Below are 57038 nucleotides of genomic sequence, written 5' to 3' on the forward strand. Positions count from 1 at the left end.
CTTCCCGATGGTTGTTCCCGAGCCTTGAGCTCTTCGACAGAACGAAGTCCTGCGGTGAGCTGGAGTCACGGACGGCTAGTGAGATGACGGACCTTCGAGTCCCACGATTAGGGCGCCGCGTGAATCCACCGGTAACGGCACGACGATCGATCAACGGAATGAGGAAATGTTGGGACTGTATTGCGGAATTGACTGGGCGACAGCCCATCACGACATCGCGGTGATCAATGACGAGGGCAAAGTGGTGGCCCGCGGCCGAGTCGGCAATGACGCCGCCGGACTGACCGCCCTGCTCACGCTGCTGGCCGAAGCCGGCGACACCGCCGAAGATCCGATCCCAATCGGGATCGAAACCGACCGAGGCCTGTTCGTCGCAGCGTTGCGCGAAACCGGCCGGGTGATCTACCCGATCAACCCACTGGCGGCATCGCGCTACCGGTCCCGATACTCGGTCTCGGGTGCCAAATCCGATGCCACCGACGCGGTGCTGCTGGCCAACATCGTGCGCACCGACCCCGACGCGCACCGCCCCCTGCCCGCCGATACCGAACTTGCCCAAGCGATACGAGTGTTGGCCCGCGCCCAGCAGGATGCGGTCTGGGCCCGCCAGCAGGTCGGCAACCAGATCCGCGACCTGCTCAAAGACTTCTACCCGGCCGCTCTGATCGCCTTCGCCGGCCTGCCCGAGGGCGGGCTGGCCCGCACCGATGCCCGCACCATCTTGGCCGCCGCACCGACGCCCACCCAGGCCGCCAACCTGACCCCGGCCCGGTTGCGTCGGCTGCTGATCAAGGCCGGCCGCAAACGCTACCTCGACCGCGATGTCGAACGGCTGCGCGAGATCTTCACCGACACCTACCTGCACCAATCGCCGGTGGTGGAGAACGCGATGGGCATTCACCTGACCGCGCTGCTGGGCCAGTTCGACGCGGCCTGCGCTGCCGCCGACGCACTGGCTGAGGCGTCGATCGCCCATTTTGAGCGGCACCCGGACGCCGAGATCATCACCAGCTTCCCCGGCCTGGGAATGCTGGCCGGTGCCCGGGTGCTCGCAGAGATCGGGGATGACCGTACTCGTTTCGCCGACGCACGCGGTTTGAAAGCGTTCGCCGGATCCGCGCCCATCACTCGCGCCAGCGGCAAGAAAACCGTTGTTCTGCACCGGCACATCAAGAACCGGCGCCTCAACGCCGTCGGCCCGATCTGGGCGCTTGCATCGTTGCGGGCCTCCCCGGGCGCCCGCCGCCACTTCGATGCTCGCCGCGCCGCCGGAGACTGGAACCACCAAGCCCAACGACACCTGTTCAACAAATTCCTCGGCCAGCTGCATCACTGCCTGCACACCGGCCATCCCTACGACGAACATGTTGCGTTCCCACCTCCTCTCCAGCTCGCGGGCTTGACTTTTAACTTCGTGAGATGTCTTTCGACAGGGGCGACACCCGCGGCCTTCGGGGTCTTCACCCCCGAAGGCCGCACTCGTGCAAGCCGTCGACAAGGGGGAAGAATGCCAACCCCTACGCCGCTGAACTGCAACAACACCTTTGTACGCCCCCTCGCCACCAGATGGTGCTAACCTGAATCAACGTCTTAACCCGACCTATCGACATCGTCCACGTCAATGGCGTCGCCATTTTTCGGTCGGGTTAAGACGTTCGGTACAAGGCGTTGGATTCCGATCGGACTTTGTGATGGAGATCACTATTACTGAGGCTGGTCGCGTCTTTTTCTCGCTGAGCCCGTCTCGTCCGCCGCGGGGCAAGGAGCGCCTCACGTTGAAACGACGGTGCGCTCGACTGGAGACAATGAGGTCCTCGATCGACGAGGCAACAACCCATCTCCAGACGCTGGCCGCATTGTGTACCGCGGATGCGCTGCGGCTACGACACGGGTTCGTCCGCGTTGAGCATCTACCACGCTCACCGACATCCTTTGGCCGCAAGGCACCCCCGCCACAGCTCAGGCCCCCAGCGACCCGACTAATGTCGCCAAACGGTCTTGCCCTGAAGTTCTATCTGATATCGCTGCTCGAAGCGCAGTCACGAACCCGGGCCGGAGCAAGACCTGACAACCCGGTTCCTCTGCGGCGGAAAGACAGCACGATCGATAAGGCATGGACTGACTACGTCGCCACGGCCGCCGTAGCCTCCGGCGTCGGCAAGACCCGACGTAGCGTCATGGACAAGATCGAGCGTCAGCTGCAGAGCACCCTCAAACGGCTTCACGCTGAGGATCTCGTCGACCTGCCCAACAGTTCGCGCACAAAGGGCAGATACGAGGGGTTCCTTCTGCAAAGAGACGACATCCTTCCCGGCCGCGGAACCGACCTCTATCGCGTTCCAACCGCCGAGGAGTCATTCCCCGTGCCATTGACGCTGTTCACCGAAGGCTGGATCTACGTCCTCGAAGACACCGAACTGGCGCTCCTGCTGATCACAATCCGAAACCTATCGAAGCACGGCGCCCAACCACTTCCACTTTCAGGCGAAAACCGCAGTCTGCGATACGGATTGGGTGAGGATGCCTTCGAATCTCACCGAGTACTCGAGTACCTCAACCTCGTCGACGTCAATTCGGACTACCGACGCCAATCCAACGGCCGTATTGCGAATTATGAAGATCAAGGGCAAGGCGAGCCTCACAAACTTCAGTTTCTACCCGAGGGACTCTCCAAACCAGCCATGGCGACCTTCCTCAGCGCGATCGGCAGCCAACTGGACCAGGCGGATACCCAAGCCTCGGAGGGCACGTAGGGCACGTCCAATCCTAAGCCTGGTCTCGCTTCCAACACCCGCGTGCAGGCACCGGCCGGATCGGATACACCTAGGTTGAGGACAAGCAGAGTGGCAGCAATAACTGTCGATCATCAAAGTGGATGGCGATTGTCGCCAGTCCTACCTGCCGTGGCGCTGTCACGGTTACGTGACGCCCCCACAATCATCGACTGAGACCACGATGCCAGCCGTTCCGGGCGCTCAGGTTCCGGCACCTGTTAACCATTCGCTGTAGAACAGCGCAACGCCGAGGCCGCAGGCGATGGCAGCGATCAGCCAGAATCGGATGGTCAGCGTGGTCTCTGTGGCGAGTCCCCGTTTCTGAGTCCACCCGTTTCTAGAGTCGGGTTGGTTTGATCCGTTCTCAGTTGATGCTGCAGGCCACCGGGGTGTGGGTACACCCGCAGGCCGCAGCGTACTCGGCCGGCGTGCGGTAGCCCAGGGCCGAGTGACGGTGTCGAGTGTTGTGCTCGTCCTTGAAGTCGCTGATGACCACGCGGGCCTCGAACAGGGTGGTCCAGTAGTTGCGGTTGAGGCACTCCTTCCTGAGTCTGTTGTTGAAGGATTCGATGTAGCCGTTGTCCCACGGGCAGCCCGGCGGGATGTAGACCATCCCGGTCTTGTGCTCGCAGAAACGTTGCAGCGCTTGGGAAACCATCTCCGGGCCATTGTCGAGCCGCAGTACCTTCGGCGGGCCGCCGTGGGCGGCGAACACCGCTTTCAGTTCCTCGACCAGGTGCTCGCCGGTGATGGAGCGCTCAACCAGGTTCAGCAGCGACTCGCGGGTGTGCTCGTCGATCATCGAGGCGATCTTGATGGCCTTACCGTCGACGGTGGAGTCGAACTGGAAGTCGATCGCCCACACCACCTTCGGCGCATCGGCGACGATCGGCGGCACCGAGGAAACGCCGGCCCGCTTACGGGGCTGTGCACGCGCACCTGCAGACCCTCTTCACGCCACAGTCGGTGGATCTTCTTCTTGTTGACCTCACGGCGCTCGTCGTAGCGCAACGCCGCCCAGGCGCGCCGGAACCCATGGCACGGGTGTTTGGTGGCGTAGGCGCGCAGCCAAGCCCTCATTTCGGCGTCCGGATCGGTCGGGGTCTGTGCCAACGGCAGGCGACGGCAGGTGGAGCGGGCCAGCCCAACGGCCTTGCACGCCAACCGTTCCGACATGCCCAACGTATTGGCGAGCATCTCGACGGCGCGGCGCTTGGCAGCTGGGCTCAGAATTTTCCCTTAGCGACCTCCCGCAGGGCGTCTTTGACCAGCTCGGCTTCGGCGAGTAGCCGCTTAAGCCGGGCGTTCTGCTCGCGCAGCTCCTTGAGCTCCTTGGCGGCGTCGGTGTCCATCCCGCCGTAGGAACGGCGCCAGTTGTACAGCGTCGCCGGCGAGACCTCCAGCTCGCCGGCGATCTCCTCGCCGGTCTTGCCTTCTGCGGCCAGCTCATCTGCTCGGCGCAACTTGCGCACGATGTCTTCTGCGGAATTCCGCTTCCGACCAGCCATACGTTTCATCGTCCCTTCTCGCCCGACATGGGGCCACAGGACTCTAAAACTGGTTGGGCTCATTCAACGGGAACACGCCATCTGCCCAGCCGATCATCTCGAAATGGTGATGCAGCGGAGAGTTTCGGAAGACTCTGCGGCCGGTGGTGCGAAAGGAAATGACCTGGATGACGACCGAGGCGACTTCGGCTACGAACAGTGCCCCGAGGATGATGGCCAGGATCTCGGTGCGACTGGTGACCGACAGTCCGGCGATGATGCCGCCCAGTGCAAGCGAACCTGTGTCGCCCATGATGATCTTGGCGGGGGCGGCATTCCACCATAGGAATCCGATACAGGCGCCCGCTGTCGCCGCGGCGACAAGGGTCAGATCCAGCGGATCCCGGACCTGATAGCAACCGGGGTCCGCGGTGAGGGCACACGCGTTTCGGTACTGCCAGAAGGTGATGAGCACGTAGACCGCGGCCACCATGGCCATGGCACCTGCCGCGAGCCCGTCCAGGCCGTCGGTGAGGTTGACCGCGTTCGACCACGCCGAGACGAAATGATGCAGAACACCACGAACACCACCGGCGGCATGGTGAACGCGGCGATATCGCGCACATAGGACAGGTCGAGGCTGCCGGGAGTGAGACCATCGGAGTTGCGGAACTGCAGGGCGAGTACCCCGAAAAGGATTGCCGCGACCAGCTGGCCAGCGCTCTTGGCCCTCTTGTTCAAGCCGAGGTTGCGCGAACGCCGCAACTTAACAGCGTCGTCAGCGAAACCGACAGCCCCAAGGGCGGTGGCCAACGCGAGCACCAGCAGCCCCGATGCAGACGGCCCGCCACCACCGAAGGTGAGCCCAACGAGGTGTGTACCCAGGTAGCTTGCCCAGATCGCGGTGATGATCGCGAGGCCGCCCATCGTCGGCGTGCCTTGTTTGCGTTGGTGATTTTCCGGGGCTTCGTCTCGAATCGGCTGGCCCAACCCCCGCCGAGTGAACACCCGGATCAGCACCGGAGTCAGCAGAAGCGCAACCGCCAGCGCCAGGCCCGCGGCGACCAGTATCTGCTTCACAGGCCGATGCCGCCGCGTGGCGCGCAGATCGACAAACACCGGTTGGCTAGCGCCGAACCTAAAACCCCCACCGGGCAAGTATGGCGGAGCCCACTACAACGCATTCCGCTCAACTCAGTCATAGCGGGCACAGCGCGATCACACTTCATCTTGCGCCGGACTATGGGCAAACCACCACCTATCGCGAATGACGCCGCCTCCACAGCCAACCCTTGGGCCGAACAGAACAACCACCAGCAGCCGCGCCGGCGCTGTCGATCGTCAAACTGGATGGCGAACGTCGCCGCTTCTAGCTGTGCGTTTCCATGATAGTCACGGAGATGGCGGAGCGTTTTTGGTCATCTAAGTGGCGAAAGTCGGAACGGTACGGTTGCGCCAATTTTGCGATGTACGACGCGACTCTTGGCTGCTCACACTACCGACCTTGACAGGCCCTCGAGTCTGATAGTTCAGGCGGACGCTGCTGGTCACCAGGTCAAGATGGCCCCGGCCGATTTGGTCGCTCGCAGAAACGCTTCGAGGAGAAGCCTGAGATCACCGGGTGATGTCGACGGAGGAGTTCGGCGCGTTGAAAAATGTTTGTAGGGCGGATTTGACACCGTCGATGCCGACGAGCGTGGCGACGTCATCCAGTGACAACAAGCCCGCCGCTAGTCCAAGTACAAGCTGCCCGTCGGCGGTCAGCACGGCGTCAAGTTGACGGCCGTCGGGTCTGCTGACGTCGATGCCGTTATCGGTGGCGCTCAGTTGGAGCGTCAGGCCGTCCACGGTGACTCCCACGGCCACGGACTGATCAATCGGCATGCGCCCCGAGAACAGCGCGGGAAGTGCCACCAAGAGCCCGTCTGGACGGAATTTATCTCCTTCGGGTCCGCGGATCATCAGCGGCGTCGACCATCGGACCAGTGCGTTGACGGGTTCGCGGAGCTGGGTGCCCCACGGGGTGAGGGCGTAGGTGATCGCGTTGGCGCCATCGGACAAGCACCGCTCGACCACGCCGGCTGCCTCCAAGTCTCGGAGCCGGTCGGTCAGCAGGTTCGTCGCGATACCCGACAGCCCTTCCCGCAGCTCGCCGAACCGCGCGGGCGCTATCAATAACTCGCGGACGATCAACAAATTCCACCGGTCACCGACCACATCCAGGGCCCGGGCAAGTCCGCAGTACTGACCGTAATCTCGACTCATCACACATCCACTTGCTAATTTAAACCATGCTTGCTTATATCATCCTACACACGTCGAGGGGATGAACATGCCAGGTGCAGAGCGACCCGCTTGGGTCGATGACACGTTGTTCCCGTTCGACAGCAGGTTCATCGATATCGATGGGCACACCCTCCACTACGTCGATGAAGGCTCGGGCCCCACGCTGCTGTTCCTGCACGGCAACCCGACCTGGTCGTTCGACTACGGCAAGGTCGTAGCGTCCCTGCGCAGCGAATTCCGTTGTATCGCAGTCGAGTACCCAGGATTTGGGCTATCCGTGGCCGCGCCGGAATACCGGTACCTGCCCACAGAGCACGCCCAGGCAATCGGCAAATTCGTTGACGCGCTAGGCCTCAACGGGGTCACGCTGGTGGCACATGACTGGGGTGGACCGATCGGATTGGCGACGGTGCAACAGCGCCCGGAGGTCTTTGACCGATTGGTGCTGACCAACACCTGGGCCTGGCCGGTCGCTGCGCCGCTCGTGCAGATCATGTCCCATGTGATGGGCAGCCCGATAGGACGGTTGCTGATCCGACAACTCAACCTCTTCGTCAACGTCATGATCCCCATCGGGCACCGACTCACCAAGCCCACCACCGAACAGATGACCCATTATCAGAAGGCCCTCGACAGCCCCGCGCGGCGGGAAGCATCGGCGGTCTTTCCCCGTGAAATCACCGTCAGCCGAGCCTTTCTCGCCGACGTCGAAGCCGGACTACCCGATATCGCGGCACTACCGACGCTGATCATCTGGGGCGACGCCGACTTCGCCTTCGGGAACACTGAACTGCGACGATGGGAGCAGACCTTCACCGATCACCACACCGTCATCGTCGAAGGTGCCGGCCACTTCGTGCCTTCCGATGCCCCCGAACAGTTCGCGGCAGCGATCCGCAACTGGTATCCCCCCTCAGGGTCGTAGTGTCCGCCGATCCGCCAGCTCAGCAGCGCACAACGAGTCGCAGGGTCGGGATTGCTGCCGCGGTAGGCGTCGCGGTCCTTGCCATCAACCTCGACGTCACGACAGTACGACTCACTGAGAGGGCGGATACCATGCGATCCCCGACGGGTTAGGCCGCGGTTAGACCGGGTTAGGCCGTCTGTTCGCCCGAGATGTCGGCTTACCGTTCTCAGTCGATGTCCCGAGGGTTCGGTTGATCCGCGCAATAGAGTACCCAGGGACGGCATCACCATCTACCGACGCAGCTCACGCAGCCGGGTTCAGTGACAGCTCACACGCCATCAAGGCGCTCCGTGAGATGTTTGGCATCCGCCCCCGTCGGCGCGTACCGGAGTCGACCTGCAGTAACCAGGAGGCGTCGTGCTCGCCTCGTGTGATATCAGTAAGGCGCCCCAGCTTCCGGCCTTGCCGCTCCAGCTGGTTTGCGTTTGGAAGGATGGACCGGTGACCGGACCGACCTCACCGCCCGACGATCAGGCGGGGCCATGCCCGCTGCCCAACCTGGACTCCCGCGCCGCGGCGGCGCTGGTGGTCGCGGCGGCGGCCGCCGTGTTGGTGGTCGAAATCACCGCCCTGCGGCTGTTGGCCCCGTACCTAGGTCTGACACTAGAGACCAGTACTCTCGTCATCGGAATCGCCCTCGCGGCAATAGCTCTCGGCTCGTGGGCCGGCGGCCGCATGTCCGATCGCATTGATCCGCGCCAGCTCATCGGATCCGCGCTCGGCGGGTCGGGCGCCGTTGTGGCGCTCACGCCGGCCATGCTGCGCATGGCGGCCGAATTGGCGCCTCCGCTGCTACTCATCGTTGCCTCGCTGGCCATCCTGGTGCCGGGTGTCCTCCTGTCCGCGGTGACACCGATGGTGACAAAGCTCCGCCTGACCACCATCGACCACACCGGCACGGTTGTCGGACAGTTGTCCGGACTCGGCACGGTCGGTGCAATCGGCGGCACCGTCCTAACTGGATTCGTGCTGATTTCGCGATTGCCGGTCAGCGTCATCCTGATCGGACTCGGGGCGCTACTGATTCTGGGCGGAGCCGTCGTCGAGTGGCGAATGCGCCGATTCAACCGCATCAATGCCGCCGGACTCGCGCTGATCCTTATCGCCGGCACTCTCGCCAACTACGTCGCGCCGGGCGGCTGCGACACCGAAACCAAATACCACTGCCTTCGAGTCGTGGCCGACCCCGAACGCGACACCGGCCACACACTAGTTCTGGACGGCCTGAACCATTCGTATGTCGATCTCGAAGATCCCACCCTTTTGCAGTTCATCTACGTTCGCGCTCTTGCGTCGGTGGTCGACGCCGCCTTCCCCGCAGGTCATCGTTTGGCCGCCTATCACCTCGGGGGCGGCGGGCTCACCTTTCCCCGGTATTTGGCGGCCACCCGACCCGGGACCGACAGCCTTGTCTCCGAGATCGACGGTGGCGTGGTGCGTACCGACCACGACAAGCTCGGGCTGCAACCCGGTGCCGGCATCGACGTCCGCGTCGAAGACGGCAGACTCGGACTGCGGCGTCTCGCTGCAGGCAGCCGGGATCTGATTGTCGGCGACGCCTTCGGGGGCGTCAGCGTGCCGTGGCATCTCACGACTTCCGAAGCGATCGCCGATGTACGCCGAGCGCTCAACGACACCGGGATATACGTGGCCAACCTCATCGACTACGGCGAGCTGTCTTTTGCGCGCGCCGAAGTCGCCACCCTCACGCAAAGCTTCAATCACATACTGCTCGCCGGTGAACCACGCGACCTCGGCCTGGATGCTGCGACCGCACCTGATGGGGGCAATCTTGTAGTCGTTGCCTCCAATCGAGTCCTCGACTCCGGCGCCATTCAGATGGATCTGGATGCTCGCGCTACGCAGTGGAAGGTCCTAAAGGGAGCAGCCGTTCTGCGCCGCTGGGTCGGCGACGCCAAGACGCTTACGGACAACTACGCTCCCGTTGACCAGCTCCTGGAAACGTCCGCTGCGCGAAGCGGACGTTAGCGAACTACACGCGTCGCGCCACGCGGCGGAACACAGGCGATCCGCCCATCGCAGGCCGCCATGCTCAATTGCCCAGTATCAGCGCAGGCGCGGGCAATGCCCCGCTGGTTCAGCGTGGTGGGGCCCGGTTCTTCCACGCTGTCCGAAATTAGCTCACCGCATGGCAATTCACGCCGGCGGAGCGGAATGCGCGAGACAGCCGGCGGACTGACCTTGCAATCACGACCCGATCAGAATCCGCGCCAGCTCGGTGGTCGTCTCGACGCCGTCGTTGTACCCGCCTTCGTCGCCCAGACCGTTCATAACGGCCAGGGCGTAGCGCTGGTCCGGACCTGCGAGGCCGACAGAGTTGACCACCCAGCCACCCTGCTCCTGTGACCAGCCGTTCTTGTTGCCGAGCGTCGTCGCCGCACCGGCGCCCCAGACTCCCCACTGCTGTGAGCTGTCGACCCGCTGCATCTAGGTGACCACTGCTGCCCCGTGGGCCAGCTTGATTGTCGATGCGGTCCAGCTCGGTGTCCCGGCGGGGACGCTGCGGTAGCGCGCGCCGGTGACACGGTCGCGCAGCACGGACCCGATCGTTCCCGGGCGGGTGGCGACGTACTTCTCGGCGGCCGCGATGCGCTGTTTCAGCACACATTGCGGATCTGCGGTGCCGCAGGTCGCGCAGGCAATCGGCGCTGAGCGCAACGCCAAGGCGCTGAACAGGGCGAATATTCGGCGCCGCCAAGGGCAGTAGGCAGGCGCTTTCTTCTGTTTCAGCTCTAACACGGCCAGCAGGTCGTGGGCCGGATGCGTCCCGCGTGTCGCAATTTGCCATCAAAGGCGTGTTCTGCAGGGGGCCTCGACGGCGGCGCGCAGATCCTCGGCACGACGCGGCGCAATCTGCTGGCCGTTGACGAAGAAAGTGGGCGTGCTCATCACACCCTGCGCTTCGCTGTCTTGCTGATCGACGCGAATACGCTCCAACGTCCCCGGATCGTTGTAGGCGGCCTCAAACGCCCCGTGTCCAGTCCGAGGTCGGCAGCGAAACCGCGGAAGACGTCCTCGGCGGGTACGCGCTGCTCACCCCACTGGGCCTGTGTTTCGAACATCTTGCGGTACATCGCTTCAAGCTGGCTTTGCTGGGCGGCGGCTTCCACGGCGCGCGGCGCGTTCGCCGTTGAAGTGACCTGACAGTGGAAAGTAGCGCATGACAAATTCGACGCGGTCACCGTACTCGTTGCGCAACTCTTCGACGAGAGGGTAGGCGGCGCGACAGCCTTCGCATTCGAAGTCGAGAAACTCCACGACGGTGACCTTGGCATTCTGCGGATCGTTGAGGCGGTGGCGGCTCTCGCGCACCACCTGCGCGCCGCCGGTGTCGGCGGTGGCAGGCACTGGTCGCCGTCGGCACGATCGTGTGGCTCTCGAGCGAACTGATGTTTCTTCGCCGGTCCGTTCGCGATGTACTTCACCGCACGCGCAGCCCGACGCGTGGCCCCCGGAACCCCCAGAACTCAGTCTGGTGCTCGCGGTCCCGGTGACCCTGTGCGTTCGCGTGATTAGCCAGCCAAACCATCTACTGCCTTACTACGTATATAGTCGGATGCACGGCCGCACGCAAGAATCCGTGGCGCGACAACGGCCGCCATAGTCAAAAGGAAGTGCACTGGTGGCCACTCTCACACGACTACTGCTGACCGCGTTCGCGGTCATCGGCGCGGGCGTTTACCTCTCAGTTCAAGTCGCGTCCACCGTGACTGCGCAGGGCCAGGTCGAAGATGCCGGCCAACTTGTGCGGCGGTCGACAAGGCCTTGGCGCAGTAGCGGGAGCACAAGGTAGACCATGGATCTCATTCGTCATTCCCTCACCACGGTCGTCGCCACCGGATCAGTAGTCATTGCGCTCTTCACGAGCGCGACTGCATCCGCTGAGCCGACTGTCCCGCCAGCACCTAACCCGGGTGAGCCGTTCGCGACATCGATTCTTCCCAGCGAAACACCGGCGGGCCAGAATTCAGCCCCCTATGTCGGGGATCCGGTCTTCGCGCCGCCGACGTTCAACCCGCTCAACGGCTCGCTGGTCGGTGTGGCCAAGCCCGTCATCATCAATTTTCAGCGACCGATCGCCGACCGCCCACTGGCCGAACAAGCCGTCCATATTTCGTCCAATCCTGCGGTGCCCGGTAAGTTCTACTGGATGAGCGACACCCAACTGCGTTGGCGTCCCCTCGACTTCTGGCCGGCCAAGGCGACTGTCACTATCGACGCCAGTGGCACCAAGTCGAGCTTTCGCACCGGCGACGCTTTGGTGGCGACCATCGACGATGCCACCCATCAGATGGAGGTCGTGCGCAACGGCCAACTCGTAAAGACCATCCCAGTGTCGTTGGGTAAGCTTGGATATGAGACACCGAACGGCACCTATTACGTATTGGAGAAGTTCGCCGAGATGGTCATGGACTCTTCGACCTACGGCGTTCCAATCGATTCCCCGGAGGGCTACCGACTCAAGGTTCAGGACGCGGTGCGGATCAACAACGCCGGAATCTTCGTCCACGGCGCCCCCTGGTCTATCGCCGACCAGGGCAAGCGCAACGTCAGCCACGGCTGCCCCAACCTCAGCCCAGCCGACGCGCAGTGGTTCTTCGACAACTTCGGCAGCGGTGACCCGGTCGTGGTGAAGAATTCCGTCGGCACATATAACGAGAATGACGGCGCTCAAGATTGGCAGATCTGAGAACCTTAGCCCAGCGATGTTCGCCCTTGGAACTCGCGCAGACAGGCCGTCGATTAGAACCGGTACGACACTCCCTCGTATGCCCAGGTCAACGCCTCGGCACTCGCACTGACGTTCACGCGGCATATCGGATCGACATGTTCTTGGTGGCTGACGCCGACGCCGAGTACGAACACCTCAACCGCCGAGGCGATGTCGCGTAACTGGACTGGGCCCAATGAGATCGTTGTTACTCCCCCGGAGTTTCGCAGCTCCGACGCCGCGGCGTGATTGGCAACAATCTGACCCGGCTCAGCTATGGCGGCAAGTCGGGCCGTGGTGTTGACGCTCCGAAGACGTCGCCACCGCGCTTCACTACCGGGCCAGCACCGAATCACGCCCACAGCAACGGAAATCCATCGATATCGCGTGTCGCGTCACTGAGTCGTCGCACGAACGCCAGCGCCGCCACAATATACGGGCTGGCGACCATGACGGCGTCGCCGACTTTCTAGAGAAAACCACTTCGGGGAGTGGACGTCACATTCGGCCACCGCATCTGCGGATTAGCGCGACAGAACCAACGGACTACATCTTTCCGCGACAGTCTGGGCAGGGGCCTTGCATGTCAGCGCACATGGGGCAGTTCTCCATCGGCATCATCATGGACCCGTTGCAACACCACATCAGTTTGGTGGTGCCGTTGTCGTAGATGACCGCCATAGGCTCTGAGCCGGTGACATCGAAGTAGAGTGCCCCAGTCGAGGATTGGCCCTGACCAAGGGTACTGGCCGGAAGTCCTTGGGGGCTGGCGATCTGCCACAGAACGGGGTAGCGCTGCCCGTCTGCGGTGACGGCATAAAGGTTCGGAATTATGGGAGTCACCGTGCCACTTGCGGCTCGGACGGTGGCGGATGCTTCCCACACTTGACCGCGAGCCTCGTACCCGGGCAGCACGGCGGCGGATGTCCGAAGATCAGTGACGATCCACTCCTGGACGACAGCGCCTCCAGCGTCGGTCAGTTGGTGAGGCGAGCCGAATTGATGATCGCAAGCCATCGCGGCAACAGCCGGTGGAGCGAGAGCGGCCGACACAGCGAAAATCGTCGCGAAGACGAATGTTGACAGGGAGGCGCGGAACCGCATGGTGAGTATCCTTCCGTACGGGTGAGAAAGCGTCAACCAGTAAGTCGCCGTGACCATCAATGGCAAACCGAAGCCTTCAGTCCCGACTTCATAAGGCATCGCCACCAACCTGGCGCGTATGAACGGCCGCACGCTGCGAAAGTTCACTGCCCCAGCGTTAGTCACCCGAGTATGGGTTGGTCCGACTTCTCATGAAGATCTGATGAAGATGTGGCCCCAGGTAAGCGACTCCAACAGACGATGACGTGCGGTGGCGACAAGTAACGTGCCGCTGCGAGGCTGGCGTTTGTGCCGCCGAGAACCGAGGCACGGTAGACGTCAGCCCATGACAGAAGAATCTCGGTCAGGTTGAGATGTGGTGTCGCCTAGCTGGGTTGCCGTGATGGTGATGCCATCATCGGACGGTGGCTATCAAGGCGGCTCCCAGAACCGACAGCAGGTTGGCTGCTCGTTGCGCCGCACTAGCTTCTCTTGGGGTCGCAATCGTTCATTTTGCGGTGGTGCCGGCGCATTGGCAGGAATGGCCGCTGTCGGGGCTGTTTTTCGGTGCACTGGCCCTACTCCAGCTGGTTTGGGCACGCGCGGTACTTGTCAGGACTACCACGCCGGTACTGGCTGCAGGGATTCTGCTGAACGTGAGCGCTGTGGCGTTGTGGGCTCTGTCCCGCACTGCTGGGGCGCCGTTCGGTCCGCATGCCGGTCAGCCGGAATTGGTTCAGGGCGCGGATTTGTGTGCTTTGTTGCTTCAGATCTACATCGTGATGGGTGCCGGCTGGATCTGGTATCGCGGACTGCAGGGCGAACCGGTTTCGGCGCTGACGAGTGCCGGGGTCTTGCTCGGGGCGGTCAGTATTGTCGCGCTGGCGTCCACGGTGGGCGTCGTTTCAGGTCAGCGGCATGGCGATCATCACGGTCCTGCGGAGGCCGGTGCCGGCCATCACGGGACCGAAGCCGGCCCTGCCGAGGGTCATCACGGCCACGAGCCCGGCCCGGCGCCGGTCGTTCCGCTGAACGTCAGACCAGTGCAGCCGCCGCAGGCCCCGTCACGGGGCGAAGCGCCCGTCTCGCCGGCGGCACCGCCGATTATCGAAGCGCCGGCACAGCCACTGCACGATCACACCAGCCACGACCACTAGCGAGGTCGCAGCAGCCTGCTTCGGGCTGTGGGATTTCGGGGTGATGGCGGACCACGATGCGGCTAGCGCTGCAACACGGCTCGGGTGCTCGCTTCGGGTCGAAGGTCCAGACGCCGCAATACCTGCGCGTTGAGCGCCACGACGATGGTCGACAGCGACATGAGAATGGCGCCGACTGACATCGGCAGCACGAAGCCGACGGGCGCCAGGATCCCGGCGGCCAGCGGTACCGAGATGAGGTTGTAGCCCGCGCCCCACCAGAGGTTCTGTTTCATCTTGCGGTAGCTGGCGCGGGACAGCTCGATCACCGAGAGCACCGAACGCGGGTCTGAGCTGGCGAGGATGACTCCGGCGGAGGCGATCGCGACATCGGTTCCGGCGCCGATGGCGATGCCGACGTCGGCTTGTGCGAGTGCGGGAGCGTCGTTGACTCCGTCGCCGACCATGGCGACTTTCTTGCCTTCGTGTTGCAGCGCCGCCACTTTGGATGCTTTGTCTTCTGGGCGGACGCCGGCGAAGACTCGGTCGACGCCTAGTTCCTGTCCGACGGTGTTGGCGACAGCTTCGGCGTCGCCGGTGATCATGACGACTTCGACGCCGAGCTTGTGCAGCGCATCGACGGCCTCGCGAGATTCTGGGCGTACCTCATCGGACAGGCTCAGACCACCGATGACGACCCCGTCTCGGACCACGTGCAGGATGATGGCGCCATGGGCGCGCCATTGCTCGGCGGCTTCGATTTCGGGTTCACCAAGTTCTTCGAGCAGCCGAGGGCCGCCCACCCGTACTTGGTGGCCGTCGATGGACGCGCTGACGCCTACGGCCGGCGAGGATGTGAAGCCGCTGGCGCGTGGAACATCGAGGCCGCGGTCGATGGCGGCTTTGACGATGGCTTTGGCCAGTGGATGTTCGCTGTCTGTTTCTGCCGCGGCGGCCAGCGCGAGGACGGTTGCTTCATCGTGGTCGGCGACGGTCTGCACCGCTGTGACAATGGGCTCGCCTTTTGTCAGGGTGCCGGTCTTGTCGAAGAGCACCGCGTTCACGGTACGCATGCCCTCCAATGCGAGCCGGTCTTTGATGAGCACGCCGCCGCGGGCGGCCCGCTCGGTGGCGATGGACACGACCAGTGGGATGGCCAGGCCCAGCGCGTGGGGGCAGGCGATCACCAGGACGGTGATGGCGCGAACGACCGAAGCGTCTGGATCCCCGACGATGGCCCAGATCAGCGCGGTGATGGCCGCGGTGGCGACCGCGAACCAGAACAACCAACCGGCGGCGCGGTCGGCCAGGCGCTGGGCTCGTGAGGACGAGTTCTGCGCTTCAGTCACGAGGCGCTGGATACCGGCGAGGGCGGTATCGTCGCCGGTCGCGGTGATCTGTACGCGCAGACCGGAGTCGGTGGCAACCGTGCCTGCGGTGACGGCATCGCCGACGCTGCGGTTGACCGGTCGGGATTCACCGGTGACCATCGACTCGTCGATGTCCGCGCGCCCGTCGACGATGGTCCCGTCGGCGGGAACGCTTCCACCCGGGCGGACCACCACCACATCGCCGACCCGCAGCTCTGCCGGGGACACCGTGACGGTGTGCTCGCCTTCGACCTTCTCTGCTTCGTCGGGCAGCAAGGCCGCCAAAGAGTCCAGCGCTGATGTTGTCTGGGCCAGTGAGCGCATCTCCACCCAATGCCCCAGCAGCATGATGACGATGAGCAGGGCCAGTTCCCACCAGAATTCGAGCTCATGGTGCAGCAAGCCCAAGCTCGCACCCCACGACGCGAGGAACGCGACCGTGATGGCCAATCCGATCAGCAGCATCATTCCCGGTTTGCGGGTGCGGATTTCGCTGACGGCGCCGGTGAGGAAGGGACGCCCGCCCACGATGTACATGACGGTGCCTAACACGGGTGCGACCCACTGTGCACCATTGAAGCCCGGGAGGTCGTAGCCGACGAGCATGGCGAACATCGATGAGAACGCCACGACCGGAACGGCGATGATCATGTTGACCCAGAACAGCTTTCGGAACTGAGCGACATGGTCACCATGGCCGCCGTGGCCCCCGTGCCCTTGGTGGTGTTGTTCGGTGTCGGCTGCCGCGTGTGCCTCGTGGTCGTGGTGACCGCCATGTTCGGCGTGCCGATCAGCGTGGGGGGTCGTTTCGGAGGGGTCGGGATGGTGTGTCATGTATGTCCTTGAGCTCGTCGATCGGCGGCGGCGTTGGGGCGGTTCGTAAACGCTAGGAGCGCACCAGCCGTGCGATCGCCTCGGTTGCTTCGGTCAGTTTCGCGTCTGCCGCGGGGCCGCCCGCGGCGGCGGCGTTTGCGACGCAATGGCGCAGGTGGTCGTCGAGCAGTCCGAGTGCTACCCCTTGCAAGGCTTTGGTCAGGGCGTCGACCTGGGTGAGGATGTCGATGCAGTAGCGGTCCTGCTCGATCATCCGGCTGATTCCGCGGGCTTGGCCCTCGATCCGCTTGAGCCGTGCGAGATACCGCTCTTTGTCCGTGATGTAGCCGTGGTGGCCGTCATCGGTCGTCGCGCAGTGGTCCGCGCCGTCTGTGGTGGTCATTGGTTCCTCGCTTGCACGCTCGAAGGTCGAGGTGCGGCGGCGCTGCGCCAGTCGATATCCAGCAGGTTCGGTGCAGTAGGGATGTCTGCTACTGCCGCAGCCTTGTCCTCGCCATCGGCGCAGCAGCAGCCGGCCCGTTGCAGTTGTTCAGTCACGACGACTGTCCTTTCTATCGCTGTCTGTCTGGTTGAAGGTGCTGGCAAATCCGCGCAACCGCAGGCTGTTGGCGACGACGAACACACTGGAGAAGGCCATCGCCGCGCCGGCGAGCATGGGGTTGAGCATGCCCAGGGCGGCCACGGGGATCGCGGCGACGTTGTAGGCAAACGCCCAGAACAGGTTGGTCTTGATGGTTGACAATGTCCTGCGGGATAGCCGGATTGCGTCGACGGCGCTGCGCAGATCGCCGCGAACCAGGGTGATGTCGGAAGCCTCGATCGCCACGTCGGTGCCGGTACCCATGGCCAGACCGAGGTCGGCCTGAGCCAGAGCCGCAGCGTCGTTGACCCCGTCGCCGATCATCGCGACCGTCTTGCCCTCAGACTGCAGCCTGGTGATCACCTGCACCTTGCCTTCAGGCATGACCTCGGCGATGACGGTGTCGATACCGACGTCCTCGGCGATGCGGCGGGCGACGGCCTCGTTGTCTCCGGTCAGCAGCACAGGGGTCAGCCCGAGTTGCTTGAGTTGGGCAATGGCTTGCGCGCTGGTGGGTTTGACGGTGTCGGCGATGACCAGGATGCCGCGGGCCTGTCCGTCCCAGCCGACCGCGACCACGGTCTTCCCCTCAGTTTCGGCGTGGGCCTTGGCCCGCACCAAGTCGGGATCGAGGTGTTGAGCCCAGTCGGCCAGCAAGGTCTCTCGGCCGACGACGACGGCGTGCCCGTCGACGACGCCCTGCACGCCCTTGCCTTGCACGTTCGCGAATTCCTCGACCGTGGGAAGTGCTCCGGTCTCGTCTCTTGCCGCGATAGCGATCGCTTGGGCAATGGGGTGTTCGGAGGCGTCTTCGATGGCACCGGCCAGCCGAAGCAGGTCGCTGCGGGTGGTTCCCGGCGACGTGACCACGTCGACGAGGGCCATTTTTCCGGTGGTGACGGTGCCCGTCTTATCCAGCACCACGGTGTCGACGCTGCGGGTGGACTCCAGCACCTCGGGTCCTTTGATCAGAATGCCCATTTGCGCGCCCCGGCCGGTTCCCACGAGCAGCGCGGTGGGAGTGGCCAGTCCGAGCGCGCACGGGCAGGCGATCACGAGGACTGCGACGGCCGCGGTGAACGCGGCGGCGACAGGGAATCCAGCCCCGAGCCACGCGCCGAGGGTGATCACCGCGACGACCATCACGATCGGCACGAAAACCCCGGAGATCCGGTCAGCCAGACGCTGCACTTCCGCTTTGCCGGTTTGGGCGTTCTCGACCAGTTTCGCCATGTGAGCCAGCTGCGTGTCGGAACCGACACGGCTGGCGCGCACGACCAGGCGGCCACCGGCGTTGACCGTAGCGCCCACCACGCTGTCGCCGGCGCCGACTTCGACCGGGACGGATTCACCGGTCAGCATGGACGCGTCAACAGCCGAGGTGCCCGAAACCACCACGCCATCTGTGGCGATCTTCTCCCCCGGTCGTACGACGAATTCGTCGCCGGCGGCAAGCTGGTCGGCGGGGATTTTGGTTTCGGTGCCGTCGCGCAGTACCGAGACTTCTTTGGCGCCCAGCTCTAAGAGTGTGCGCAGTGCGGCGCCGGCCTGGCGCTTGGACCGTTTCTCGAAGTAGCGACCGGCCAGGATGAAGGTCGTCACCCCCGCGGCTACTTCGAGGTAGATGTTGGCTGCGCCATGGGAGGGGGCCAAGGTCAGCGTGAAGGGGTGCGTCATTCCCGCCGCGCCTGCGGTTCCGAGGAACAACGCGTAGAGCGACCACAGGAACGCCGCCAGGGTGCCCATCGAGATCAGGGTGTCCATCGTGGCGCTGCCGTGGCGCAGGTTGACCCACGCCGCACGGTGAAACGGCCACGCTGCCCACAGGACGACCGGGGCTGCCAACGTCAGTGATGCCCACTGCCAGTAGGTGAATTGCAGTGCCGGGATCATCGCCATCGCGATGACCGGAACCGACAACGCGGTGGCCGCGATGAGGCGGTGACGCAGCGCGAGCAGTTCGGGGTCGTCTGCGATCGCGGAGGTGTCATCGGTGGTCTCGACTGTGCTCCCCGCCAGTGTGGCGGTGTAGCCGGTCGCTTCCACAGCGGTGATCAGCTGCGTCGGGTCATACCCGTCGGGCACCGCCACAGCGGCCTTTTCGGTCGCGTAGTTGACCGAGGCGGTGACGCCGTCGATCTTGTTGAGTCTGCGCTCAATTCGGTTCGCGCAGGAGGCGCACGTCATGCCGCCGATCTTCAGCTCGATGCTCGTGGCGGACACCGGTGTCGATGTCGTCATGGATGCTCCTTTTTCTGGGGGCCGGTATCGCGGTCAGTGCCCGCTGTGGCCGGCGCTGTGATCCGGATCTGCTGTCGGTGCGGTAGCGCCGAGGCCGCTGCGGGTGGCATCAACAGCGAATGTCGCGGTGTGCACTGTGTCCTGTATTTGGAAGTCGAGATAAAGCAAGTAACGGCCGGCGGTGGGTGCGGTGGCCGCGAACGGCACCGTTGGTCCACCGTGGTCCCCCGGTGACGGCACAGCGCCTTCGGGATGTACATGCAGGTAGGCAAGGTCGCCTTCACGGAGCGCGACAAGGTGCCCAAACGCACCCAGATACGGTTGCAACGCGGTCACGGGCTGGCCGTCGCGGGTGATGCGGGAGGTGAGCTGTGCTGATGTCCCGCGGTCATGGTTCCCTGTAGCTCTACGGTGTATCCGCCGACCCGGTCCACCGTGCGCGGGTCTGAAGCCGGCAAGGGCGCAAATGTTCCAGCCACCTCAACGGTACGAGTGAGCGTGCGCTGGCTCCCGCCCGTGGGCGCGAAGTCCGCGAAGACCCGGTAGCTGCCTGCGGCTTTCCAGGTCCACGGAATGGACCACGTGCCGCTTCGGGGATCCAGGATCGGATGCACATGGGCGTAATGGCTTCCGTCAGAACGCACGACGATCAGGTGTAACTGCTTGTCGTGAACGGTGTCGTAGTCCCGCAGCGGCTCTCCCGAGGAGTCCTGGATCGAAAAGCTCAGGTTGCCTCGGGCATCGGCGGTGCCTGGCGCTCGCACCGGCGACAGCTGGTAACCGTCCCGAGCGAGCGACAACCCTGCGGGGTCCCCGACCGGCATGGCGCCCGGCGCCGGCGGCTCGTTGCTGGCGAGAGGTTTTGGCGTCGAGCTGGCGTTCCCTTGGGCTGCGGGGGCGGGAACGAGGGCCGCCGCGGTGGCGTAGGCGGCACCGAAAGCTACGACCAGTGCCACGCAGAAGGCGGCCAGTCGTCCCGCCGCGTTCATGCGACCCGCACCGCCGAGTAGCCGGCCTCGGCTACGGCGGCCACAACCTGCGCGTCATCGACAGACCCGTCAGATGTCACGGTGAGCGCGCCGGTCTTGGCGCTTACCTCGACACCTCGGACCCCGGCGACGCCGCCGACCTCCTCGCGTACGGATGTCTCGCAGTGCCCGCAGGACATGCCCGTCACGGTGTACGTGGTGGTGGTGCTCATCTATCCTCCAACGACTCTCCGCTCATACCCTACCGGGTATGAGTAACCCAGGTTATACCCTTGAGGGTATTGGGCAAGGGGTGGCTATTTTGGCCCGTCCACAACGACGGGTTAGTGCTGGTCGGCTTATCCCCGAGAACGGGAAAGATAGTGGGGGTGCGAGCACTGCAGGTCGGGGAATGATGGTGGCCACTTATAGGCGAGTTCGACGCCCACGGAGTGATCATCGTGTTGCCCGATGGCGGTGGGCCCGATCACTACCGCGTGTGCGGCCGCTTGCCGACCGACTTGTCGACCGGAATTATGTGGGCGGACATTCGAGGATATGGAGCATCGCACTGCCCCGACCCGATGGTGCACCGCTGGGATTAGTACGTCACAGACAGCACAGCGGTCATGCACGCGCTCGACGCCACGTCCAGCCACCTAGTTGTACTGACCACGGACGTTAGGTACGGCGTGGCGTGGTGACATGAAGAAGACCTCCGAGTGAAGTGCGAGCTGTCTAGGAACGCACCAACCACCTCGGAGGTCTTCGTGTCCCACCGTAATGCCCCGTTGTCAGAAACCGGACGACTGCGTCTGGCCCGTTGCGTCGTCGAGGACGGCTGGACGCTGCGACGAGCGGCCGAACGCTTCCAGGTCGCGGTCGCCACGGCCCAGCGCTGGGCCTCGCGATACCGAGAGCTCGGCCAGGCCGGCATGGCCGATCGAAGCTCACGACCGCACCGACGCCCCCACCAAACGCCCACCCGTACCGAGCGCCGCATCATCAAGGTCCGGGTGTTGCGCCGGTGGGGACCAGCCCGGATCGGTTATCTGCTGGGCATTCATCCCTCGACCGTGCACCGAGTGCTGACCCGCTACGGGGTCGCCCGACTGCGCTGGCTGGACCGCCCGACGGGCCGCGTCATCCGGCGCATCGAATCCAAGGCTGTCGGCGACCTCGTCCACGTCGACGTCAAGAAGGTCGGCAAGGTCCCCACCGGCGGTGGCTGGCGGATGCAGGGGCGCAGCGTGGGGAACCGCAACGCGCAGGCCAGCAGAGGACCGGGCCAACACCGCAATCGCCGTCTTGTGCGTGGCTATCACTTCCTCCACACCGCGATCGAGGGGCATTCCCGGCTGGTCTACAGCGAACTGTTGGCTGACGAGCGCAAAGAGACCGCTGCCGCGTTCTGGACACGCGCCAACGCTTGGTTCAACCAGTGCGGGATCACCGTACGGAAAGTGTTGACCGACAACGGTTCTTGCTACCGATCACACGTATTCCGGGACGCACTGGTTGGTATCGAGCACCGGCGAACCCGCCCCTATCGGCCGCAGACCAATGGCAAGGTCGAACGCTTTCACCGCACGCTGGCCGATGAATGGGCCTACGCCCGGCTCTACACCAACGACGCCGAACGCTGCGCGGAGTACCCGCGCTGGCTGCACACCTACAATTACCATCGCGGCCACACCGCACTCGGCGGTCAACCACCAGCCAGTCGTGTACCTAACCTCTCAGGTCAGTACACCTCGGCGCCTTGGCGCCACAAACGCCTTGCGGCTTGCCTCCAACACCACCGTGTCGCCCGGTGCGCAGCCGTCACTAGCGCTGAAGCGTTTGTTCCTCGCTCAGCCGCTAATTGCTAACCCCAGCCCCGGACACTAAGGTCGTTCCACGCGCTCAAGCTAAAACATCCTCTGCGGCAGCGGCAATAATTTATGACCGTGCCTTCGCGAAAGTCGAAGGAGATCAAAGATCGACACGCCGACGCTCATCAACGCTGAAATAACTCACGCCACCCTAGGCGCGTGGCCCGCAACCTCGCCGACCTACGCCTCGAGAGGGAGCACTCACCAACGTGCCGAATGTCCTACCTGCTCGTCGCAGAAGACTTCGCGCGAGCTTCGCTGCCAAATTGCATACGAACACTTCGCTGAACTAGCAATACGGCTCGGCGGTATGAATACTCGCCGCGATGGGTCAGCAGTCGAGCACGGCTACCGAGCCGTGGCGGCGCGTCGCTCTCAATTCTGCACGGGCGACATCACACATGGTGGGCAGCCGATTAGACCGGGGCGCAAGCTCTGCAGCGAGCGCCCCGGCCATCAGCCAGACGGCTAACAGTCGACGTCGACCTGGACCTCGGTGTAGACCTTGCGTTCGAACGTGAGGTCACGCCCATTCCGCTGTACCTCGGTGATTTTTTTGCCCGGCCGAACGGAGCTGACCGAGCACTCGCTCAAAGGCGCCACGCCGATTCTGTTAAGCATCACCGTGAAACCCTGCGCCTCCAGAGCGGCAATGGTGGCACCAACGGGTCCCGATCGGGTGGGTGGTGCGCCGGCGACCGCCGCCGACGCCGGCTCGCGATGGCTGGCGACGTTCTCCTCCACAGGGTTCGACACGGTATGGGCCGCGCCGGCCGCACCCGGATTGACAAAGCTCAGCGCGCCGGCAACGGACATTCCCGCTACGATTGACAAGGCAATTCTGTTCATAAGATGTCTCCACGTCTTGTTCGGATTGCTGGTGGGGCCCGGGGTCCGATCCGGGTCCCACCGCCTACAATTGATTCGCTTTACGCTGTTTGGCGTTGGATTGTCTCAGTCCATATCACCTCCTTTATGTGTTCTGTATCCGCTATCGGGTGCCCATCCGTCGACCCCGGGGTGCGGGGCCGTGCGTCCCGCATCGATTGTTTTGGGGGCGCTCAGTCGCCGACGGAAGGCGACAGTAATCGTGGTGTGGGCGAAAAGCCGACAAGGTGGCGATCATCGCGTGCTCCGCAGCGGGTCGACTACCGCGGCGCAGCGGGTCCAGGAGGTCACCACCTGACTCGAGGGATCGTCCATCACGTGGGGCTCCTGCGGCGGGATGTTGTCGAGCAGACCGTGACGGCGGCAGTATTCGTCGTTGTAGACCGTGTCGAAGTAACGCTGCGGTCCGTCGGGGAAAACGGCGGCGATGGTGGTGTCTCGCGGGAGCACCCGGGCCGCCCAACCAGCGACGAGCGCCACTGCCCCTACGCTCCACCCCCCGCTGGCGTAGTGCGTCGATGCCAATGTGCGGCAGGCCCATACAGCCTCCGACGGCGCTACCCAGTGCACTTCGTCGAACGCGGCATAATCAACATTGCCCGGGTAAATACTTGATCCGAGCCCTCGCATGAGGCGGGTGGTGGCGGGTTGGCCGAAGATCGTCGATCCAATCGTGTCCACGCCAATCAAGCGGAGATCTGGGTTGTACTCGCGCAGAACGCGGGCCACTCCCGCGGAGTGACCCCCGGTACCCACCGAGCACACCAGGACGTCGACGTGGCCGAGTTGCTCGTGCAGTTCGTCAGCCAAGCTGCGGTAGGCCTCCACGTTATCGGAGTTATTGTACTGATCCGGGTGCCAGGCACCTGGTTCTGCGTTCAAGATCTGCTGCACTCGGTCCCGTCGAGCCTGCTGCCAACCGCCTTCGGAATGAGGTTCGGTCACGAGATCGACGTCAGCGCCGAAGGCCGCCAGCATGCGGTGGACGATTGGTTCCAATCCAGGGTCGGTGACCAGTGTGACGGGATGCCCATAGACCGTGCCGGCCAGAGCTAATCCGAGACCGAGTGTCCCACTGGTCGATTCGACGATGAGACCTCCCGGTGTCAACGACCCGCGGGCGCGGGCGCGTTCGACCATGTGCAGGGCAGGCCGATCCTTCATACCTCCGGGGTTGAAGCCCTCGAGCTTGGCCCAAAAGCACTTGTTGTCCGCGGTGAAGGGTGCCGCGATGCGCAGCACCGGCGTCCGACCGACCATGGCGGCTGGTCGGTGGGAGCGGGTGAGTCGTCGCTCCCGCGAGGGAAGCGCTTTGCGTGCAGGATTGGACAGGACATAGTTCATCGAATGACGTCGCTTCTGATGGGGCCGCGACAAGAGGTCGCGGCTGGTGTCGATGGGCAGCAATCACCGACCAGACCCACCGTGGGTGGGTGCGGTCTGGCGCTACCCAATCAGCGACGCGCGATGCACAACCGTGTCAAAGTATCTCGGCCAGTGGTGGCCAAGACCGCCCGACGCGGCGGGCCACGAACGACGGTGGGCGAGAAGTGACACCACAGCATCAACACCGTCACCGCAGCAGCGATCAAACTTGGAGCCAGCAGCGCCCCCGTCCCGCGGGGAAGCACCGCCTCGGCAAAGAGTTCCGACGATTCCGGTGCGGAGCCACTCGACAAATGAGGATGCTCGACAAGCACCGGCGCCAAGGCGGCCATGGGACTCGCAACGAGAACGTGCGCCCCATGCTGGGGTGCAGGGGCGAGTCCGGGCAGCGCCCATTCGGCACCCACGACGGTCACCCAGAACGCCAGAAAGACTGCGACGGCGATCCGCCTTCGCCGTCTTGGTCCGGTGTTGGTGTACGTCATGGCGTTGCCGACTGTACCAGTCGAGGCGGGGCATTTGGCTTAGCCGACGAGTCGGTGCCGTGTCGTTATAGCTCTGCGACTAGCGCCCACACACGTTGAACAAAGCTGCCAGTGAATCACGTGTCACTCCCCAAAGATCCGTTACGACAGCCCACTTAGTGCGGTCAGGTCCGCTATCGGCACCCGACGATCCCCTCCACGCCGCAGGGCTTCTACTATGCTAGATAGTAAGTGAGAGGTCCGCCCCGGCTGCGCCGATCGAGTTTCGTAGGTTTGCCAAGGAGGCATCGGCGAGGTTGGAAAAATATTCGGCACAACCAAGCGGTGTTAGTTCCGGTCGAAAAGTGAGCAGGTAGTTCCGGGGGCTGCTCAGAATTCAACCGCAGCCGACCCCACAGGCGGTTCGCGCCGTCGCCTACGGCCGATTCCGGCAGCGCAATCGAGCAGACCTGCCACTCGCTGCCGCGCCGAGATTACCTGCTGCTACTGTTTCGCGCACTCGACACGTGGATGACCGCGCAGCGATCACTCCCCACACCGATGGCAATCGTAACGGCCAATCTGCGAGACGCATGTAGGTCATCGGCCAGCGCGAGTAACGGGGCCATCCGTGCGAGAGGCGGAGCCCGGCACCGGAGTGCGAACGTCTCATCCTGTCAGCGCGTTCGAGATACAAAGGCAAATGATCCTTCGCGTCGCGCTTCAAGCCTGTGTCTACTACGTAGGGCACAACCAAGTTTTCGAGCCGCAACGAGATTTGTCTAGGCGATGCCGACGAAGGAGACGGTCCGAAGTTGCAGTCCCAGAGCGACTACCGTTAGCCCTGCGCCAGAGTAATTGCGGTGAGGAGTACCGCTACCGTCGCGCCGATCGCCGCTCCCACGGCAGTCGAACGCCGCGCTTTCGTCGGTGCAACACCGGCGCTGCCCCCTAAAGCCCACAGTCCCAAGACTGTCAGCCACAGTGCCGCGCTTGCTGTCCACGTTGCCGGTGCGGCTGACGTTTGAGCCACCATGTCTGCTCGCAGCGAGACAAAACGGGTGACGTAGTAGGCCGCGGCCAAGGTGATTCCGACAGCGAAAAGCAAGACACGAGCGGCGATAACGAGTCGCCGACGTCCCCGCACTGGCCTCGATCCCGCCATTGCCGACGCCGCGAGCGCACCTAGCGACAACACCGTAGAGGTTCCACCAAGCAGTAGGGTGCGGTCGACGACACGCGTACAGGTGTAGAAGGTGCCGCACTCGGGTTGGGCTGAACTCACGGTGAATAGGCCGATCGCCACGGCGCAAAGTAGGGACGCGCAGCCGAAACCCAGCAGCACGCCGGTGTTCGAGCGGCCCCAGGGGCGCTGCGTCGCGCGGGGGTGATCAGTCATCTTTTTCACAATAGTGGCCCTTTGCGGTCCGCAGCATATCGATCCGGCCGCTCTCCCAACGAGCGAACGGCCTTCGTGACAATAGGATCCTTTGTGGCGTCGCGGTTTGCACGCGGTGGCTATGTCCGATAAGGCGCGTTGGTGCAGAGGTGGGCCTCGTGGGCGCGGCACTCGTCACCGGCCTATGGGTAGATTCGTGACGTGACCGCGTGATGCGTTCGTCACCAACGCGGTACTACCCCTCTGACGGCGCCACCGCATCGCCAGAGCGCACGGCACTCCCGAAGGCGAGGGCAACACCGGCCCGCGGCGTCGATACTCGATGGTTGACTACGTATCTTGGTAGTATTGGAGCGGCACCGGGTAGACGTCTGATCGGCCGACGAACTGACGAGGAGCATCCCTTGCGCATCGACGGTTTCGGTCAACTCGAGGCCAAAATTATGGACCACATGTGGAGTCGAGGTCGGTCGGCCCCGGTGACGGTGCGCGATGTCCTCGTCGAACTCAGCGCCGAACGGGACATCGCATACACGACGGTCATGTCGACGATGGACAACCTTCATACCAAAGGCTGGCTAGGTCGGGAGCGCCACAGCAGGGCCTACCGCTATCAGGCGACAATGACACGGGAGGAACACAGCGCCCACCTGATGAGCGCTGTACTGGCAGGCGGCGGGCGACCCGACCTTGTGCTCAAGTACTTCGTAGAGCAGATGGACAACGACGAATCGGCGACCATCCGCCGCGCCCTACGCCGAGTGTCCCGCAGTAGGCAGTAGGGTCACTGCGTAGCTCGGCTTGTCAACGGCGAAGCGACGATCGGACCCGTTCACCCACGTGCACGACATCTACTGAATATCTCAGTAGGCTGGGCGGAGTCGCCGACGGGCTACAGGTCAACCGAACCCCTGCAGGCGGCGGGACGAGTCCGGAACGCCTATCCCCCTGCCGGTCGGACTCGTCCCGCACTCCGGTCACGGCAGCGCCCGTACAGAGCATGAACCCCGTCTACGGGCTGAAACGGCGGTCGACATCGACAGAAAGAGCCCAATACACCGGCATCCGCCCGCGGTGCACGGTTCAATCGGAACCTGCCCACTGCACGCGACGCCCCGAGTCGAACACGCCGTCGCCGACCTTCTGTTGCAGCGATGGCGCTGATCGAGACATCCGCCGGCGACATCCTAGTCGTGGTAGGTACCTAATTATGAAAACGGTCGCACACGGCGACGCTAGCTGCGGCTCGACGATGGTAGCGAAAATCCGGGTGCGTTCGACTACTCGAAGGGCGGCCTACCTCGGCACGATCGGCTCGGGGGGGTGAGGCGCTCCGCACATCGCATCGCTGTCCTCGCGGGACGATCCCGGCGCGGTCACGTCCCCGATCCGTGGTGTCAGTAGCGTCGGACTCCCGCAACGCGTCACCGTGCAAGACCAACGAGTTGCGGCCGCCTGCTCGCCGATGCGACTGGTGCCCGGCCCGTCTCCGGGCGGCGACGACGACACTGTCCGCGTACGGCCGTACTCAGCCCCAGTGTGGGGCGGCGGCACGGCCTACGGCGGCGCCGCTGCGGCAGCCGCCGCGCACTGTGGTGTCGTTGCCGACTCGTACGCAACGGCCAGGCGGTAGCCGACGCCGCGCACGTTCAGCACCAGCGCCGGGTGGTCGGGATCGTCCCCCAGCCGGCGGCGCAGCGCGCCGATGTGCACGCTGACCTGCTCGGCGTTGCCGGTCGGACTCGATCCCCAGACGGACTCCATCAAATCCCGGCGACTCACGACCGCACCGCGCCGCCTAGTGGTCTGTCTGTGAATTAATTTGGTAGTTTGTAGTATGCCTGTTATGACAGCTGTCGCGTTGCCGGTCAGTGATGCGCAGCGTGCGGAGTTGGAGCGGATGGCGGCCTCGACGTCGTTGCCGCATCGGCAAGTGGTGCAGGCGCAGGCGCTGCTGTGGGCTGCTGACGGGGTGGCTAACGAGCAGATCGCGCGGCGCAGCGGTGTGGACTCGGACACGGTGCGGCGCTGGCGTTCCAGGTTCGCCCAGGAGGGGATCGAGGGGGTGGGCCGGATCGCCAAAGGGCGTGGACGTAAGTCGAGTCTGCCGGCGGGCACGGTCGAAGAAGTATTGAGGCTGACCCATCAGGGGCGACCTGCCGACGGCTCGACGCATTGGAGTACCCGCACGTTGGCTGCCCGGGTCGGGATCGGCAAGGACTCGGTGGCCAAGATCTGGGCCGATCACAAGCTCAAGCCGTGGAAGGTCGAAACCTTCAAGGTCAGCAACGATCCGCGGTTTGAGGAGAAGCTGGTCGATGTCGTTGGGCTGTACATGAATCCACCCGCGCGGGCGGTGGTGTTCAGCTTCGATGAGAAAACCCAGTGCCAGGCGTTGGACCGTACTCAACCATCGTTGCCGATGAAGGCCGGCCGCGCCGGAACCATGACCCATGACTACAAGCGCAACGGCACCATCGACTTGTTCGCCGCGATGAACGTCGCTACCGGCGAGGTCCTGACCGACCTGCGCAAAGGCCACACCGGTGCGGACGTGTTGCGGTTCTTCAAGCAGATCGACGCCAGCGTCGCGCGTGGACTCTCTGTACACGTCGTTCTGGATAACCTGTCAGCGCATTCCACGCCTGAGATCGCGAAGTGGTTGGCGCACAAGGATCGTCGCCGCTGGCACATGCATCCCACCCCGACCTCGAGCTCGTGGCTGAACCTGATCGAGCGATGGTTCAAAGAACTCACCGACAAACGTTTGCGCCGCGGAACCTTCACCAGCGTCGCCGAACTCTCCGAAGCCATCATCGCCTGGGCCACCCATTGGAACGCCGATCCCAAACCCTTCATCTGGAAAGCCCCCGCCGAGGACATCATCACCAAAGTCCGACGCGGCAGAGCCTCTCTCCACCAGGTCAATACGCAGACGGACCACTAGCCAGTGCCATCAGGATGTCGAACTGGGTCCGGGTCACAGCGATGCATACGTCGGCGATTCGCACCTCACGCCGCCGGACGTCGATGGACAACGGACCGAAGGAATACCGTTGTGGTGCCATGTGACCGGTTTCAGCGCGTGCTTCGTTGGCCGTCCATCGTCGCAGTGCGGCTCGCACCCGCGCCGCGAGTTCACGGCTGCTGCGTGGGCTGGTGAGCACGTCGTCGGCTCCTGCCCGCAGTCCCGCGACGACGAGGCTCTCATTGCCCAGACTTGAGTGCATCGTTACGTGGGCATCGCAGACATCACGGATTCCCTGGCACACCTGCATCACCGAGCCGCCGAGCGAGTCCGCGTCGAGAGCGACGAATCCCGGCCGCAGGCGGTTGGCGACTTCGACCGCCTCATCACCGTCGCCGGCCACGACCAGGGAGACCTCATCGGCGCGAAAGTGGTTGGCCACCACCTCGATCCATTTAAGGTGATCGCCCACGATCAACAAGGTCGCCGCGGTCGTTGCCATCGTCGTCGATCCGTCGCACATCCCTAAATACTGCCCTACTACGTAGCTACAGACATGCTCTCCAGGTTGGCGTGTCCGGTATCCGCGTCGGCGCACCCGATCGACTTCGGCCGGCTGCCGACCCCGCCCGCCGTCGCTATGTGGAGTCCTGCCGATCCGTGTAGCCGTCGCACTTGGTTGGACGCGACTCGCCCGGCGGCGACGGATTGTTACGGAAGCGATGCGAGAGGCACGCGTCACCTCCCGTGATTGGTGTTAACGTCTTCCGAAGAGAAACGTGTTGCGTACGTACTGCTGTACTACGTAGAAAAGGTTGATCCTTCGGCGGGTCGTCGACAGCACCGACACCCCGCCCGTGCGCAACGCCGGCCGATCACCGAGAAGGCGAGAACCGTGTCCACGAAACTCCCCCGGCGCAAGGCGCTAAGCTACTCGGCCGTCGCCCTGTTCGCCGTGGCCTTCGCTGCACCTGCGGCAGCCGAGCCCGCCGATGGAACCTGGGACCCCAGTCTTCCCAAGGTCGTCAGTGCCGGCGCACCGGGCGATCCGCTCGCCATCGCCAACGCCTCGCTGCGCGCCACCGCCATAGCCACCCAAACCACGATGGATCTCGGCCGCAACTTCCTGCGTAGTCTCGGATTTGGCGGTGCGCAAGCCACTGCCAACCCGCTGGCGTCGAGTCGGGTGTCGGGAAGCCGGGCCATCGAGTACGTGATCCGCCGAGCAGGCACCCAGCTCGGGGTGCCCTACTCCTGGGGCGGGGGTAGTCTGACCGGTCCCAGCCGAGGCATCGATCAAGGCGCCGGCACGGTGGGGTTCGACTGTTCAGGATTGACCCGGTACGCCTTCGCCGGTGTCGGCATTCTGCTGCCGCGTTGGTCGGGCGACCAGTACAACGCCGGCCGCAAGGTTCCGCCGTCGCAGGCGCGGCGGGGCGATCTGTTGTTCTGGGGTCCCGGCGGTAGCCAGCACGAGGCGCTCTACCTGGGCAACGGTCAAATGCTGGAGGCCCAACAGACGGGTGTGCCGATCAAGATCTCACCGGTACGAAAGTCCGGCATGACGCCCTACGTGACGCGCATCATCGAGTGATCGGGCGCGGGTCCTGCCCCACGCTCAATCAAGCCGGGCCCGCCGGCCCCCTGGTTGGGGATGTCGGTGATAGGCATATTCGGTGCCGGTGCCGGTGCCGGTTTCGGCGAGGCGTGGCGGACAAGGGCGGATACGCGCGGGGTCGATGTCAGCGATCGCGTCGACCGGAGGTCCGTTCTCCCTGCCGCCGTAGCTGGTTCCCGGCTTGCGTGATCCCAGCAGTAACAAACCCGTTACCATATGGTAGCCGTTGGCGATCAGCACCGGAAAGAACTGATACACAAGGTCGACTGTGCTGGAGTACGTGTCGTTCAGCAGGGCCACCGAGCCGGGGTTGATCTGGGTTCTCAGCATGTACGTGGTAGCCGCCAGATTCGCCTCATTGATCCAGTCGAAGGGTTAACGTCCCAGACGATCTCCGCCAGACCCTGCCGTCCGGCTCCGGCGCGCATGGCGTCGTCGGACAGGCCCCCGGCGGGGCGGAACAAGCAAGGGAACCGCAGCGATCGCGGCGGCCACCGGACGGACGCCCATGCTGAGCCGGCAACTGGCGTTCGGCAAGTCGCGCGCCATCGAGCACGATCTCAGTTTCGTGGCGGCCAGCACCACCGTCGTCAGCGCGATCATCGCAGCCTACGGTCGCGCCGCGTCCAACACGGCGTCCAACGCTTCGTGATGCCTCGTGGAGCAGATCGCGCTGCGCAGCAGACTGGCACCAGCCACCCGATGGACACCGATCCAGTGGGCGCTGTGCAGTGCTCGCCGTTGCCGCCGTGGCGAGCTCGCTGGTCAGGCGTCGACCTCGCCGACGCCATCCGGTGGCTCCAGCGGACGGAACGCTCGAAGACAGCGGCAGCACAGTCGGTTACGTTGCGTGAACCGCCACCGGAATCTACGTTTTCAATCCACGGTCTCACGTCGTACTGCGTAACCTAATAGGTGCCGGTGTGAAACCGGTGTGCCGACGAATTCATCCGACCGAGGAGATCCAATGCCGTCTGCAACGCCCATCTATGACGCGTTGGCCGAGCAGATGCTCGGCCCGCTCACCGATTTCGTGCCGCAATGGCTGATCGTCGCGCCCGCGAGGCATCTGCGGCCCACCGTCCGAGACCCCGACCCGCCGGGTACTCAGCCCATTGGAGGTTCATCGGCTCAACCATCCCCCCTGCGCCTTTCCGCCGCCCGCTCGGCACGACTGATCTGACCCGACGTGGCGTAGCCCGTGGGACCTTGACACCATCCACGTCTCGGTGGTCAGCCGCGGGTCGGGGGTGTTCCTCGTCGCGGGCATCGCGAGCATTCTGTTCCTGCTCAAGACATCTCATGTTAGGGTCTCGCCAAGAGGGGGCGGTGACGTGCTGTCCCGGATCCTCGGGCGACGACCTAAGTCGCGAGCGCTCGACTAGGGCGTGTCTGACAAATATTTCGGGTGTTTCGGCTGAGACTTAGGCCATGTCGCGGTTCCAGCTGCTCACCGATGCTCAATGGTCGTTGATTGAAGAGCTTCTTCCTGTTCGGACAGGTAAGAAGGGCAGGCCTTTTCGGGATGCCCGCCAGATGCTCGAGGGGATCATCTACCGGTACCGGTGCGGCATCGCCTGGCGCGACGTTCCCGAGGCGTTTGGGCCGTGGCAGACGATCTGGACCTGGCATCGAAGGATGAGCGCAGAGGGCACCTGGGATGCGGTGTTGGCGCGGTTGCTGGCTGCCGCCGACGAAGCCGGGATCATCGATTGGTCGGTGTCGGTGGATTCCACGATCGCCCGTGCTCATCAACATGCCACGAACATCACCCGTGACACAGGGGGCTGGGTCGAATTACACAAATCTGGCCAGCGAGCCGCCTGACCACGGCATTGGCCGCTCCCGCGGCGGACTGACCAGCAAGATCCATCACCTCGTCGACGGCCACGGACGACCGTTAGTCGTGCTCGTGGGCGCTGGCCAAGCCAACGACGGACCGGTTCTGGAGCATTTGCTCGCCCACCTGAAAGTCGAGCGCTGCGGTCGAGGGCGGCCACGCACGCGGCCTGATCGCCTGCGTGGCGACAAGGCCTATTCCAGCCGAGCGACTCGACAGCGGCTGCGACGACGAGGGATCGTCGCAGTCATTCCCGAACCGTCCGATCAGATCGGCCACCGCAAACGTCGTGGCACCCAAGGCGGGCGACCACCAGCCTTCGATGCCGAAGACTACAAGGGCCGCAACGTCATCGAACGCAACTTCAACGTCGTCAAGCAATGGCGCGGTCTGGCCACCCGCTACGACAAACTCGCCATCGTTTACCGCGGCGGAGCAGTCCTAAGGGCCATCACACTTTGGCTACCGCATTTATCAGACACGGCCTAGATCGCCTATCGCACCACCATCTTCGCGTTCCCGGTGTTCGGTTCGGTGTCGTCTTCGGTGTCATCTGGGCGGAGGAGGCGTGGGCCGTTTGGGCTGGGACCCGAAGGAGGCTTTCCCCTTCATCGCCTGGATCGCCTATGCGGCCTACCTGCTCGCCCGGTCGACCGCCGGGTAGCGTGACCGCAGGGCGGCGTGAATCAACGTGGTGGGTTCGTCGCGATGGTGTTCCAACCTGTTCTTCATCAACCTCGTCACGGCGGTACTGCACTCCTACGCCGGCGTCAACTGACAGTCGGCGACCAGCTCAGCTGCAGACGAACACGCCCGACGCGGCCAGCGACAGGGCTGCCAGCGGAGCCAGCGCGACGAGAGCGGCGGTGCCGGCGAGTGCGGCGTCGATGTGCCGCACGCCGTCTGCGGGCGGTGAGGTCAACCGCTCGGCGCGACTGACTACGGCGACGTCCGCGGCGCCCAGCGCCGTGGCGGGCGCCGCTCCGGCCAATGTGAGCAGCCCGCCCAGCACGGCCTCGCGTCCAAAACGTCGGGCTGCGGCGACGTCCGCGCACATCTCCAGCAACCGGGTCACCTCCATCGCACCGTCGCGCATCAGCGCCAGGCGCGGCAGCACCGCCGCCACGGCGCGCACCAGGATGGTCACCTCTAGATGATGTCCGCGTACGTGCGCCCACTCATGGGCCAGCACCGCCCTCATCTGGTGCTCGTCGAGGGCGGACACGGCGGCGCTTGTCACCACGATCGTAGGCGGCTTGCCGGCCACGCAGTAGGCAGCGCGGACGTCAGCGTCGACCACGAAGGTGCGCCGTTCCAGGATCGGCCGGCCCACCAGGCGGACGCCGTGGGCATGGTCCCGCGCCTGCGTCCGCAGCCGCGCAATTGTGCACGCCAGCCGAACCGCGACGACTGCGACGGCGGCGACCACTGCTGCGGCACCTAGTAGCACCACCGACCGCGGTGCCCCTCCCGGCTGGCCAGCGAACGTCCGGCACAAAATCTCGATGCAGGAGTCAATGAACGAGTGCCGCCTGCTCCCGTGTGCGACCTCGTCGACGACGATCAACACCGCGGAGACCAGCCACGTCGCCAAGACACTCACGATCGCGATCAGCCACGTCGCCGCCCCCAGGCGGGGAGCGCGTCCGACCCGGGTCAGCGCCCGAAGCACGGGCGGACCCCCGAGGAGCACCACCGCGCTGTAAAGCAGCAGGCAGGCGGCCAGGCTCACTGGCGCTTGGCTTTGGTGGAGCGTCTTGACAGCCGGCGCAGGGCAGACCGCAGCCCCTCGGACTCCTCCGGCCCGATCTGTTCGATGAAGTGGTTGAGGACCAGCTCGGAACGGCCGCCGCCGTCTAGCGCCTCGCGCATCAACCGGGCGGTGTGTTCCTCGCGCGTCAACACCGCCCAATAGCGGTACGCGCGGCCGTCCCGCTCGCGGTCGAGCCATCCCTTGGTGTGCAGGTTGTCCATCGTCGACATCACCGTGGTGTAGGCGATGTCGCGTTCTTCGGCCATCTCGTCGAAGATCTCGCGCACCGTCACGATGTAGGGATCGTGATCCCACACCCGATCCATCACCACGGCTTCCAGCTCGCCGAACCCTCGAACCCTCACCAAATACCCTCCACCGTCGTTGACGGCGAGCCTACCGCCCGCCCCGACCGCGACGGGTCGTGACGCGCGGCGATCACTTGCGTCATCGTCATGCGCATCGGCACCCCGTCAGTACGCAGGTGCCCCGTCGGTCATCCGCCGACGCCCTCTGTCCTGGTGGCGATGGCGAAATCTCGCCGCGACTCGCGACGACTGCGGGCCACCGGCGGGCTCCGTCGGCCGCCGTTGCGCGCCCCCGTCCGCTCTAGCTAGTTGTTAATTCGGCCGGCCCGGCACTGCCTCAACCAATCCGCGAGACCGATAGTCGATGCCGGTCGACGGGATGCGGTGCGTGTCATGCGCGCGGCGACGGTCAGCTCGCGGTGCACGACGCCAAGGCGGTCGTCAGCACCGCTACGACCAACACCGCCGCCGTGACCAGCAGCACGGCGGTGCTCCCGGCGGCCGACGCGGCGAATCGCCCGGCGCGCGGCGAACACCGCCCCGACAGGCGCGCCAACCTCAGTTGCACGCACTCGCCGGCGATACCCAACGCGGTCGCCGGCGCGTGCGCATCCTGCAAGCTCAGCAGCGCACGGTGCAGCGGACGATTCCCGTGGACCCGTGCGGCGTGGGCGTCGGCGTCCAGTTCGACCAAAGTGCGTACCAACGACGGTGACTGCCGCGTCAACGGCAGCCACCACAGTCCTGCGGCGACCGCGTGGGCCACCGCGATCAGCAGATGATGGCGCCGCTGCAGATGCGCTTGTTCGTGAGCCACCACCGCACGCACCGCGGCGCCATCGAGTCGTTCTCGCATACCCGTGCTCAGCACCACCAGCGGCGGGTCGCCGGCCAGGCTGTAGGCGTGCGGCTCGGAGGTGGGCAGCCACAGCACGCCGTCTGCCCGCAGAGCGCTGCCGCGCAACACCCACGCCAGTTCGGCGTGGCGGGCGTGCAATCGTCGGCGATAGCGGCCCGCTCTGGCCAGGTGCCAGCCGCCGCGGACCGCGGCGAAGGCGATCAGCCCACCACTGACTACCCCGATCGCCGTGTCGACACCTCCGGGCGGTCCGGCGTGCAGCGTCAGCCAGCACCGGCGCAACAGTTCGGTCAGCCCCGGCAGCGCGACGGCGAACACCGTGAGGCACACCGACACCGCCCACGCCAGCAGCAACACCCCCGCGTCTGCGCCGCGGCGCGTCAACCAGCGCAGAGCCCGCGGCGACATCGCCGTCATCACCACGCCCACGACTGACCACCACACGATGCCGGTCATCGGGAGGCCGGCCGTTCCTTCAGACCCCGCGTCAGCGCGCGGGACTCCGCGTCGGTGGCCTCGCGCGCGAAGTGCAGTAATGCAGCTGCCGGGGTGTTGCCGCTGCCGGCCAACAGGTCTTGCAGCGCCTCGGTGGCCGAGTGCAGCCTGCTGCTGCGTGCGCGATACCGATAGGCCCGACAGTCGAGGTCGCTGATGAGCCAGTCCGTCCGGTGCACGTTGTCCATCACCGTCATCACCGTCGGGTAGGCGGGCTGGCGCGCCGGTGGCAGCCCGCAGTCGGTAATCGGTCCGGTAGTGGTCGGCGTGGACTCGGTTCGGTCAGACCTGCGCACTGCCCTGCACCCATCAATCCCAGGGCAGAGTCCAGTCGCCGTTCCGCCATACCCGAAGCTGCTCCCCCGGTATTGCGAACCTCAACGACGTCGCTGGGCTGGGAGAAGTCGTAGAACCACTGGCCGTTTTCGGCGTTGAGGTTTAGGCAGCCGTGCGAGACGTTGGTGTTGCCCTGCGCACACACAGTGCTGTCGAGGTGCTGCAGGTACACCCCGTCGGCACTGATCCGCGTCGCGAAGTTGATCGACTCCTTGTATCCCAGTGGGGAGTTGACTGGCAGCCCGAAGGTCGAGGAGTCCACCATGACCGGGTTGGCGTTGTCCATCACCGCGTAGGTGCCACGCTGCGTCCAGAACGAGATGGTCTGGCCCCGTTGAGCATTTCGCTGCCACGCTTGCCCATCGAAGCGGGCATGGTGCGCGCCAAGGCCCTGATGTCGTACACGCGGATCTGCACGGTGAGATCGTCGGCGATCGAGACGTGCGGGTCGCCGACGGTGAAGCCGACCCGGGCGCCCTCCGGGCCGTACAGTCCTTTGCCAGGGGGCGCCGTAGATGTCGGCGACCAACGTGCCTGACGTGAAGTACTGCAGGGGCCGCCAGTGCGCGGTTCGGTCGTCGAGCCAGTACCACGATCCGCACACCGGCGGTGTCGTGGTGAGGGTCATTCGACGAGCCGCGGCGGCCCTGTCGGCGATGGGTTCTTCGAAGCGGACAACCGCCACGGTGCCCACACCGTAGGTGCCGCCGTCTCGGACCGGCGTGCCAGTGATCGTGGTCAGCGTCACCTCGGTTTGGTCACCGGGGATCAGCGTCGGGAGTCGCGAATCAGCCCGCCGCACAATGCCGTCGGCTCCGAGCGCGGTAGCGGTGGGCGTGTAGCTACGGCCGTAGCCGAGGGGCACATCCGGTTTCCACGCGGACCGATCGGGTGTGGTGAGGCCGCGGGTGCCCTGCTCGTTGCGTACCTCTAGGTCGATCAGTTCGCCCAGGGCCGCCGAGACCGTGCCTGGTGCCCACGGGTTGACCTCGGCGCTTTGGGGAACCGAGATGCTGACGACGGCCGGCCACGGCGGCGCCTTCTGCGCCGAAGCTTCGTCGTCGATTGTGGGGGCGCAGTCCGGACAGCGTGCGCGACCCCCGCCCACCACGCCCCCCAGGACGCCGATGCTCGGCCGCGCAGCCGCCAGGGCCGGCGCCGCGATTCTGCGGTGATGCAACGACATCGAAGCCTTTCGCGTCTCGACGGGGCGGCCGCGGCGAGGCGGATCCACTGCCCGCTTACTAGATAGCTCAGTAGTTAAACACCGGCGGTGCAACTTCTGTCACCGTGGCGGGTCCCGGCGCTCACCGCTCCATCCACGGCCCTACCGGACCGATGGCGGCCCGGCACAGCTGGTCAGCCGGTGTAGTCGAGCTGGGTCATCATCCCGGCGTCCTGGTGATAGGTGTTGTGGCAGTGCAACATCCATTGACCGGGATTGTCGGCGACGAAAGCCACCCGAAGTCGCTGCCTGGGTAACACGATCACGGTGTCCTTACGTGCACCGGGTCGACCATCGGCGGTGAGGACCTCGAAGGTGTGACCGTGCAGGTGCATGGGGTGCCACATCATCGACGTGTTGTTGAACGTCATCTCGGCCCGCTGCCCCAACCGGACCTGCAGCGCAGCAGTCCGTGAAAACGGCAGCCCGTTGATCGTCCACTCGTAGGGCGCCATTGAACCCGCCAGATCCACGGGTAGTTGCACGTCGGCAGCCGCGGGGACCAGCGCCGCGGCGGTGGTGGCGGTGAAGTCGCCGACTGTGGCGATGCGGCCACCCAGCTCTGGCGGAGCGAAGTCGGCCGGTGGCGGGGTACCCGCGCCGGTAACGAGCAGGGCGCGCGCCGTCGCGGTCTTTCCCTCTGCGAGGGCGACCAGCGCGAACGCCCCGTCCCCGACAGTGATTCGTACGTCGTAACGCTCACCCATCCCGATCAGCACCGCGTCGACGTCGACGGGCTCCACGGGGAATCCGTCGGTGTGGGTCACGGTGAGCCGGTGCCCCGCCACCGCGACCCGGAACGCCGTGTCGGATGCCGCATTGATGATCCGAATCCTGACCCGCTGGCCAGGTTTCGCGCGAAACGTGGTGGGGGCCGACGGGATTCGACCGTTGACCAGATAGTAGGGGTAGGAGACATCGCCTGCGTCGCCGCCCAGTAGTGCGCTCTTACCCATTCCGCCGACACCGCCGACGGTCCCCGTGCCCATGCCGGGCATGTCATCGCCTCCCGCCATGTCGTGGCCCGGTGCCGACCTGTTACGCAACCCGTCGAAGATCTGCGCGGGACTGGATCCGACGCCGTCGGTCCAGTCGTCGAGCATCACGATCCACTCCGCGTCGTAATCTCCCGGATCCCGCGGATCGTCGACGATGACCGGAAAGTGCAGCCCGGTATCGGCGTCCAAGCCGGTGTGCGGATGGGCCCAGTAGGTGCCCGGATGTGGAACCGAGAACCGGTAGGTGAAGTCGCTTCCAGCAGCGATGTCCGGCGTCGCCGGCGCCGCGCCGTCCATGTCGTTGCGCATCGCGATGCCGTGCCAGTGCACCGACGTCGTGCGCGGCAGCCGATTGCGCACCGTGACGGCGACCTCGTCGCCGACCGACGCCCGCAGCACCGGTCCCGGCACCGTTCCGTTGTAAGCCAACGACTGAGCGACGCTGCCTCCGAGGTCGACACGGGTCGGCTCGGCGGTCAGCATCGCCGAGACCATCCGTCCACTATGCGGACGACGCGCCTCGGCCGCGGCGATCCCGTTGTCGGGTCCCACCGGGACTGCCTTGGAGCTGCAGGACGCCAGCGCGGCGCCGGCCGCCGTCGCCGCGGCGGCGGCGGCGAGGAACGATCGTCGAGTCAACGGGTACACGTCAGACACGACGGTCGTTCCTCGGCGCGTACTCGATCGCCGCATCCTCGCCGCGGCCACCTCCACTCACCGGGTACGGCCGCGCGGTGCGCGTTGGGCCGGCGAACAACGCCCTTATGGCCAGCAGAGCAGCAACCCAGCACGCGACGATTACGCCGAGCATCAACAGCCAGCTGTGCCAGTCATCACCGGACACTACGTGCACCGCGTGGCCAGCCATCATCATCGTGCTCATGTCGACTACGGTGCGTCCTACACCGGGCGAAACCGGTATTGGTCGTGTAAAGATCAGTTGAAGATTGCGCCGTACGACACGCGCCCGACGCACCTTAGACGATATAGGGGCTGGAGCCTCACTCAGATGTGATCGTGGGCTGCCGTCAGGAAGTGGGTCCTGGCCGGTAGAGCCACAGATTTGGGGAGGCCGCCACCCCCGCGCTTCATCACGGTGCGCGGTGTCAAATACCGGATGGCGTCCCCCAGATGATCGCCGCCGCGCTCGGTCGCCGACTAGGCTTGGGCATGTGGCCGCTCATTGTCCAGACCACGGTGCTACTAGCTGGAGCCATCACCACGAAGGGTCGCCGTCGTCGTCGGACCACCCCTGTTACGCGAGCCCCTGTAGGGGACGGTGTTCTCAGTCGCGGGCGCGGTGGCGGTGTCGGCGCTCAACCGCGTACGCGGTGACGCTTTACGTCAGCCGCCGGCTGCAACGGTCGGCGCCCGGGGTGGCGGCCGCGACCCCGAGCATCTCCGAGGGTCGATACGATGTGCGAGTTGAACCGCAAAACCTCGGCGAGGACTTCGATGCACTGGCGAGGGCTTTCAACCGGATAGTCGTGCAACTCAGGCTATGGACACTGCGCGCCGTCAACTCTTCGGCGACCTGGACCACGAGATCTGCACTCCGGTGGCCGTTCTGGGAACCGTCGTGGACGGCGTCCGACCGCTGACTCTCGACACCATCGCGGTGATGCGCGCCCAGCCACGGCGGCTTGTTCGCTTTGCCGGCGATCTGAGCGCGCTCGCGCGGGCCGAGGAGGGTGCGGCCACGATGTCCGTCACCGGCCTCGATGTCGCCGATTTGGTCACCCGCGCCGTGGCCGCCATTACCGACTGCTGCCTCGCTAAGAGGCGTGTTCCTGTCGACCCACCGGTCGACGTCTCGGCGCGGTGTGGGGGCGGGAGGGCGCGCGGGTTCACATAGGTGCGGGTCAACGTCGTGGGCGTAGGCACCAATACCGACGACGAACAGCTCGTCATCGTGTGACCGACGACGGCGACCGCATCGCTCGTTCACACCTGCGGCACGTCGTCCATTGCCACTACCGCGCCGAAGTGCCCGCGATTGCGCGACCCCGGCGGTTCGGGGCTCGGACCGGCCCTCGCCAAGGTGCTTGCCAGAAGTACACGGCCGCGCAACCCCACAAGCTGCCCGGCCTCACATGGCGGCCAACATCGTGTTCATGGTGCCGATCTCCTGCTGCTGGGAGGTGAGGATGGAACGCGCCATCTCGGTTGCCGTCGGGAACTGGCCACTGTCCACCTCGGTCTGGGCCATGGCGATGGCCCCCTTGTGATGCTCGATCATCTGCGTCAGGAACAGCCTGCTCGCCTCGGCACCCTGGGCGTCCTGCAGCGCCGCCATGTCCTGTGGGGACATCATGCCGCCGCTGCCCATGCTGTCCATGTCGTGTCCGGGCATGCCGGACATGTTCGGCATGTCCGGCGACGGTGTCACCGACACGCCCCAGTCGGTCAGCCAGCCCTGCATCTTCTCGATCTCGGGGCCCTGAGCCGCCTTGATCTCTTTGGCCAGCGTCGCCACCTTCGGGTCGATGCCTTGCTTGCCCAGGAACATGTCGCTCATCTCGACCGCCTGCTGATGGTGCGGAATCATCCCCTGCGCGAATGCCACGTCGGCGTCGTTATGCGTTTGCCCCGTCTGATTACCCGACGTCGAGGGTGCCGCCGCAGCGGAGGTCTGCGAGCTGCCCATCGACGACATGTCATGACCCGCAGAGGTGTTACTACACGCGCCCACCGTTACCATGGCCGCCACAGCAGCGGCGGCCACCGATCCGACCTTGATGTTCCTCATCTGAATCCTCCATAGTTCGTTACTTGACATCGCATCTCGGCATCGAAGAGCCGATCGCCATTCGCGCGGCCGGCACTGTTCGTTCGATACACACCAGCCTGACTGCGCCGCCTCAGGGCCGCTGTGACGTTTGGTGAAGAATTGGTAAAGACAGTCGATCATCCCGGGCGTCGGCGGCACGTTCAATAGCGGCGGGCATTGTGGAATGGCGACGACGAGATCGGCGCCACCTTCACCGGTGTCCCGAAGGTCGACGCGTGCACCATCATGCCGTCGCCGATGTAAATGCCCGCGTGGGAGACATCGGAGTAGAACGTCACGATGTCACCCGGCTGCAGGTCGGTTTGTGCGATAGGCGTACCGCCTTCGGCTAACGCCTGACTGGATCGCGGCAGCTTGCGCCCGGTCTGCAGGAACGCCCACTGGATCAGCCCCGAGCAGTCGAAGGCATTCGGACCCGTCGCACCCCAGGAGTAAGGCTTACCGAGCTGAGTGAGGGCGGCCTGGACGACGCCATCATTCTGCTCTCCCGGCGCTCCGGCGGGTGCGGGTGCACTCTCCACCAGACCTGGTGCGGGCGCGGCGATGATGTTGGGGTCCGTAGGCAGGGCAGGATCGGGTGCCGGCGGCGGGGGGCCGGGGTCCGCCAGCACGGCGCGCTGCTCCGGTGTCAACACCGCGTACTGCGCCTTTACCGCCTCGACCTGTCGCATCAACTCGCTTTGCCGAGCTTGCAGTTCAGCCCGCACCAGGGCGGCCTGCTCAGCGGCCGCGCGCGCTGCCGTTGCCGAATCCGCCGACGCGCGTGCCGCTGCGTCAGCTCGCTCGCGCGCCTGTCGGTATCCCTTCATGCGGCTCGCCATCTCCGATGAGATGACCCGCTGAACGGACAAGTCGTCGATCAGCTGTTGGGGGGAATTCGCAGTCAACGCCGCCGACACGCCGTCGAGGCCTCCACCCATGTACATCGCGGCGGCGACCTCGTCGACCGCGCTCTGGTAGCTGTCCAAGTCAATCCGGACTTTATTCAAGGCGGCTTGCCCCGCGGACTCACGCAGGTCGGTAGCGCGCTGATAGGCGAGCTTCTCATCGAGGTCCAGCTGCGCGGAGTTCATTGCCTCAGTAGTCTGCTCGGCCGCCCGTGACAGCTCGTTGAGCCTCGCCAACGCGTCCGCTGCGGGGTCGGCGTTCCCATTGCCCGACACCAGTGCGAACAACAGGATAGCCGAGGCCACGATGCGTAGTGCACTGCTGGACCGTGCACGTGTCATCCTGGTAACACGTTCGAGAGTCAAAGCAGATGGTCCTTCGCGTCACGATCTCTGTAACTACTACGTAGGTCGCGACTACGTTACGAAACTACAACGATATTGTCCATGTGGTCTCGTCGCGACGTGGCCGCGGCCTGTCGTCTTCATCGGATCTTCATCAAAACTTGAACCCAGCCATATTCGGCCCCTTGATGATGGAGTGAGCAGCAGCGTCGCCGCGCCAGTGATCTGAACGTTCGAAAGGGTGTTTCGGTGTCAACCGACCACGCGTCATTGCCCTCACGATTCGCTCCCGAGCTCCCACTAGGGCGGCGTCGTCGTCGTCATGTCGCCGCGGCGGTCGGGGCACTGGTCGTCGCGGCTATCGCAATGACAGCGTGCGCAGGCCCGGCGGCCATTACGGCGGCTCCGGAACCGACGGTGATGGCCGAAAAGGGTGACCCCTACGGTGATCTGCTCGTACCGGGACTGCAGTCGTCGGTGACCGACCGCGCCGTCGGCGTCCCGGTGGACGCTCCGGTCACTGTCACAGCCGGAAGCGGTGTTCTCGGCACGGTCACCATGGTCAACTCCGACGGGAGGGCAGTCGCCGGGCAACTCAGCCCCGACGGCCTGACGTGGTCAACCGCCGAACCCCTGGGTTACAACAAGCGCTACACGTTGACCGCGCAGGCACTTGGACTCGGCGGCGTGATCGCCAATACGATGACCTTCCAGACCCAGTCGCCGAACAATCTGACGATGCCCTTCGTCATGCCAAACGACGGCGACGTAGTCGGCGTAGGTCAGCCGGTGGCCATCCGCTTCGACGAAGACATCCCCGATCGCGCGGCAGCGCAGCAATCCATCGAGGTCTCCACCAATCCCCGAGTCGACGGTGCGTTCTACTGGCTCAGTGCGCGCGAAGTCCGTTGGCGCCCAGCACAATACTGGGCGCCCGGCACCACCGTCGAAGTCGAGGTGAACACCTACGGTGTCGACCTCGGCGACGGGTTGTTCGGCCAAGACAACATCACGACCCGGTTCACGGTCGGCGACCGAGTCATCGCCACCGCCGACGACGCCACCAAGACGTTGACGGTGCTCCGCAACGGCCAAGTGGTCAAGACCATGCCGATGTCAATGGGCAAGGACAGCACCCCCACCGACAACGGCGCCTACATCATCGGCGACAGGTACGCCAACCTCGTCATGGACTCATCGACCTACGGCGTTCCCGTCAACTCGCCTGATGGTTACCGTCTCGACGTTGATTGGGCTACCCAAATGTCCTACAGCGGCATTTACGTCCACTCCGCACCCTGGTCAGTAGGCAGCCAAGGCAGAACTAACGTCAGCCACGGTTGCCTCAACGTCAGCCCCGACAACGCCAAATGGTTCTACGACAACACCAAACGCGGCGACATCGTCGAAGTGATCAACACCGTTGGGTCGACGCTACCCGGAAGCGACGGACTTGGAGACTGGAACGTGCCGTGGGACGAATGGCAAGCCGGCAACGCCGCCGTGTGACACGACTTCCCGACCGACATCGGCTCCCGCCGATCCTGGTTCGTCCGGCAAACTACGTATCGTGTACGTAGATATTTGGCATCGGGCGTGTGCGCTGCGGGCGGCCGGTGAAACCAACCTTCGACTACTGGAGGATTCGTGATACTACGAGCCATCTTCAGGATCGCCCTCGCCGCATTCGTCGCCACGGAGAAGGAGGGCCCAAGCGCACGCACCGAACCGATGGTCCCCAAACCGCCAGATCCGGTCCCCCCAGTATCGACCAGTGACTCGGCGAGGATGTGTCGTCAGCCGGCGAACCTGCGGCGGCGCTCCCGTAACACCACGACGTTTGGAACCCTATGGCAAAGCTGGGCACCATCATCGCGACTATCCTGGCCGGCTCCTTAATCGCGGCGTGTTCGTCACAACCCTCCGATACCGCGCCCGCCCTTGTACCGGGCATGGTCCACATCCACGGACTCGGCCTCAATCCATCCGATCAAACCCTCTATGTGGCAACGCACTACGGCCTCTTTTCGGTAGAGCCCGATCAGGCGCCACAACGAGTGGGCACGCTGATGCAGGATTTCATGGGGTTTACCGTCACCGGCCCCGACGAATTCCTGGCCAGCGGCCACCCGGATCCGGCCGATCGACAACAACCACCACATCTGGGTCTGATCAAAAGCAGCGACGCCGGGAACACCTGGGAATCTGTGTCGTTGAAGGGCAGCGCGGATTTTCATGCCCTCGAATACCGCCTCGGACGGGTCTATGGTCACGACAGCCAGTCGGGGATGGTCATGGTCAGCTTCGACGAGCGGTCCTGGCAACCGCGGGCAGAGGTCGCCGCCATCGACCTCGCAGCATCGCCCGTTGACGCCGACGTGATTCTCGCGACCACCCGCGAAGGGCTGCTTCGAAGCACTGACGGCGCGGCGACGTTCGACGCAATCGGCGGCGCACCGGCACTAGCGTTCATCAGCTGGCCCGAGCGCGGGCCACTCGTTGGAGTAGATGTAGCAGGAAGCCTCTACATCAGCAAAGACGCTGGTCAGACATGGCAGCCACAACACGCCCTGCAAGCCAAACCGCAGGCCCTGCTCGCTGCCGGCAACAGCGAGGTTTACATCGCGACCGAAACCGCCATCTATTCCTCGACGGACGACGGTGCCACAGTGCGCGTTCTGACCACTATCGACTAGTCGGCCGGCACTCAGAGGACAGACCAGGCCCAGAGATGACTTCGAGGCGCTGGCCGCAGCTTTCGCCCGGCCGTGCTGGCGGATCCCAGCGGTATGCGGCGACTGGACACGTCACGACCGAAGAAACCTCCACGCTGCTTCGCCGCGGGAACGTGTCGTCCCGGACGCCTAGTGCTGGACGACGCCCACCGTTTCGTGTTCGACCGCCGCTGTCGCACTCTTCGCACAAAGCCCTGGACATGGCCAGGGCCGTCGGTCCTGCAACTGAAGAATCCCTACCCGGTGTCACCGTCATCGATCGCCAAGACAGCGCCAGCCTTTAGTTACCGCGCCACCGGCCGGTCGCGCGCGATTGCAAGTTAATCGCAGCAGGATTTCATTTTTGGCACCTGCGTGGGCGCCTTCGCGCCCGACACGGACCGCACCGCGCACACCGCAACACACGTGAGGATAGAACGCAAGGTTGGGCTGGTGGCAATTCGGCGCACACGTTGGCTTGCTGCAGCTTTCATGAGTAGATCCTTCCCACGATTTGCCTCATCAGCCTAGCCGAAACGTAACACTCCAATGCGCATTGAGGTCAACCAAGCATAGAATGCGACACAATTCATCAGCTTTGCGATATCTCCACAGAAGGGCCAGCAAAGACATATGCGCGTTAGCCAGGCCGAGTGAATCCGACCGAGGTTCAAAGCCCAGCCATGCACGCCCCTGTTGGCGTTAAGTGCGAACACAGTCGGATAGCTACATGACGCCACTGCCCCGATCCGGTTGTCGGTTACGGTCGAAAAGTGCGTAGATAGTTCCGGAGCTGACACCAGTCTCATCCGCGCACAGGACATCGGATCGGCGAGGTCTTCGACGCAAACGCGAGCGGGCGCTTCGATGAGCAACCGTAGGCGGGGCCAGATCGATGCGATTATACGCACGCCGCGGCTCACGGCGCCGTGGTCGTCTGCAACCACCGAACGCACTGCGCAACTTCCGAACGCACTGGCTCGACTTCGCTCGCGCGTGCCGGTGATCTTCGGCCGCAGATGGCGCTGGCGGTCCCTGTTCACAGGAACCTGTGCTGGGGTCGGTGGGTGTTGGGCCGATTGATGGCAGTTGGTCCGATCTCGGTGAGAGCCGTGGTGAGTTCCAGTGCAAATTCGGCCGGGTGGGACACCGCCCCGACATGACCGCCTGGCAGTTCGACGGTGTTGCGGCCAAATCTCCGCGCTAACACCACGTTTACGTCGTGAGCGGGATAGCCACGGGCCTCTCGTCCGACCGCGAGCAGGATCCGTCCGGCATGGACGCCAAGCAAACTTAGGTCAAGCTGCACTGCAGGGTATTGGCGGAGTTCGTGTTCGAACCAGTAGATGGCGTTGGCCTCGTTGCGGGGAACCGCACCCATGACCTGCTGATCGCTGCGTGGGAAGGTCCGTGCGCGGAACCACTGCATGGCCGGCCCGATGCCGGCACGCTGGTAAAGGTCATAGACCTGGTGGAAAAACTCCACCCATCTGTCCCCGGCGCGCAGCTGCAGCACGGCTGGCGGTTCGAACGGCACGAGAACATGCACGACCTCGGGGTGACGGGTCTGCAGTTCGAGGGCGACGATCGCTCCTGAGCTGGCGCCAAATACCGTCGCCGGTCCGCCGCCGACATGCTCGATCAACCTCCGCACGTCATCAGCGTCGGTGTTCAGGCGGTGTGAATAGTCCTGCGGCCCGTCGAGTCGGCTACGGGAGAATCCACGCCGATCGTAGAGGACGATGGTGTAGTCGGCCGCAAGATGTTCGGCGACCATGCGGAAGCTGTCGGCCGCGCCGCCGGCCCCGGGAATCATGACCATCAGCGGACCTTGGCCGTGGACCTCGGGCGTGTCTCATTGACTGTGTAAGTGGTTGGGCCTGAATGGTGGTCAGGCATGCTGGCCACCGGACAGGAGTGAATCGCTTTGTCTCGTTCTGAATCGTCTGCCGATGAGGCTGCCGCGAAGCTGGCGCAGGTCTTGCCGGCGGCTGCTGTGGATGCGCTGTTGGCCGATGCCGAGGCTTCTGGCACCCCGATCGACGGCCCTGATGGCTTGTTGGCCCAGATCACCAAGTCCGTGCTCGAACGTGCCCTCGATGTCGAGATCGCCGATCACCTCGGCTACGAGCACGGGGATCCGGCCGGCAACGGCTCGGGCAACTCCCGAAACGGCCACGGCCGCAAGACCGTGCTGACCACCACCGGCCCGGTAGATCTGGAGGTCCCACGCGACCGCAACGGCACTTTCGACCCGCAGATCGTGCCCAAACGCAAACGCCGCCTGGGCCAGGTCGAAGACATGATCTTGTCGCTGTACGCCCGTGGCATGAGCACTCGCGACATCACCGAGCACCTGGGCGAGGTCTACGGCGCCACGGTCTCGGCGGCCACGATTTCGCGGGTGACCGACGTGGTGGCCGATGAGATCGCCGCGTGGCAGTCCCGGCCGGTCGATCCGGTGTATCCAATCCTCTACATCGACGCGATCCGGCTCAAGATCCGCGACGGCGGCGTGGTGGCCAACAAGGCCGCCCACGTGGTGATCGGGGTCGACGTCGATGGGATCAAGCAGGTCCTGGGGGTCTGGATCCAGCAGACCGAGGGCGCCAAGTTCTGGCACGGAGTGCTCACCGAGCTGCGTAACCGGGGCTGCCGGGATGCGTTGTTCGTCTGTTGTGACGGGCTGACCGGGCTCCCGGAATCGATCACCGCGGTCTGGCCGGCGGCCATCATCCAGACCTGCGTGGTGCATCTGCTGCGGGCCAGCATGCGCTACGCCTCCTACACCGACCGTAAGAAGATGGCCGCTGCGCTGCGCCCGATCTACACCGCCGCCACCGAAGAGGCCGCCAAACTGGCCCTGGAGGACTTCCGGGCCGAATGGAAGACCAAATCCCCGGGGGCGGTCGCGGTCTGGGACCGGGCCTGGACCGAGTTCGTGCCGTTCCTGGCGTTCCCGGTCGAGATCCGCAAGATCATCTACACCACCAACGCCATCGAGTCGCTGAATTACCAGCTGCGCAAAGTCACCAAAGCCCGCGGCTCGTTCCCCTCCGATGCCGCAGCGCTCAAGCTGCTGTATCTGGCCATCCGCAACATCAACCAGAAACGAGGATCAAACCCAGGATCAGGAACCTACCGCTGGACCGAAGCGCTCAACGCCTTCGCCATCCAATTCCCCGACCGACTCCCGCTCTAAAGAGACCCACCAAACCGAAACGGCCGCAACTACTTACACAGTTATCTTGACAAGCCCTGGACCTCGAAATACAGCTGGGCACCCGGCGCGTCCAGGACAGTCATGGACGCCGCTGTACCGCGGAGGGTGGTGGCGCTTCGCCCGGGTCGCTCGCGGATCTAACCCCCGAACGCCGATGCCGTTTCCTCCGGCCGGCGTGCATGGCTACGCCCCCAAGGCCTCCGTAGCGCCGCATCCCCAGGTGCGCGACTAGGACCACCATCGTGGCGAGGATGATGAGCATCACGGTGTTGCCCACCCAACCCGTCCATGTCGCGGCGGCTATCGCGGTCCCACCCAGCCCTACATGCGCGGCGACGCCGACGGCAGCCAACCCGCTCCATCCCAGGCGCGAGCGCCACCACGGCCTCCCCACGCCAGGCCCACCCGACAGCGCCTCGCGGTCTGCCTCGCCATCAGTCACAATCGGCAAAACTCCCAGCCCCTGCCAATCCACAGTCACACAGTCGCGTCGACCTATCGTCTGCAGTCGGGCGGCAACGGCGTCCTCAAGCCGGCACAAGCACTCGTGGTCTGCGGCTTCCAGCCGCAGAACAAGCACGTCCGCGCCTGCCTGCAAGGTCAACGTCCCTTCGGCGAAATAGACCGACCCCACGGTGTCGGTGTAGTCGACACGCTCGATCCTCGGGGGCATTGGGCCGCCGCGTTCGCTGGGATGGACTGACATCACGCGCATCTGGTTGGCGTGTCGGCATAGTTGGGTCAGGTAGCGGCTGGCCCGGTCTGTAGCAACCCGAGCTTCAACGGTTGGCATATAGGCCTCTCCTGAGACGTTCACCCGGACACTTTTACGATACAACGTGTCGCACTACCGTCATACTGTATTGCAGCGGGCAGATTGTCTACACTGCAGTCTGTGCCCAAGTTGTGGAACGACACCATCACCTCTCACCGGCACGCCGTGCGGGAAGCGGCGATCGATGCCACTGCAGACCTGATTGCCCAGCACGGACTGCTTTCGGTGACGATGTCGCAAATCGCCGCGAAGGCTGGCGTCGGGCGGGCCACGCTCTACAAGTACTTCCCCGACGTCGAAGCCGCGCTTCAGGCGTGGCACGAACGCCAGATCGCGAATCATCTCGAACAACTCGCCTACGCCCGCGACCAGGCCAGCCTCCCGGCCGAGCGTCTCGAAGCCGTGCTGCGGGCCTTCGCGCTCATCACCCGCGAGTCCCACGAGCACCGGGACAACAGCGCTGTTGCAGCCCTATTGCATCGGGGCCAGCATGTCTCGGAAGCTCACCAGCGTCTCCACACGATGATCAGCGACCTGCTGGCCGAAGCAGCCGCCGACGGCGAGGTGCGCGGCGATGCCTCCTCTGACGAGCTCGCCAGCTACTGTCTGCACGCCCTGGCCGCTGCCAACGACCTTGCCTCTCCCGCCGCGGTCGATCGCCTGGTCGACATCACCCTCGCTGGGCTGAGGAAGTCTCGCTAATCGCCGCTACGCCAGCGCCTCTGGACGTCAACGTGCGCTATCAACTGTGCGAGTTGTTCTTTCATCGATCTCTACAGCAGCACGGTCCCCGGCAGCCAGACCCACGGGCGGCGACATCAGTTGCGCGCACGTGATGAGTCAACATGCGGCCGCGAACCGCAGCACATGCGTGGGACACGACCGTGACCCGCGCGAACCGCGGGTCATGTCCACCGATCTGTCGTTCCGATGAGAGGCCGCGTCAGCGTTCTCTGACCCGTCCCGGCGAGTCCGGAGACTGCATTCGTTGATTCATCCCGCCTTCGGTGGGATGCGTCTGTGATCGTAGTGGAGCTTCTCGACGGCCTCGGGGGTGAAGTCGTCGAGGTACTCGTGCGGGCGTTCGGTGTTGAACCACATCACCCACTCGGCGGTCGCCAACTCGACCTGGTTGACGTCACGCCAGGGGCCTTGGCGCCGGATGACCTCGTTCTTGAAGGACCCGACGGTGGTCTCGGCCAAGGCGTTGTCCAGCGCGTCGCCGACCGAGCCGACCGAGGGATCGACGCCTTCGTCGATGAGCCGCTGGGTGAAGGCCACCGAGGTGTACTGGCTGCCCGCGTCGCTGTGGGCGATCAGCCCGTGCAGGCTGGTGGTTCCGTCCTGTGCGCGGGTGAAGAAGGCGTGCTCGACGGCGTCGAGGACCAGGTCGGTGGTCATCGTCCGGGCGGCCCGCCACCCGAGGATCCGACGGCTGTAGGCGTCGATGACGAACGCGACGTAGACGAACCCCGTCCAGGTCGAGACGTAGGTGAAGTCGGCTACCCACAACCGATTCGGTGCAGCCGCGTAGAACCGGCGGTCGACGAGGTCGGGGTATCGGACGTGGGTGTCGTCGGCGACGGTCGTACGGTGCTTAGATCCGTAACGCGCACCCTCCCAACCGTTTTCACGCATCACCCGCTCCACGGTGCAGCGCGCCGCATCGTGACCTCGACCACGCAACCAGATCCAGAGTTTGCGCGATCCCAACGTCTGCACGAACTTCCCGGTCTTGCGGTCTTCCCTTGCCGCGGTGATGATCTCGACCAACTCGGCGTCGCGGACCTGGCGCCGTGTCGGTGTCTTGGCGATCCACTCGTAGAACGTCGACGGGCTGATCGGCATGCCGTGCTCGGAGAGCACGGCGCACATGGGCTCGACACCCCAGCGCAGTCCGGCCCCGCCGTCGGGGCCGGCCACCTGCTGGTCCTTGTGTTCGGCGATGAACCGAATCACCGTCTCCCGGGCCGGTCGAGCTCGGCCCCGAAGAAAATCGCCGCTGCCTTCAAGATCTCATTGGCCCGACGCAGCTCGGCGATCTCCCTGCGCAGCGCCTTGTTCTCCTCGACGATCTGAGTCGTCACCCCCGGCCGCTGGCCGGTATCGACCTCCGAACGCCGTATCCAGGTCCGCAACGTCTCCGGGGTGCCGATTCCCAACATGCCCGCGACCGCGGTGATCGCCGCCCACTGCGACGGGTACTGCGGGCGGACTTCGGCGACCATGCGCACCGCACGCTCACGAAGCTCCTCGGGGTACTTGCTGACACGTCCCATAACCCAGATCCTCCCAAGATCGGAAGTCTCCGGAAACGCCGGGACGGGTCACTCAGCGACCAAAACGTATGCAACCGTACCTGTCTCAGGTTCCGGCCGCCTCCGGTCACTGCGCGTGGGGTCGGGCAGTGGCCGAGGCGGACATAGTTTCAGCGGCTGCGACCGGGAGTTAAGCCCCGAACAGAAGGAACAAGCCTGCGAAGGTGTAGCCCACCATGGTGAGCATCATGGCGAGCTGGCCGGTCAGTTGATGACCGACTGGTATGACACGTAATGCCTTGTCATGTGCGGCGATCACCGCGAGCATGTGTCCGATCACCACGCAGGCGACCTTGATGGTCCACAGCAGGGTCGGATTCATCGAGAGAACATACTGGACGTCTCCCGGATCTAGCCCGAGGAGCTGCCAACCATGGCCGAAGGGGTCCGCCAGGCGCACGATCGTTTCCTGGCCGCGCTCGATGAGGTAGGACAGGTAGTGGGCGAAGATGTAGCCCACGACGATGGGGATGAGGCTATGCGCGAGCTGCCCCGGCAGCTCGCGTCGTTGCTCACGCCCCACCCCGCCCGTCGCACGCGCCGCAGCCGAAAACGTCACGCCCACAACGAGTATGAACAGCAGCAGGCCGAGGGTCCTCAGCACCGTAGCGCCCGCTTCAGGGCCGACGAATGGAACGGCGCTGTCGGCATAGCGATCGAGGAAAACGTTGAAAGTCGCGGATTGCCCGAAGCTGTCGAAGGCGGTCGATCCGAGCAGCACCGCCATCACCGCAACGGTGCCCGGACGTACCGGCATCGTGGGCAGATGGTCCAGCGGGTTCCCGACGACAATGCGTCCGGTGGCCCGGTTGCGCCGAAATGGGGCGAGCCGCGACACTGTCACGCTGTAGACCTCGAAAGGGTCGGCGCGAGCGAACCATGTCGATCCGAACAGCGCCGCACCGATGACCATCGCGACGGCGTACACCAACAACCAGATTTTTATGGCGGTGAGCGAGCCCGGGTCGGCGCTTGCCAACTCCAGCCATACGAACGCGAACAGTCCGACCACGCCGGGCCAGTATCCCCAGCTCGGCCGATACTGCACCGGCCCGTGTGCAGCGGCCTTGTCAGTCCGCCCGATATGCCAGAGCCGCCATAATGTGCGCGCCGGTGAGATGACCCTCCAGAAGGGCCCGAGCACCACCGATACCGCAACCAACCCGACCCACAGCAGGACATAGAACACGCCTGGTAAAGCGTTATCGCTGTCCTGCGGTCCCCAGATCGCAGCGACAACCACCCAGACGGTGAAACCGAAGGCAGCCGTCGCGGCTGCCCATCGGGTAACCGGGGAGTCCACTGCCGCAGTCACCCAGGCCGGTAGCTCGCGACCCGGTTTACCCGCGTCGAACCGCGGGGTCCGCCAGGCAACGGCCACTACCGCGAATGTCGCAGCTAAAGCCCATGCCGCCCCAATCAGCGCGTACGGCAACGGCACCGGGAGATCGGTGGACCCGCCTACCCCGTGAGCCAGCAATGTCTCAGCAGTCTCTAGCATCAAGGCCGAACTTCGATGGTGACGACGGTGACATGTGCATCGTGCAGTTCCACGGCGACGCGTCCAGGGACATCGACGGTGAACTCGAAGCGTTGATCTGGGACGGCAGCGACGTCGAAGGCGTGCTCAGGCACTGAGTGCACGTGCAAGCTGTCTACCGTGTCGCTGCTGACTTCGAGCACGATCGGCAGTCCCGCTGTCGCCTGCACCGTCGCATTGGTCGGTGTAACCACACCGCCGGCAACGGTGACATCGATAACCGTTGCGGCGGCATCGGCAGTCTGCGGCGATGGTGTCTCCGCGGAGGATTCAGGGGCATTCGACGGCAGGGCACTGGATGAATCCGGCGAAGATGGCGAAGATGGTGCCGCGCTACAGGCTGCCACCGTCGCGACGGCAAGACCGATCAAGCTCATTCGGTGACGCATACCGCTTCGGTTCATGTTGTGATGTCGTCCTAACGATTGAGGGGTGGAGTCGGCGCTTCCCCAGCGATCGCTTCGGAGCTGCGCGGAAGATGCACCGTCGTTCAGGTGCCGTTGCTTATTCGGTGATCTCGGAGCCCCGGGGAGTCGCAGTGGCACCAAGTGAGGCGGACTCAGCGGAGCGGCGGGCGCGGTCTATCGCAAACAACCCGAGGGCGACAGCGATCACGGCGAAGCCCAACGCAGTCCAGGCGATGACCGATGTCAGACCGCTTCCGCCGTTACCACCATCCAGGGGGGTTTCCGGGCCCACTGCCAAAGAAACTGAGGGAGCCGGATATTCCGGATCGGTTTCTTCAGGGGCCGTGTCCGTCCACGCGTCGGTGGAGCCATCAGCGAAGGTCTGAAAGGTCGGAAGCGTGAGCGCCTCGACATCCGGCAGCGGGCCGGCTTCGAGAACGAAGTCGTCGAACTGTCCGGGCATGATCCCGGGACCGGTCGCGGTCCACGTCACCGAGCTGACCACCTCGTTGACCGCCGTGCCGTCATCTCGGAAGATCGTCGGGTTCGTCTTCTTCTTCGTGATGTCGATAGTCCAGCCCGCGATGGGCTGGACCCGCACAGTACGGATCTGGATGTCGTCGGGAATCCGGACCTCCACCTTCGTGGTCGGTGGCTTGTCGGACTCGCCGGGTACGCGCAGCGTGATCAGGCCCGTCTCTCCGGCGCCGCCGCCATCGAGGTAGGCACCGACATGCGCTGCCGCCAGGGGACTCGCGGTCATCGCCATCACTGCACCGACTAACAGAACCCCGACGAATTTCATCGCGCTTCGTAGCACCTGCCACCTCCAGTTGGTAATCGCTCGGTTGTATTCGAAGCCTCGGTTTGGCTGTTTCGTGCCGGACAAGCGGAACAGCGTCTGTACTTGCCGAACCATTGCGTTGTCCGACAATCCTTTACGCGCGAGCACTCGGCTGATCGATCTCATATCCTACGGGGTAACCACCTAGATCAGTGCAGTGGCTTCGGCGGGTCGCACAGTGTTTAACGTCCTTGATAAAGGCGCTCGGTGCCCGCCGCGGGCCTGGCGGTTGAGGTTCGCCGGCGTATCGCGACGCGACCGGAAAGCGTGAGGTCAGGTTGTTGGGCTCGGCGCAATTATTTGCGGCGGTGCGAGACGACCGGCGCGGTCCAAGTGGTACAGCGCGGCCGCTGACACCAGCCCGACCACCGCCAACGCCACCCAGATCAGCTCCTCCGCTCCGGCATCGCGCGCGACTTGCATCAGCGTTCCGGTAGCAAGGTTTCCCGCCAGGATGCCAACGCCAACGATGGTGTTGTAAAAGCCGTAGTGGGTGCCGACCAGGCGGTTACCCGACAACGAGACGACGGTATCCATCTCGAATGGGAACACCGCCGCCGATCCGACGGCCAGCACCGCCGCGGCAATCAGTAGCGCACCTCCGGCGGCGACCACACCGAAACGCTGTGTGTCCGGTATAACGATCAGCGGCACGAACGCGGCTGCGAGGACGATTAACCCCACCGACAAGGATCGCCCCGGCGCCCACCGGGCGGCGAACCAACGGGTGATACGCAGCTGCCCGAGGACCGCCACCAACCCCGATACGACGAACACCGCTGCCACGACCGTCGACTGCTGCTGCGGGGCAACGAGTCCCGCGTGCAGGGGCAGCGCCAGGTACACCTGAAACGACAGTACGTAGGAGCCGGTCATCGCCACGGCGAACAACAGAAATGAGCGGTTGGCGATCACCGCGCGCCAGTCGGCAAGCACCGAGGTCTTTTCAGTCGGTGCGTCCCCGCTGTGCTGGGGTAGCGCGAAGAGTTGCGCGACAGTCAGTACGGCGAAGACGACGGCTGCTGCCGCGGCGGTGACACGGAAGTCCAGCATCATCAATGCCAGCCCGACCAGGGGTCCTGCGAGGATGCCGGCTTGGTAGAAGATGTTGAACAGTGCGAACGCCTCGACCCGTCGCGCGCCTGAGTCCGCCGCGAGGTAGGCCCGCACGGCCGGATTGAACAGCGCACCTGCGAATCCTGTAGCGGCCGAAGCGATCAGCACTGCGGGCAGAGAATCGGCGACGACCAGCAGTCCGAATCCCGCAGTACGCAGTACACATCCCGCGACGATGAGTGGCTTGTAGCCAAGCCGGTCGGCCAATGTTCCACCCACGATGAACATTCCCTGCTGGGAGAAGTTGCGCACGCCCAGCACCAGGCCCACCGCCCACGCTGCCAGCCCCAGCGGACCTGCCAGATAGGTGGCCAGGTACGGCATCAGCATGTAGAAACCCAGATTGATGCCGAATTGGTTGATCATCAAGATTCGACTGGGCCAACCAAAGCTGCGGTATTGCTCGACCATGCCTTTCACCTCTGTGCCCCCACCGGATCGACGACCGTCGCGCAGCGTGTCCATGACGTCACGACGTGAGCGCGCGCGTCATCGATCGTGTCGGGTTCCTGCGCCGGAACGGCGTCCAATAGGCCGTGATCGCGGCAGTACGCGTCGTTGTAGACAGTGTCGAAGTAGCGCTGCGGCCCATCAGGGAAGATCGCGGCGATGGTAGTGCCTGGCGACAGCGTGCGTGCCGCCCAGCTGGCCGCCAAGGCGACCGCGCCGACGCTCCAACCGCCGCTGGCGTAGTGAGTCGAAGCCAGTTTTCTGCAGGCCCACACGGCCTCTGCCGGGGCGACCCAATGAACCTCGGAAAATGCTTGGTAGTCGACGTTGCCGGGATAGATGCTGGACCCAAGCCCGCGCATCAGCCGGGTGCTGGCCGGTTGACCGAAGATCGTTGATCCGATGGTGTCCACGCCGATCAAGCGGAGATCGGGATTGAATTCCCGCAGCACCCGCGCCACTCCGGCCGAATGGCCGCCGGTGCCCACCGAGCACACCAGCACATCGACACGGCCAAGTTGATCCTGCAGTTCGAGTGCGAGCGGACGGTAGGCATCGACATTGTCGGGATTGTTGTACTGGTCGGGAAACCAGGCTCGTGGATTGGCGGACACCAGTTCGGCGACGCGGTCTCGGCGTGCTTGTTGCCAACCCCCGTTGGGATGCGCAGTGGTAACCATATCGACCTCGGCGCCGAACGCCGACAACATCCGGGCGATGATGGGTTCCAGCCCGGGATCGGTGACCAATGTGACGGGA

At 64.6% G+C, this 57038-nt stretch carries 47 protein-coding genes and 9 pseudogenes (1 of these 56 running past the window's edge); 20 read left to right on the forward strand and 36 right to left on the reverse strand.

The window, feature by feature from the left end; genetic code table 11:
- Positions 1-166: 166 nt before the first annotated feature.
- Both EXE63_RS01240 and EXE63_RS01245 read left to right on the forward strand, forming a co-directional pair.
- Positions 167-1396: pseudogene (locus EXE63_RS01240) on the forward strand (IS110 family RNA-guided transposase); the annotation flags it as partial.
- A gap of 781 nt (positions 1397-2177) precedes the next feature.
- Complete coding sequence (locus tag EXE63_RS01245) at positions 2178-2753, forward strand: hypothetical protein (RefSeq protein WP_168140477.1); 576 nt, start codon at positions 2178-2180, stop codon at positions 2751-2753.
- Between the two features lie 385 nt (positions 2754-3138).
- Here EXE63_RS01245 and EXE63_RS01250 read toward each other — a convergent pair.
- The 3 genes and pseudogenes from EXE63_RS01250 to EXE63_RS01260 all read right to left on the reverse strand — a co-directional run bounded on the left by EXE63_RS01250 (position 3139) and on the right by EXE63_RS01260 (position 6526).
- Positions 3139-4282 (reverse strand): annotated as a pseudogene (locus EXE63_RS01250) (IS3 family transposase).
- A gap of 79 nt (positions 4283-4361) precedes the next feature.
- Positions 4362-5341: pseudogene (gene mraY, locus EXE63_RS01255) on the reverse strand (phospho-N-acetylmuramoyl-pentapeptide-transferase); the annotation flags it as partial.
- A gap of 534 nt (positions 5342-5875) precedes the next feature.
- Positions 5876-6526, reverse strand: a complete 651-nt coding sequence (locus EXE63_RS01260) for a winged helix-turn-helix transcriptional regulator (protein ID WP_168140478.1) — start codon at positions 6524-6526, stop codon at positions 5876-5878.
- Positions 6527-6593: 67 nt separating this feature from the next.
- Between EXE63_RS01260 and EXE63_RS01265 the strand changes: the two genes are divergently transcribed.
- The 3 genes and pseudogenes from EXE63_RS01265 to EXE63_RS01275 all read left to right on the forward strand — a co-directional run bounded on the left by EXE63_RS01265 (position 6594) and on the right by EXE63_RS01275 (position 9503).
- Positions 6594-7472, forward strand: a complete 879-nt coding sequence (locus EXE63_RS01265) for an alpha/beta fold hydrolase (RefSeq protein ID WP_168140479.1) — start codon at positions 6594-6596, stop codon at positions 7470-7472.
- Positions 7473-7641: 169 nt separating this feature from the next.
- Positions 7642-7827: pseudogene (locus EXE63_RS32675) on the forward strand (helix-turn-helix domain-containing protein); the annotation flags it as partial.
- A 128-nt stretch (positions 7828-7955) separates the two neighbouring features.
- Positions 7956-9503, forward strand: a complete 1548-nt coding sequence (locus EXE63_RS01275; protein WP_168140480.1) for a fused MFS/spermidine synthase — start codon at positions 7956-7958, stop codon at positions 9501-9503.
- A 219-nt stretch (positions 9504-9722) separates the two neighbouring features.
- On the opposite strand, the gene EXE63_RS33565 is transcribed toward EXE63_RS01275, so the two are convergent.
- The 3 genes and pseudogenes from EXE63_RS33565 to EXE63_RS01285 form a co-directional block, all read right to left on the reverse strand.
- Entirely contained in the window at positions 9723-9962 is a 240-nt protein-coding gene (locus EXE63_RS33565; protein ID WP_436277443.1) for a hypothetical protein, read from the reverse strand.
- Positions 9963-10139, reverse strand: a complete 177-nt coding sequence (locus EXE63_RS33570) for a hypothetical protein (RefSeq protein ID WP_436277444.1) — start codon at positions 10137-10139, stop codon at positions 9963-9965. It abuts the gene before it with no gap.
- 183 nt (positions 10140-10322) lie between these two features.
- Positions 10323-10874, reverse strand: a pseudogene (locus EXE63_RS01285) (DsbA family protein); the annotation flags it as partial.
- A gap of 457 nt (positions 10875-11331) precedes the next feature.
- On the opposite strand from EXE63_RS01285, the gene EXE63_RS01290 reads away from it, so the two are divergent.
- Positions 11332-12225: a L,D-transpeptidase gene (locus EXE63_RS01290; protein ID WP_168140481.1), complete on the forward strand. Its 894-nt coding sequence runs from the start codon at positions 11332-11334 to the stop codon at positions 12223-12225.
- A gap of 567 nt (positions 12226-12792) precedes the next feature.
- Here EXE63_RS01290 and EXE63_RS01295 read toward each other — a convergent pair.
- Positions 12793-13350 carry an MPT63 family protein gene (locus EXE63_RS01295; protein WP_436277455.1) on the reverse strand — a complete coding sequence of 186 codons (558 nt, stop codon included), beginning with the start codon at positions 13348-13350 and terminating at the stop codon, positions 12793-12795.
- A 404-nt stretch (positions 13351-13754) separates the two neighbouring features.
- On the opposite strand from EXE63_RS01295, the gene EXE63_RS01300 reads away from it, so the two are divergent.
- Positions 13755-14486, forward strand: coding sequence for a hypothetical protein (locus EXE63_RS01300; RefSeq protein ID WP_168140482.1), 732 nt, complete (start codon positions 13755-13757; stop codon positions 14484-14486).
- A 62-nt stretch (positions 14487-14548) separates the two neighbouring features.
- On the opposite strand, the gene EXE63_RS01305 is transcribed toward EXE63_RS01300, so the two are convergent.
- The 6 genes and pseudogenes from EXE63_RS01305 to EXE63_RS01330 all read right to left on the reverse strand — a co-directional run bounded on the left by EXE63_RS01305 (position 14549) and on the right by EXE63_RS01330 (position 20691).
- Positions 14549-16669: a heavy metal translocating P-type ATPase gene (locus EXE63_RS01305; protein ID WP_168140483.1), complete on the reverse strand. Its 2121-nt coding sequence runs from the start codon at positions 16667-16669 to the stop codon at positions 14549-14551.
- Positions 16670-16721: 52 nt separating this feature from the next.
- Entirely contained in the window at positions 16722-17051 is a 330-nt protein-coding gene (locus EXE63_RS01310; RefSeq protein ID WP_168140484.1) for a metal-sensitive transcriptional regulator, read from the reverse strand.
- Positions 17048-17206, reverse strand: a complete 159-nt coding sequence (locus tag EXE63_RS01315) for a hypothetical protein (protein WP_168140485.1) — start codon at positions 17204-17206, stop codon at positions 17048-17050. Before EXE63_RS01315 ends, EXE63_RS01310 begins: the two co-directional genes overlap by 4 nt.
- The gene (locus EXE63_RS01320; protein WP_168140486.1) at positions 17199-19490 is read right to left on the reverse strand and encodes a heavy metal translocating P-type ATPase; all 2292 of its coding nucleotides are present in this window, start codon (positions 19488-19490) and stop codon (positions 17199-17201) included. The genes EXE63_RS01315 and EXE63_RS01320 overlap by 8 nt, the downstream gene beginning before the upstream one ends.
- Before the next feature lie 33 nt (positions 19491-19523).
- Positions 19524-20479, reverse strand: a pseudogene (locus EXE63_RS01325) (DUF8832 domain-containing protein).
- Positions 20476-20691, reverse strand: a complete 216-nt coding sequence (locus EXE63_RS01330; protein WP_168140487.1) for a cation transporter — start codon at positions 20689-20691, stop codon at positions 20476-20478. The pseudogene EXE63_RS01325 and the gene EXE63_RS01330 overlap by 4 nt, the downstream one beginning before the upstream one ends.
- A gap of 537 nt (positions 20692-21228) precedes the next feature.
- Here EXE63_RS01330 and EXE63_RS01335 point away from each other — a divergent pair.
- Positions 21229-22212: pseudogene (locus EXE63_RS01335) on the forward strand (IS481 family transposase); the annotation flags it as partial.
- A 588-nt stretch (positions 22213-22800) separates the two neighbouring features.
- Here EXE63_RS01335 and EXE63_RS01340 read toward each other — a convergent pair.
- From EXE63_RS01340 to lpqS, 3 genes are all read right to left on the reverse strand, one after another.
- The gene (locus tag EXE63_RS01340; protein ID WP_168140488.1) at positions 22801-23148 is read right to left on the reverse strand and encodes a hypothetical protein; all 348 of its coding nucleotides are present in this window, start codon (positions 23146-23148) and stop codon (positions 22801-22803) included.
- 306 nt (positions 23149-23454) lie between these two features.
- Entirely contained in the window at positions 23455-24564 is a 1110-nt protein-coding gene (locus EXE63_RS01345; protein WP_168140540.1) for a PLP-dependent cysteine synthase family protein, read from the reverse strand.
- 110 nt (positions 24565-24674) lie between these two features.
- The gene (gene lpqS, locus EXE63_RS33650) at positions 24675-25091 is read right to left on the reverse strand and encodes a putative copper homeostasis (lipo)protein LpqS (protein WP_494546307.1); all 417 of its coding nucleotides are present in this window, start codon (positions 25089-25091) and stop codon (positions 24675-24677) included.
- A gap of 1782 nt (positions 25092-26873) precedes the next feature.
- Here lpqS and EXE63_RS01350 point away from each other — a divergent pair.
- Positions 26874-27251 carry a BlaI/MecI/CopY family transcriptional regulator gene (locus EXE63_RS01350; protein ID WP_168140489.1) on the forward strand — a complete coding sequence of 126 codons (378 nt, stop codon included), beginning with the start codon at positions 26874-26876 and terminating at the stop codon, positions 27249-27251.
- A 775-nt stretch (positions 27252-28026) separates the two neighbouring features.
- Here EXE63_RS01350 and EXE63_RS01355 read toward each other — a convergent pair.
- The gene (locus EXE63_RS01355; protein ID WP_272955783.1) at positions 28027-28371 is read right to left on the reverse strand and encodes a winged helix-turn-helix domain-containing protein; all 345 of its coding nucleotides are present in this window, start codon (positions 28369-28371) and stop codon (positions 28027-28029) included.
- Between EXE63_RS01355 and EXE63_RS01360 the strand changes: the two genes are divergently transcribed.
- Positions 28316-29416: an IS630 family transposase gene (locus EXE63_RS01360; protein ID WP_168140352.1), complete on the forward strand. Its 1101-nt coding sequence runs from the start codon at positions 28316-28318 to the stop codon at positions 29414-29416. The genes EXE63_RS01355 and EXE63_RS01360 overlap by 56 nt on opposite strands.
- On the opposite strand, the gene EXE63_RS01365 is transcribed toward EXE63_RS01360, so the two are convergent.
- On the reverse strand, positions 29394-29939 hold the full coding sequence (locus EXE63_RS01365) for a response regulator transcription factor (RefSeq protein WP_234904113.1): 546 nt from the start codon (positions 29937-29939) through the stop codon (positions 29394-29396). The genes EXE63_RS01360 and EXE63_RS01365 overlap by 23 nt on opposite strands.
- 444 nt (positions 29940-30383) lie before the next feature.
- Between EXE63_RS01365 and ripB the strand changes: the two genes are divergently transcribed.
- A complete protein-coding gene (gene ripB / locus EXE63_RS01370; RefSeq protein WP_436277458.1) occupies positions 30384-31031 on the forward strand; it encodes an NlpC/P60 family peptidoglycan endopeptidase RipB in 648 nt (215 codons plus the stop codon).
- Here ripB and EXE63_RS01375 read toward each other — a convergent pair.
- Positions 31007-31525: pseudogene (locus EXE63_RS01375) on the reverse strand (polysaccharide deacetylase family protein); the annotation flags it as partial. The gene ripB and the pseudogene EXE63_RS01375 sit on opposite strands and share 25 nt — an antisense overlap.
- 38 nt (positions 31526-31563) lie before the next feature.
- Here EXE63_RS01375 and EXE63_RS01380 point away from each other — a divergent pair.
- The 4 genes and pseudogenes from EXE63_RS01380 to ccsA form a co-directional block, all read left to right on the forward strand.
- On the forward strand, positions 31564-31707 hold the full coding sequence (locus EXE63_RS01380) for a hypothetical protein (RefSeq protein WP_168140492.1): 144 nt from the start codon (positions 31564-31566) through the stop codon (positions 31705-31707).
- 315 nt (positions 31708-32022) lie between these two features.
- Positions 32023-32238 (forward strand): hypothetical protein, encoded by a 216-nt coding sequence (locus EXE63_RS01385; protein ID WP_168140278.1) that lies wholly within the window; start codon positions 32023-32025, stop codon positions 32236-32238.
- Positions 32239-32486: 248 nt separating this feature from the next.
- Positions 32487-33384 (forward strand): IS5 family transposase gene (locus tag EXE63_RS01390; protein ID WP_109394451.1). Its coding sequence is split into 2 segments (ribosomal slippage): positions 32487-32837 and positions 32839-33384, totalling 897 coding nucleotides; the frame shifts between segments, so codons are not numbered across the junction.
- Positions 33385-33673 (forward strand): annotated as a pseudogene (gene ccsA, locus EXE63_RS01395) (cytochrome c biogenesis protein CcsA); the annotation flags it as partial.
- A gap of 15 nt (positions 33674-33688) precedes the next feature.
- Here the strand turns inward: ccsA and EXE63_RS01400 are convergent.
- The 7 genes from EXE63_RS01400 to EXE63_RS01430 form a co-directional block, all read right to left on the reverse strand.
- A complete protein-coding gene (locus EXE63_RS01400; RefSeq protein ID WP_168140493.1) occupies positions 33689-34627 on the reverse strand; it encodes a M56 family metallopeptidase in 939 nt (312 codons plus the stop codon).
- The gene (locus EXE63_RS01405) at positions 34624-35013 is read right to left on the reverse strand and encodes a BlaI/MecI/CopY family transcriptional regulator (RefSeq protein ID WP_168140494.1); all 390 of its coding nucleotides are present in this window, start codon (positions 35011-35013) and stop codon (positions 34624-34626) included. Before EXE63_RS01405 ends, EXE63_RS01400 begins: the two co-directional genes overlap by 4 nt.
- A gap of 352 nt (positions 35014-35365) precedes the next feature.
- Positions 35366-36271, reverse strand: coding sequence for a M56 family metallopeptidase (locus tag EXE63_RS01410; protein WP_234904114.1), 906 nt, complete (start codon positions 36269-36271; stop codon positions 35366-35368).
- Positions 36268-36507 carry a hypothetical protein gene (locus EXE63_RS01415; RefSeq protein WP_168140543.1) on the reverse strand — a complete coding sequence of 80 codons (240 nt, stop codon included), beginning with the start codon at positions 36505-36507 and terminating at the stop codon, positions 36268-36270. The genes EXE63_RS01410 and EXE63_RS01415 overlap by 4 nt, the downstream gene beginning before the upstream one ends.
- Positions 36507-37832, reverse strand: a complete 1326-nt coding sequence (locus tag EXE63_RS01420; protein ID WP_234904115.1) for an Ig-like domain-containing protein — start codon at positions 37830-37832, stop codon at positions 36507-36509. Before EXE63_RS01420 ends, EXE63_RS01415 begins: the two co-directional genes overlap by 1 nt.
- A 173-nt stretch (positions 37833-38005) precedes the next feature.
- The gene (locus tag EXE63_RS01425) at positions 38006-39562 is read right to left on the reverse strand and encodes a multicopper oxidase family protein (protein WP_168140495.1); all 1557 of its coding nucleotides are present in this window, start codon (positions 39560-39562) and stop codon (positions 38006-38008) included.
- Complete coding sequence (locus EXE63_RS01430; RefSeq protein WP_168140496.1) at positions 39519-39752, reverse strand: hypothetical protein; 234 nt, start codon at positions 39750-39752, stop codon at positions 39519-39521. The genes EXE63_RS01425 and EXE63_RS01430 overlap by 44 nt, the downstream gene beginning before the upstream one ends.
- A 618-nt stretch (positions 39753-40370) precedes the next feature.
- On the opposite strand from EXE63_RS01430, the gene EXE63_RS01435 reads away from it, so the two are divergent.
- Complete coding sequence (locus EXE63_RS01435; RefSeq protein ID WP_168140497.1) at positions 40371-40724, forward strand: sensor histidine kinase family protein; 354 nt, start codon at positions 40371-40373, stop codon at positions 40722-40724.
- A 234-nt stretch (positions 40725-40958) separates the two neighbouring features.
- Here the strand turns inward: EXE63_RS01435 and EXE63_RS01440 are convergent, their stop codons facing one another.
- Positions 40959-41618, reverse strand: coding sequence for a DUF305 domain-containing protein (locus tag EXE63_RS01440; protein WP_168140498.1), 660 nt, complete (start codon positions 41616-41618; stop codon positions 40959-40961).
- Between the two features lie 182 nt (positions 41619-41800).
- Positions 41801-42889: a peptidoglycan hydrolase RipC gene (gene ripC / locus EXE63_RS01445; RefSeq protein WP_168140499.1), complete on the reverse strand. Its 1089-nt coding sequence runs from the start codon at positions 42887-42889 to the stop codon at positions 41801-41803.
- Between the two features lie 369 nt (positions 42890-43258).
- On the opposite strand from ripC, the gene EXE63_RS01450 reads away from it, so the two are divergent.
- Both EXE63_RS01450 and EXE63_RS01455 read left to right on the forward strand, forming a co-directional pair.
- The gene (locus EXE63_RS01450) at positions 43259-44401 is read left to right on the forward strand and encodes a L,D-transpeptidase (RefSeq protein ID WP_168140544.1); all 1143 of its coding nucleotides are present in this window, start codon (positions 43259-43261) and stop codon (positions 44399-44401) included.
- Between the two features lie 341 nt (positions 44402-44742).
- Positions 44743-45588: a F510_1955 family glycosylhydrolase gene (locus tag EXE63_RS01455; protein WP_168140500.1), complete on the forward strand. Its 846-nt coding sequence runs from the start codon at positions 44743-44745 to the stop codon at positions 45586-45588.
- Between the two features lie 1057 nt (positions 45589-46645).
- On the opposite strand, the gene EXE63_RS01460 is transcribed toward EXE63_RS01455, so the two are convergent.
- The gene (locus tag EXE63_RS01460) at positions 46646-47428 is read right to left on the reverse strand and encodes an alpha/beta fold hydrolase (RefSeq protein WP_168140501.1); all 783 of its coding nucleotides are present in this window, start codon (positions 47426-47428) and stop codon (positions 46646-46648) included.
- A gap of 147 nt (positions 47429-47575) precedes the next feature.
- Between EXE63_RS01460 and EXE63_RS01465 the strand changes: the two genes are divergently transcribed.
- Positions 47576-48808 carry an IS256 family transposase gene (locus tag EXE63_RS01465; protein ID WP_168140545.1) on the forward strand — a complete coding sequence of 411 codons (1233 nt, stop codon included), beginning with the start codon at positions 47576-47578 and terminating at the stop codon, positions 48806-48808.
- A gap of 100 nt (positions 48809-48908) precedes the next feature.
- On the opposite strand, the gene EXE63_RS33385 is transcribed toward EXE63_RS01465, so the two are convergent.
- Entirely contained in the window at positions 48909-49622 is a 714-nt protein-coding gene (locus EXE63_RS33385; RefSeq protein WP_366515273.1) for a DUF2218 domain-containing protein, read from the reverse strand.
- 102 nt (positions 49623-49724) lie between these two features.
- Here EXE63_RS33385 and EXE63_RS01475 point away from each other — a divergent pair, with 102 nt between their 5' ends.
- Positions 49725-50306, forward strand: a complete 582-nt coding sequence (locus tag EXE63_RS01475) for a TetR/AcrR family transcriptional regulator (RefSeq protein ID WP_168140503.1) — start codon at positions 49725-49727, stop codon at positions 50304-50306.
- Between the two features lie 291 nt (positions 50307-50597).
- Here EXE63_RS01475 and EXE63_RS01480 read toward each other — a convergent pair.
- From EXE63_RS01480 to EXE63_RS01505, 6 genes are all read right to left on the reverse strand, one after another.
- A protein-coding gene (locus EXE63_RS01480) for an IS3 family transposase (protein ID WP_168140504.1) occupies positions 50598-51883 on the reverse strand; the annotation gives its coding sequence in 2 pieces (ribosomal slippage) (positions 50598-51601 and positions 51601-51883; 1287 coding nt in all).
- A 169-nt stretch (positions 51884-52052) separates the two neighbouring features.
- Entirely contained in the window at positions 52053-53423 is a 1371-nt protein-coding gene (locus EXE63_RS01485; RefSeq protein ID WP_168140505.1) for a hypothetical protein, read from the reverse strand.
- Positions 53423-53866 (reverse strand): hypothetical protein, encoded by a 444-nt coding sequence (locus EXE63_RS01490; RefSeq protein ID WP_234904117.1) that lies wholly within the window; start codon positions 53864-53866, stop codon positions 53423-53425. The genes EXE63_RS01485 and EXE63_RS01490 overlap by 1 nt, the downstream gene beginning before the upstream one ends.
- A gap of 100 nt (positions 53867-53966) precedes the next feature.
- Positions 53967-54839 (reverse strand): YcnI family copper-binding membrane protein, encoded by an 873-nt coding sequence (locus EXE63_RS01495; RefSeq protein WP_168140506.1) that lies wholly within the window; start codon positions 54837-54839, stop codon positions 53967-53969.
- 147 nt (positions 54840-54986) lie between these two features.
- Entirely contained in the window at positions 54987-56240 is a 1254-nt protein-coding gene (locus EXE63_RS01500) for an MFS transporter (RefSeq protein ID WP_209999689.1), read from the reverse strand.
- Positions 56241-56245: 5 nt separating this feature from the next.
- Positions 56246-57038, reverse strand: the 3' portion of a protein-coding gene (locus EXE63_RS01505) for a PLP-dependent cysteine synthase family protein (RefSeq protein ID WP_168140507.1). It continues 317 nt past the right edge of the window; only the last 793 of its 1110 coding nucleotides appear in the window; its start codon lies off the right edge, out of view; the stop codon is at positions 56246-56248.

The sequence above is a fragment of the Mycolicibacterium frederiksbergense genome (assembly GCF_012223425.1).
GTDB lineage: Bacteria > Actinomycetota > Actinomycetes > Mycobacteriales > Mycobacteriaceae > Mycobacterium > Mycobacterium frederiksbergense.

What these genes read in the sequence shown, in the direction of transcription:
- EXE63_RS01245 (WP_168140477.1), top strand. Translation starts at nt 2,178, where the DNA reads ATGGACAAGATCGAGCGTCAGCTGCAGAGCACCCTCAAACGGCTTCAC.
- EXE63_RS01260 (WP_168140478.1), bottom strand. Translation starts at nt 6,526, where the DNA reads ATGAGTCGAGATTACGGTCAGTACTGCGGACTTGCCCGGGCCCTGGAT.
- EXE63_RS01265 (WP_168140479.1), top strand. Translation starts at nt 6,594, where the DNA reads ATGCCAGGTGCAGAGCGACCCGCTTGGGTCGATGACACGTTGTTCCCG.
- EXE63_RS33565 (WP_436277443.1), bottom strand. Translation starts at nt 9,962, where the DNA reads ATGCAGCGGGTCGACAGCTCACAGCAGTGGGGAGTCTGGGGCGCCGGT.
- EXE63_RS01290 (WP_168140481.1), top strand. Translation starts at nt 11,332, where the DNA reads ATGGATCTCATTCGTCATTCCCTCACCACGGTCGTCGCCACCGGATCA.
- EXE63_RS01295 (WP_436277455.1), bottom strand. Translation starts at nt 13,350, where the DNA reads ATGCGGTTCCGCGCCTCCCTGTCAACATTCGTCTTCGCGACGATTTTC.
- EXE63_RS01305 (WP_168140483.1), bottom strand. Translation starts at nt 16,669, where the DNA reads ATGACACACCATCCCGACCCCTCCGAAACGACCCCCCACGCTGATCGG.
- EXE63_RS01310 (WP_168140484.1), bottom strand. Translation starts at nt 17,051, where the DNA reads ATGACCACCACAGACGGCGCGGACCACTGCGCGACGACCGATGACGGC.
- EXE63_RS01320 (WP_168140486.1), bottom strand. Translation starts at nt 19,490, where the DNA reads ATGACGACATCGACACCGGTGTCCGCCACGAGCATCGAGCTGAAGATC.
- EXE63_RS01330 (WP_168140487.1), bottom strand. Translation starts at nt 20,691, where the DNA reads ATGAGCACCACCACCACGTACACCGTGACGGGCATGTCCTGCGGGCAC.
- EXE63_RS01340 (WP_168140488.1), bottom strand. Translation starts at nt 23,148, where the DNA reads ATGTCCGTTGCCGGCGCGCTGAGCTTTGTCAATCCGGGTGCGGCCGGC.
- EXE63_RS01345 (WP_168140540.1), bottom strand. Translation starts at nt 24,564, where the DNA reads ATGAACTATGTCCTGTCCAATCCTGCACGCAAAGCGCTTCCCTCGCGG.
- lpqS (WP_494546307.1), bottom strand. Translation starts at nt 25,091, where the DNA reads ATGACGTACACCAACACCGGACCAAGACGGCGAAGGCGGATCGCCGTC.
- EXE63_RS01360 (WP_168140352.1), top strand. Translation starts at nt 28,316, where the DNA reads ATGACAGCTGTCGCGTTGCCGGTCAGTGATGCGCAGCGTGCGGAGTTG.
- EXE63_RS01365 (WP_234904113.1), bottom strand. Translation starts at nt 29,939, where the DNA reads ATGGCAACGACCGCGGCGACCTTGTTGATCGTGGGCGATCACCTTAAA.
- EXE63_RS01380 (WP_168140492.1), top strand. Translation starts at nt 31,564, where the DNA reads ATGCTGAGCCGGCAACTGGCGTTCGGCAAGTCGCGCGCCATCGAGCAC.
- EXE63_RS01385 (WP_168140278.1), top strand. Translation starts at nt 32,023, where the DNA reads ATGCCGTCTGCAACGCCCATCTATGACGCGTTGGCCGAGCAGATGCTC.
- EXE63_RS01410 (WP_234904114.1), bottom strand. Translation starts at nt 36,271, where the DNA reads ATGACCGGCATCGTGTGGTGGTCAGTCGTGGGCGTGGTGATGACGGCG.
- EXE63_RS01415 (WP_168140543.1), bottom strand. Translation starts at nt 36,507, where the DNA reads ATGACGGTGATGGACAACGTGCACCGGACGGACTGGCTCATCAGCGAC.
- EXE63_RS01420 (WP_234904115.1), bottom strand. Translation starts at nt 37,832, where the DNA reads ATGTCGTTGCATCACCGCAGAATCGCGGCGCCGGCCCTGGCGGCTGCG.
- EXE63_RS01425 (WP_168140495.1), bottom strand. Translation starts at nt 39,562, where the DNA reads ATGCGGCGATCGAGTACGCGCCGAGGAACGACCGTCGTGTCTGACGTG.
- EXE63_RS01430 (WP_168140496.1), bottom strand. Translation starts at nt 39,752, where the DNA reads ATGAGCACGATGATGATGGCTGGCCACGCGGTGCACGTAGTGTCCGGT.
- EXE63_RS01435 (WP_168140497.1), top strand. Translation starts at nt 40,371, where the DNA reads ATGGACACTGCGCGCCGTCAACTCTTCGGCGACCTGGACCACGAGATC.
- EXE63_RS01440 (WP_168140498.1), bottom strand. Translation starts at nt 41,618, where the DNA reads ATGAGGAACATCAAGGTCGGATCGGTGGCCGCCGCTGCTGTGGCGGCC.
- ripC (WP_168140499.1), bottom strand. Translation starts at nt 42,889, where the DNA reads ATGACACGTGCACGGTCCAGCAGTGCACTACGCATCGTGGCCTCGGCT.
- EXE63_RS01450 (WP_168140544.1), top strand. Translation starts at nt 43,259, where the DNA reads ATGACAGCGTGCGCAGGCCCGGCGGCCATTACGGCGGCTCCGGAACCG.
- EXE63_RS01455 (WP_168140500.1), top strand. Translation starts at nt 44,743, where the DNA reads ATGGCAAAGCTGGGCACCATCATCGCGACTATCCTGGCCGGCTCCTTA.
- EXE63_RS01460 (WP_168140501.1), bottom strand. Translation starts at nt 47,428, where the DNA reads ATGGTCATGATTCCCGGGGCCGGCGGCGCGGCCGACAGCTTCCGCATG.
- EXE63_RS33385 (WP_366515273.1), bottom strand. Translation starts at nt 49,622, where the DNA reads ATGCCAACCGTTGAAGCTCGGGTTGCTACAGACCGGGCCAGCCGCTAC.
- EXE63_RS01485 (WP_168140505.1), bottom strand. Translation starts at nt 53,423, where the DNA reads ATGCTAGAGACTGCTGAGACATTGCTGGCTCACGGGGTAGGCGGGTCC.
- EXE63_RS01490 (WP_234904117.1), bottom strand. Translation starts at nt 53,866, where the DNA reads ATGAACCGAAGCGGTATGCGTCACCGAATGAGCTTGATCGGTCTTGCC.
- EXE63_RS01495 (WP_168140506.1), bottom strand. Translation starts at nt 54,839, where the DNA reads ATGAGATCGATCAGCCGAGTGCTCGCGCGTAAAGGATTGTCGGACAAC.
- EXE63_RS01500 (WP_209999689.1), bottom strand. Translation starts at nt 56,240, where the DNA reads ATGGTCGAGCAATACCGCAGCTTTGGTTGGCCCAGTCGAATCTTGATG.